Raw genomic sequence first — 57,671 nt, forward strand, 5'->3', positions numbered from 1 at the left:
GAGTTTCACCGTCGAGGTGTCGATGGTGTCCGCCACGTCGGTAACAGCTGCGGTGTTATCCACAGCCAGCTTCTCGAAGTCACCACCGTCGGTGCCTTCGATGGTGACTTCCACCTTGCCGGCGTCGATGTAGACGTCATCGGTCGGGGCATCAACAGTGACGGTGCCGGTGGTGGCACCGGCGGCGATGTTGATCACGGCGCCGTTGCTCAGGGTCACGGTCATCGCGGTACCGGCTGGATTGGTCAGCGTCGCGGTGTAGGTGATCTGGCCGCCTTCGTCGACACTACCAGTCGCGGTCAGGGACAGGCCGGTAGACGCGTCGGTACCTGGACCATCGGTCACGGTGGTTACCGGGTTGCCGGTGGTCTCCAGTTTCTCGAAGTTGCCGCCGGTAGTGCCAGTGATGCTGTTGGTCAGGTCCGGGTTGGTGGCGTGGACGTTGTCAGGGGCAACGAAGTCGACCGAGCCGGTGCTTTGACCAACGGGAATGGTGATCTGCTGACCATTGGCCAGGGTGATGACCAGGGCCGAACCGGTCACAGGTGCAGTGACCGACGCAGTGTAGGTCACTACACCGCCCTCAGTGACGCTTGGGGTTGCTGTCAGGGTGACGGTGGAGGTGTCGATGGTGTCGGTGACTTCGGTCACCGCGGGTTCTTTGCTCACCACCAGGTTTTCAAAATTGCCGCCATCGGCTTTGTCGATGGTCACGCCAACATTGCCGGCATCGATGTACACGTCATCGCCAGGCGCGGCGACGCTGACGCTGCCCTCGGTCTGGCCAGCGGCGATGGTGATCACCGCGCCGTTACTCAGGGTGATAGTCACCGGAGTACCGGCCGGGTTGGTCAGGGTAGCGGTGTAGATGATCTGGCCGCCTTCGGCGACGGTAGCGGTAGCGGTCAGACTCAGGCCGGTATTGTCGATCGAGTCGGTGATAGTGGTAACGGCCGGATTCGGGTTCGGCACCAGGTTTTCGAAGTTGCCGCCCGTGGCGCCGGTAATGGTGGTGCTGACGCTGCTGCCGTTGTTGTAGACATCGTTCGGCGGTGTCTGTACATCGACGGTGCCGGTGGTCTGGCCCGCGCCAATGGTGATGGTGGTGCCGTTGGACAGGGTGACGGTCACCGGCGTCTGTGCCGGGTTGGTCAGGGTGGCGGTGTAGGTGATCACGCCACCTTCGGTGACACTCGGGTTCGCGGTCAGAGTGACCGTGGTGGTGTCGATGGTGTCGGTGATCTGGGTGACCGCCGGGGTCGTGTCCGGGGTGACGACCAGGCCGCCGCCACCGGTGGTGCCGGTGATGGTCGCGGAAATCTCGGTGCCATCCAGGTACACGGTATCGTTCGGCGGGATGGTCACGCTGACGCTGCCGGTTGTCTGGCCGGCACTGATGATGATGATCTGGCCGTTGGACAGGGTTACGGTCAGGTCGGTCAGCGGCGGTTGGCCCAGGGTGGCGCTGTAGATGATCACGCCACCGGCTTCGGTGATCGACGGGGTGGCGGTCAGGGTCAGGCCGGATTCACGCGTAGGCGTGAGGGTGTTCGGATTGTTGTCGGCATCCAGGCCGCCCAGCTCCAGGCGGTTGTCGTCAAAGGCAACGCCGATCGGGCCGGTAGGGAAGCCAATGGTCGGGTCAACCGAGCCTGCGGTGGCATCGAGCATGACGAAGCTGTGGCCGCCGCCAGCGGCACCGGAGCCAGCAGCGGACGGGCCTGCAGCAGTGGCTTCGAGTTCGGTGGTCGGGTCAAGACCCGCGGCGATGGCCTGTTGCAGCTCTTCAACCGACGGTGCGGTTTGCGCGGTGGCAGCGGCGAGGTCGGTGCTGCTGTCAGGCGCGTCAGCACTCCATTGGGTATCGCGACCCAGGTCCAGGGTGCGGCCGTCGGCCAGCTCCAGGGTGACGGCACCGGCAAGACCGGTCATTACCTGCTCGCCAACGAACAGGCGATCACCTTCAATGAGAACGCGCCGGACCCCTTCCGGGGATACAGCGATTACTTGGCCAACAATGCTTTTGACGATTGCGACAACATTGCTCATTGGATTCTCCGAACTACCCGTTCAATTGGCTTCCATGCCCAGCTGCGCTGATTGCCGCTACCGATGGAATGTTGCAAATAGATGTTTTGACGCGAAAAAGCGTCAATTTAACGTCAATAACTATTGGCTATTAAGTTTATGCCAAAGTATTGACCTTCCTCTCGCCATCCTAAACAATCGGCCCCGTAATGTCACATTGATATTTGAGCGGCTGCCACTCTTCCTACGTACGTTCGAGTACCTCTCCGGAAGTTTCCGACATAAGGTCAAATCGGTTGCCATTTTCGAATGCAGCAACGTTATTTGCTGTGATTTGGGACAAGATGTCCCTGGGAAAAAAGTTAAATGCGCGCGTCACTGTTCACTGCTCTTCCCTTCGCCCTCGCCGCCAGTTTTGTTCAAGCACAATCCCTGCCAGAGGCCATGCAGAAAGCCCTTGAGGTGCATCCCGAAATTCAGGCCGGGGTCAACAGCCGTATTGCTGCCGACTACCAGCTGCGGGCTGCCAAGGGCGGCTACCTGCCGAAGGTCGATGTGCTGGCTGGCTACGGTCGTGAAGGCACTGATAGCCCAAGTACCGGCAACCGCTGGGAGACGTTGAACCGCGGCGAGTCCAGCGTCCGTCTGCGGCAAATGGTTTTTGACGGTTTTGCCACCTCCAGTGAAGTAGGGCGTCAACAAGCCACCGTTAACTCTCGCGCCTATTCCTTGCTGGGCTCCTCGGAGCGCACCGCATTGACCGTAGCCCAGGTGTACCTGGATGTTCTGACCCGTCGCGAGATGGTGCGTCTGGCCGAAGACAACCTGCGCAGCCACGAACGTATTTTCGACCAGATCAAACTGCGTACCGCCCGCGGTGTAGGCCGGCTGGCCGACCTTGACCAGGCCGAAGCGCGTCTGGCCCAGGCCCAGAACAACCTGATCACCGAGCAGACCAACCTGGCAGACGCCAAGACTAACTACCTCAGTGTTGTTGGACAATTGCCTGAAGAGTTGAGTGCCCCGGCGCCGTTTATCGATTTGCTGCCGGCCAATCTTGATGAAGCCCGTCAGCAAATGATCGAGAGCAGCCCGATCCTGCGCTCGGCTGAATCCGATATTGCGGCGGCAGAGCAGCAGTACCAGGCAGCGAAGTCTTCGTTCTATCCACGTTTCGATGCAGAACTGGGCCGCACTGCCGATAACGATCTTGATGGAATGAACGGCCACAACAACGAATGGCAAGCTATGCTTCGCATGAGCTTCAATTTGTACGCGGGTGGTAGTAACAAGGCCGACCTGGAATCCAAGTCGTACTTGACCAACCAGGCGCTGGACATTCGAAACAATGCCTTGCGCCAGCTCAATGAGGAATTAGGCTTGGCATGGAATGCTCTGGATAACGCCAACGCGCAATTGCCTATTGCCCAGCAATACGTCGATCGCAGCAGCAGTGTGCGCTCTGCCTACCAGAAGCAATTCAGCCTGGGCGAGCGTACTTTGCTCGACTTGCTCGATAGCGAGAACGAACTCTTCACTGCCCAGCGCCGCCTGACGGAAGTGAAGTTCATTCAAGTGTTTACTCAATATCGAATCAAGGCGACCATTGGTCAGCTGCTCAAGAGCCAGGGTGTAGTCGCGCCGATGGCCACTGTTGTGCAGAACGATATGAAACCTAAAGTGAGCCTGCCAGGGATGAACTGAGGCTCGCATTAATCTCCAACCGCAACTATCAAGAGAAGCCGCGTGGAATCAGAAGTCAGTCGAGTCCAACTCACCCTTGATCCACGCAGCCAGCACGACGATCCGTTGCTGGACAGCCTGCTGTCGCTCTGTGTGCTGCACCAGAAACCTGCCAGCAGGGCGATGCTGACCACCGGCCTGCCGTTGCCGGCCCAGCGCCTGAGCCCGGAGCTGCTGCCTCGTGCAGCGGCCCGTGCCGGTCTGCAGGGGCGTTTGCTGCAGCGCAAGCTTGAGCAGATCCCGAGCATCGCCATGCCGGCCATGCTGCTGCTCAAGGATGGTCGCAGCACAATTTTGCTGGGTTGGGAGAATGAAGACACCGCACGGCTGTTGCTCAGCGAGAGCGACGGCGGCGAGGTGCATGTCAGTCGTGAAGCCCTGCAGAGCGACTACAGCGGGCGAGTATTCTTCGCCCAGCCGCAGCACAAGTTCGACGTCAATCACGGCACCTTGATCCCGCGCGCGCGCTCCTGGTTCCGTGACACCCTCAAGCGCAGCCGTTGGTTGTACATCGACGCCATCGCCGCCAGCCTGGTGATCAACTTGATCGCCCTGGCCGCGCCGCTGTTCGTGATGAACGTCTATGACCGCGTGGTACCCAACCAGGCCACTTCGACCCTCTGGGTGCTGGCCATCGGTATCAGTGGTGCCTACCTTTTCGATCTTGTCCTCAAGGGTTTGCGCAGCCTGTGCCTGGACCTTGCCGGTAAAAAGACCGACCTGATCATTTCCGCCACGCTGTTCGAGCGCATCGTGGGCATGGCGATGAAGTACCGCCCGGCAAGGGTCGGCAGCTTTGCCCAGAACATCCACGAGTTCCAGGGGCTGCGTGATTTCCTCGCTTCGCTGACCCTGACCAGCCTGATCGACCTGCCTTTCACCCTGCTGATCCTGCTGGTGATCGCCATCATCGGCGGGCACCTGGTATGGATCCCGATCATTGCCTTCCCCCTGGCGCTGGGTATCGGCTATGCCCTGCAGAAACCCCTGGTCGCAACGCTTGAGCGGACCATGGCCTTGGCCTCCGAGCGCCAGTCGAGCCTGATCGAGACCCTGGCTGGCCTCGATGCGGTCAAGGTCAACAACGCCGAGAGCGAACGCCAGTACATGTGGGAGCAGACCATCGGTACCCTCAGCCGCCTGGAGCTGCGGGTCAAGGTGTTGTCGGGCCTGGCGATGAATATCACCTTGCTGATCCAGCAACTGGCGGGTGTGGCGCTGATCTGTGCCGGTGTCTACCAGATCATGGCCGGCAACCTCAGTATGGGTGGCCTGATCGCCTGCTACATGCTCAGTGGTCGTGCTCTGGGTCCATTGGGCCAGCTCTCCGGACTGCTGACCCGTTACCAGCAGGCCAAGGTCACCATGGTCTCTACCGACCAGATGATGGAGCTGCCGCAAGAGCGCAACTTCGAAGAGCGTCCGTTGAGCCGTCGGGTGCTGCAAGGCGCCATCGAGTTCCGGGGTGTCGACTTCACCTACCCGAACCAGCAGAACCTGGCCCTCAAGGGCATCAACCTGACCGTTCGCCCGGGCGAGAAGATCGGCATCATCGGTCGCAGCGGCTCGGGCAAGAGCTCGCTGGCCAAGCTGGTGGTCGGCCTGTATGAAGCCGACCGGGGCTCGTTGCTGGTGGATGGCGTGGACATTCGCCAGATCGACGTCAGTGAACTGCGCCACAACATCGGCTACGTCCCACAAGACATCCAACTGCTGGCAGGTACACTGCGCGACAACCTGGTCAGCGGTGCCCGCTACGTCGAAGACGAAATGGTGCTGCAAGCCGCCGAGCTGTCGGGTGTCCACGAATTCGCCCGCTTGCACCCACAAGGCTATGAGCTGCAGGTCGGTGAACGTGGCCAGAACCTTTCCGGTGGTCAGCGCCAGAACGTCGCCCTGGGCCGGGCACTGTTGCTCAACCCGCAAATCCTGCTGCTCGACGAACCGACCAGCGCCATGGACAACACCGGCGAAGAACGTCTCAAGCAACGCCTGCAAGCCGTCATCGAGAACAAGACCGTGGTCCTGGTTACCCACCGGGCATCGTTGTTGTCACTGGTTGATCGCCTGATCGTCGTGGACCGTGGACAGATTGTTGCGGATGGCCCGAAAGCCGCCGTCATGGATGCGCTGAAGAAGGGGCAGATCAGTGTTGCTTAAGATGGATATGGGACAGTTCAAGGACAGCCTGCGTAAATACTTCAAAGGCTCCGAGTCACTCAGCGGCCAGCCACTTCCCGAGGTCAACAAGGCGCTGATCGAAGATGCGCCGCGCATCGTGCGGTTGACGATTTGGGGCGTTATCGCTTTCTTCCTGTTCCTGGGGCTCTGGGCCAACTTCGCCATAATCGACGAAGTCACCCGCGGTGAAGGCAAGGCGATCCCGTCGTCCAAGCTGCAGAAAATCCAGAACCTGGAAGGCGGCATCGTGGCGCAGATCTACGCCAAAGAGGGTGAGATCGTCGAAATTGGCGACCCACTGTTACGCCTGGATGACACCCGCTTCGTTTCCAACGTCGGTGAGACCGAAGCTGACCGCCTGGCCATGGCCCTGCGGGTCGAGCGCCTGAGTGCAGAGGTCGAGGATCGCCCACTGAAGATCGACGAAGAAATCCGCAAGGCTGCGCCCAGCCAGGCGGCCAACGAAGAGTCCCTGTACCAGAGCCGTCGCCAGCAACTGCAAGACGAGATCGGTGGCCTGCAGGAACAGCTGGTGCAACGTCAACAGGAACTGCGTGAGTTCAGCTCCAAGCAGAGCCAGTACCGCAACAGCCTGCAGTTGCTGCGTCAGGAAATCGGCATGTCCGAGCCGTTGGTGGCCCAGGGTGCTATCTCCCAGGTTGAAGTGCTGCGGCTCAAGCGTGCCGAAGTGGAGAACCGTGGCCAGCTGGACGCCACCTCGCTGGCCATTCCGCGTGCCGAGTCGGCGATCAAGGAGGTCGAGCGCAAGATCGATGAAACGCGCGGCAAATTCCGCAGCGAAGCGCTCACCCAGCTCAATGAAGCACGTACCGACCTGAGCAAGGCCCAGGCCACCGGCAAGGCTCTGGATGATCGTGTCAGCCGGACCCTGGTGACCTCACCGGTGCGCGGCATCGTCAAGCAACTGCTGGTGAATACCATCGGTGGCGTGATCCAGCCGGGCAGCGACCTGGTCGAGATCGTACCGCTGGATGACACGTTGTTGGTGGAAGCGCGCATTCGTCCGCAAGACATTGCCTTTCTGCACCCGGGCCAGGAAGCCATGGTCAAGTTCACCGCGTATGACTTCACCATCTACGGTGGCCTCAAGGCCAAGCTGGAACAGATCGGTGCCGACACCATCACCGATGAAGACAACAACACTTTCTACGTGATCAAGCTGCGCACCGAGCGCAGCCACCTGGGCACGGACGAGAACCCGCTGCTGATCATCCCTGGCATGGTGGCGTCGGTGGATATCATCACCGGCAAGAAGAGTGTGCTGAGCTACCTGCTCAAGCCGATCATCCGCGCACGGGCTGAAGCACTGCGCGAACGTTAAAAGCATCGCAGGGCCAGCCCGCTCCTACGGTAGGAGCGGGCTGGCCCCGCGATTCGCTATCAAGTGTACTGGGCCGCTGCGTTACTCAAGGTCTGAGCAATCTGCTCGCGCAGCGCCAAGGGCTGCTCAACGATCAGCCCATCCCCCTGGCTCAACAGCCACCAGCGTAACTGCCAGCTATTGCTCACCGTCGCCTGCAAGCGGTGGCCCCGCTCCAATGGGGTGAGTCGCATGTCTACCGACAACGGCGTCTCGCGCACCAGGCGCGCCAGGTTATCGCTGATCCAGGCCTGCAGTTCGATCTTGTCGGTATCGCCAAACTGCAAGGCGTCGCTGCGCAGGTAAGCCTGCAGGTCAAAATCACGCAAGCCCTGGGTGGCTTGATCGAGGATGCGCAACTTGCGAAAGCGATGCACGGCGAACTGGCGAATATCGCCGTAGGGCACAGCGGTAGCGATCAGGTAGCTGATCTGGCCGCGCTGGATCAAGGCCAGCGGATTGAGGGTCAGTTCGCTCAGCTTGTCGTTGTGTGCGGAGTAGTACTGGCAGTGCAGCTGGTACTCCTCAAGCAAGGCCTGCTGCACCGTTTCCAGGATGCTGTCGGGCACTTCCGGGGCCTGCATGTTCATGTCGGCGCGCACGCTGGCGACCTTGTCCAGCCAGCGCGCAACCTTGTTCGCCCCGGACAGGTGCTCAAGCTTTTGCCGGGCATGGCTGAAGCGCGCATCCAGCACCTTGAGCATGCTACCGGGCAGCAACGGTCGAACCGCTTCTTCGACCAGGGCAAGGCTCAGGGCTTCGTTGACGCTGATTCCGCGCAGTTCGACGCAGGCATTGGCTGCCCAGTGCCAACCATACGGGATGCTCTTGTCATTACGCTCGAGCGGGAAGATCAACGACAACTCGTTCAGGTCCCGTTCGATGCTGCGCTTGCTGATGGAAAAGCCTGCGTCCTGCAGGCGGGCAACCAACTCGGCACTGGTCAATCCCGGTGAGCGGCTGGGCAACTGGCGCAGCAACTCCCATTGACGGCTGAGGGTGGCACGGGTGGTGGCAGAGGGCAAAAGATGGCGTCCTTGTCTAATCTTGCGGTTGTAGCATGGCCTCAACGCAATGATATGGCAATTGGCCATTTATGTATCCAGATCAAGGACGAGCAGTTGATTTGCCCCGACCGAATCGTTCGCGACAGGTTTTGTCGTGATCCTGCGCAGAATCACGCCTCATTACACCCGCTGTCGGATCCGTGGGTTGTTCAATGAGGATGAACATGTCAGCTGCCAGCAACATTTACCCACTGCTCGAGCGCTTACTGCCCGAGCGTGTCATCCCTGCGCCCGGGCGTCCCGGCCATTTGCAGCGGCTGTATGCCGGGGTGGGCATGCCCAGCCAGCGCGCGGTGCTGGGCGAGAGCTACAGCCTGATCAACCGACTGGAAGAGGCCAGCGACCTGCAGGCGCTGTACGCCGACCTGCGCCGCCAGGCGCTCGAGGGTAATGTGGCGGCGCTCAACGACTTGGGCTGGATCTGGCTCAACGGCAAGTACTGGCGAGCCGATCCCACCCTTGCCGGGCACTTGCTGCGCATGGCGGCGTTGCAGGGCAGTGCGCCGGCCTGGTTCAACCTGGGCCAGCAGTATTACTTCGGCAAGGGTGTGCAAGTGGCCTATGCCACTGCAGCGGAGTATTACCAGCAAGCCTTCGAGCGTGGCCTTGAGGAGGCCGCTGCGGCGCTGGGCGACCTCTTCGAGGAAGAAGTCTGTGACAGCGACGAGCAGCTCTGGATTGTCGACTTGCACCAGGCCTACCGCTGGTTCCTGCGTGGGGCGCAGCGGGGCGATGCACGTTGCCGCTTTGAAGTCGGCTACCGGCTGCTACATGGTCAAACAGTAGGGGTCGACCATAAGGCCGGCATCTATTGGCTGGAGTTGGCGGCCGTGGCTGGAGTGATGCAGGCGGCCGAAGAGCTGGCCGTGCATTTCAGCATCTCCAGCAATGCCTTGCGCTACCTGTTCTGGCGCGATCAGGCCATCAACCTTGGCAGCCCACTGGCCTTGAACATGAAGCTCGACGATCAATTGCAGCCATGAGCATCACGCCTGTCTGCCAGGCTTGACGCCGGGGGTGGGGGAAGAAGTATATTGATAGTTAGCAAACTATGAATATAGCGACGACCTTCCTTCCATGACTTTAGATGCACTGCAGCAGAACATCAGCAGCGGTATGGTGGTGGCCGGTCGGCACTGGCGGCGGATCTGCCAGACGACCCTGGCCGGCTACGGTATTTCCGAAGCCTGTGCCATGCCGTTGCTGATGATCGTGCGCCTGGGCGATGGCGTGCATCAGGTGGCGGTGGCCCAGGCCGCAGGGCTGGAAAGCCCGTCATTGGTACGTCTGCTCGATCAGCTGTGCAATGCCGGATTCGTCTGCCGCAGTGGTGATCCGGTGGACCGCCGCGCCAAGGCCTTGAGCCTGACCCCAAGCGGCCGGGTACTGGCCGAGGCCATCGAAGGCGAACTGGTACGCCTGCGCCGCGAGGTGCTGCAAGGCATCGACGAAGCGGACCTACTGGCCACCTTGCGCGTACTGCGCGCCTTTGAAGCCGCTGCCCAACGTACCCCGGGCGTACCGTCATGAAGGGCTTCTTCAGCACCCTGCCGCCGGCCCGCGACTGGTTCTATGGCGTACGCACCTTCGCCGCCTCGATGATCGCCCTGTACATCGCCTTGCTCATGCAGCTGCCTCGTCCTTATTGGGCCATGGCCACGGTGTACATCGTCTCCAGCCCCTTTGTCGGTCCCACCAGTTCCAAGGCGCTGTACCGTGCCATGGGCACCTTGCTGGGAGCAGCGGGGGCGGTTTTCCTGGTGCCGTTGCTGGTGCAGACGCCAGTTCTGCTGACCATTGCGATCGCCCTGTGGACCGGCACTTTGTTGTTCCTTTCGCTGCATTTGCGTACGGCCAACAGCTATGCCCTGATGCTGGCTGGCTACACCTTGCCGATGATCGCCCTGCCAGTAGTCGATGACCCGCTCAGGGTGTTCGACATCGCTTCGTCTCGTGCCCAGGAAATCTGCCTGGGCATTGTTGTTGCGGCCGTGGTGGGCGCCATTTTCTGGCCGCGTAGGCTGACCCCGGTAGTCGTGGGAGCCACGGGCAACTGGTTCAACGAAGCGATCCGTTACAGCGATACCTTTCTTGCTCGCACGGCCTCGCCCGAAACCGTCGGCAGCCTGCGTGCCTCGATGGTCACCACCTTCAACTCGCTGGAGCTGATGATTGGCCAGTTGTCCCACGAAGGTGCCCGCCCGCAGACGGTGAAAAACGCTCGCGAGCTGCGTGGCCGGATGATCCACCTGTTGCCGGTGGTCGACGCCCTGGACGATGCCTTGCTGGCCCTGGAAGCCCGCGCGCCGGTGCAGGCCGAACAGCTCAAACCCGTGCTGGAGCAGGCTCGAGAGTGGCTCCAAAGCACTGCCAGTGATGCCGCACCGAGTCGCTGGTCGACCTTGCGCGCACAGCTTGAACACCTGCAGCCCAGCGCCATGGACCTCGACGAACGTACCTCGCTGTTGTTGTCCAACGCGCTGTACCGCCTGGCCGAGTGGGTCGACCTCTGGCAGGACTGCTGTAGCCTGCAGCATGCCATCCGCAATGAAGACCTCTCGCCCTGGCGTGCGGTGTACCGGCACTGGCGCCTGGGTCGGTTGACGCCGTTCTTCGACCGTGGGCTGATGCTCTACTCGGTGTTCTCCACCGTCACCGCGATCATAGCCGCCACCACCTTGTGGATCTTATCGGGCTGGAACGATGGCGGCAGTGCGGTGATTCTCGCCGCCGTGGCCTGCAGCTTCTTCGCTGCCATGGACGACCCGGCGCCGCAGATCTACCGATTCTTCTTCTGGACGGCGGCGTCGGTGGTATTTGCCAGCTTCTATCTGTTCCTGGTGCTGCCCAATCTGCATGACTTCCCGATGCTGGTACTGGCTTTCGCCGTGCCGTTCATCTGTGTGGGAACCCTGACCGTACAGCCGCAGTTCTACCTCGGCACCTTGCTGACCATCGTCAACACCGCCTCGTTCATCAGCATTCAGGGGGCCTACGACGCCAACTTCCTGACCTTCGTCAACTCCAACCTGGCGGGGCCGGTAGGATTGCTGTTCGCCTTTATCTGGACCCTGGTCATGCGCCCGTTCGGTGTGGAGCTGGCAGCCAAGCGCATGACTCGCTTCAGTTGGCGCGACATCGTTGGCATGACCCAGCCGGCCACCTTGGCCGAGCATCGGCGGTTGGGTGTGCAGATGCTCGACCGTCTGATGCAGCACCTGCCGCGTCTGATCCAGACCGGCCAGGACACGGGTACCGCCCTGCGCGACCTGCGCGCCGGCCTGAACCTGCTCGACCTGCTCGCGTACATGCCGCGGGTAGGCGTGCAGCCACGGCAGTTGCTGCAACAGGTGGTGGAGGAGGTGGGGGAACACTTCCAGGCCTGCCTGGACGCCCGTCGCCGCCTGCATGTGCCGCCTGCGTTGCTGCAGAGCATGGAACGCGCCCGCCGCGCCCTTAACCTCAACGACCTGGCCGACAGCGCCGAAGCCCGTGTTCACCTGCTACACGCCTTGAGCGGCCTGCGCCTGGCGCTGCTGCCGGGCGTCGAAGTGGTGCTGGAGCCCTCCGACGATCAGCCGCAACTCCCCTATGGCATCGATGGAGCGCCCCTGTGATCGGTGAACTGGATATCAGCGGGGTCTTCCTGCCTACGCTGCTGGTGATGATGGTCCTGACCTACCTGTTGTTTCTCGGGGTACACGCCGTACTCACCCGTGTGCATTTCTACCGCCTGGTCTGGCACCGGGCGTTGTTCAACGTTGCGCTCTACGCCGTGCTGCTCGGCACGGTCGACCACTTTTGCCGAAACCTGATGCTGCCATGAAAAAACCCTTGTTGACCCTGGGCCGCGTGGTCCTGACCCTGCTGGTAGTGACCCTGGCGACCGTACTGGTCTGGCAGATGGTCATGTACTACATGTTTGCCCCCTGGACCCGCGACGGGCATATTCGCGCCGACGTGATCCAGATCGCCCCCGACGTGTCCGGACTGATCCAGCAGGTCGAGGTGCGCGACAACCAGGTGGTCAAGCGCGGCGACGTGCTGTTCACCATCGACCAGGACCGCTTCAAGCTGGCCCTGCGGCATGCCCAGGCCACCCTGGCCGAGCGCAAGGAAACCCTGGCCCAGGCCAGTCGTGAAGCCCGCCGAAACCGTGGCCTGGGTAACCTGGTGGCGCAGGAGCAGTTGGAAGAGAGTCAGTCCCGCGAGGCGCGGGCGCAGTCGGCGCTGGCCGAGGCGCAGGTGGCGGTGGATGCGGCGCAGTTGAACCTGGACCGATCGGTGGTGCGCAGCCCGGTAGAGGGTTACCTGAACGACCGTGCGCCACGCCCTCATGAGTTCGTCAGCGTGGGCAAGCCGGTGCTCTCGGTGGTCGACAGCAACTCCTACCATGTGGATGGCTACTTTGAGGAAACCAAGCTGTCGGGCATCCACATCGGCCAGGCGGTGGATATCCGCGTGATGGGCGACAGCACTCGCTTGCGCGGTCATGTGCAGAGCTTTGCCGCCGGCATTGAAGACCGCGACCGCAGCAGCGGCGCCAACCTGCTGCCCAACGTCAATCCAGCCTTCAGCTGGGTGCGCCTGGCCCAGCGGATTCCGGTACGGATCGCCTTCGACGAAGTGCCGGCCGACTTTCGCATGATCGCCGGGCGTACTGCGACGGTGTCGATCATCGATGGTAAAGACCAATGAAACGCCTGTCGCTACTGGGCCTGAGCCTGATGCTGTCGGCCTGCCAGATGGTCGGGCCGGACTACAAGGTGCCTGAGCAGGCGGCGGTCCAGCGCCCCGACCTGCAAGGCGAGCTGCGCCAGGATGCCGATAGCGTGGTGTCGGCGCCGGTGCCCAGGGACTGGTGGCGTTTGTACAAGGATCCGCGTCTCGACACCCTGGTCAGCCAGGCCCTGGCCGCCAACACCGAATTGCGTGTGGCGGCCGCCAACATTGCCCGTGCCCGCGCACAGGTTGAAGTGGCCGAATCCCAGGGCGGGTTCAATGGGGGTGTGAAGCTCGGTGCCCAGCGATTGCAGGAGTCCGGCGAAGCTTTCCTGCAGCCTGAGAAAGTGCCGGTGGCCAACATCGGCGAGGCGATTATCAGCGCCTCTTACCAGTTCGATCTGTGGGGCACCCTCAAGCGCGGCGTCGAAGCCGCCCAGGCCAATGCCGATGCCACCCAGGCCGCGGCCGATACCGCACGCATCACCGTGGTGGCCGATGTGGTCCGCGCCTACACCCAGGTGTGTGCGGCCAACGAGGAGTACCACATCGCCCGCGAGTCCCTGGACCTGCAGGAGCAAAGCGTGAACCTGACCCAGCGCCTGCGCGACGCCGGGCGCGGCGACGAAACCCAGGTGACCCGTTCGCAGACCCAGTTCAAGTCGTTGCGTGCCGAGCTGCCTCGTTACCAGGCAGCGCGCGAAGCCGGCCTGTATACGCTGTCGATGCTGCTGGCCCAGCCGGTTGACCAACTACCAGCGGGTACCGCCGACTGCGCGGAACTGCCGCATATTGCGCAGGTACTGCCGGTGGGTGATGGTGCCGCGTTGCTCAAGCGCCGCCCGGATATCCGTCAGGCCGAACGCGGCCTCGCCGCTGCCACGGCGACCATTGGCGTAGCCACGGGTCAGCTGTACCCGGATATCAGCATCGGCGCCCAGGTGGGCACCATCGGTATTCTGGAGAACCTAGGCGAACCGGCGACCAACCGCTGGGGCTTTGGCCCGCTGCTGACCTGGACCGTGCCGACCAACGGTTCGCGAGCACGTATCCGCCAGGCCGAAGCCTCGACCCAGGCGGCGCTGGCGCATTTTGACGGGGTGGTACTCAACGCCATCCGTGAAACCCAGACCAGCCTGGCCAAGTACAGCGCCTTGCTGGAGCGCCGTGACGCCCTGGCCGACGCCGAACGATCGGCGCAACTGGCGGCAGACCAGACCCACCGCTTCTACAAGGCCGGGCGTGAGTCGTTCCTGGCGGATCTGCAGGCTACGCGTACCTACACCGACATGCGCGCGCAACTGGCCATGGCCAATACCCAGGTGGCAATGGGGCAGATCGGGTTGTTCCTGGCCCTGGGTGGTGGTTGGTAATTGTCTGTGCAAGACAGCTACTCGCCTTTGGCGACTGCTGCGCAGTCGATCACAGCCTCGTTCGTCGCCAGCGGCTAAAGGTTGCCCGTGTAGCCGCTGGCGACGGCCTGTGAGCGACCGCGTAGCGGTCGTGGTTCAAGACAGTTGCTCCCACAGGTCACTTGTCCACAAAGCCCTTGAGCATCTCGATCGGCAACGGAAACACGATGGTCGACGACTTGTCCCCGGCGATGCTGCCCAGGGTCTGCATGTAGCGCAGCTGCATGGCCCCCGGCTGGCGCCCAAGCATCTCGGCCGCTTGCATCAGCTTCTCCGACGCTTGCAGTTCACCTTCGGCATGGATCACCTTGGCCCGTCGTTCACGTTCGGCCTCGGCCTGGCGGGCTATGGCGCGAATCATCGATTCGTTGAGGTCCACATGCTTGATCTCGACGTTGGCCACCTTGATGCCCCAGGCATCGGTCTGTGCATCGAGCACCTGGCGGATATCGAGGTTCAGGCGTTCGCGCTCGGCCAGCAATTCATCCAGCTCATGTTTGCCCAGCACCGCGCGCAAGGTGGTCTGGGCCAGTTGGCTGGTGGCCATGAGAAAGTCCTCGACCTGAATGATCGCCTTCTGCGGGTCCAGCACGCGAAAGTACAGCACGGCATTGACCTTCACCGAGACGTTGTCGCGGGTAATCACGTCCTGCGGCGGCACGTCGAGCACCACGGTGCGCAAGTCCACCCGGACCATCTGCTGGATGCCCGGAATCAGCAGCACCAGCCCCGGCCCCTTGACCCGCCAGAAGCGCCCGAGCTGGAACACCACGCCACGCTCGTACTCGCGCAGGATGCGAAACGCCGACAGCAACAGCACTGCGATCAATGCCAGCAATGCCCCGAAGCCCAGTTCGAAAAACATGCTCAATCTCCTTGCACCACAGCATCTGCCGCAGCGCTGACGTCCAGAAGTACGCCCTTGCGTGAGATCACCCGGACGCGTTGTCCCACTTGCAGTGGTGTCTGGCACTGGGCCTGCCACTGCTCACCCTGCGCCTGAACAGACCCGATGAACGGGTCGCTGTCGTTCACGGCCATTACCGTAGCCAGGCTGCCGACCAGCCCGGCATCACCGCTGACCAGCGCACGCTTGCGCGCTCGCATGGCCATGCCCAGCACGCCGCCGAGCAGCAGCGCCGAGAACAGGGCCAGGAACAGGATCAACGGCAAGGGGATGCCGAAACCGGGAACGTCGGTGTCCATCAGGATCACTGCACCCACCACGAAGGCGACGATGCCACCAAAGCCGACCACGCCAAAGCTGGGCATGAACGCCTCGGCAACCATGAAGGCCACGCCAAGCAGTATCAGCCCGGCCCCGGCATAGCTCACCGGCAACAGTTGCAAGGCATACAAGGCCAGTAACAGGCAGATGCCGCCGATCACCCCGCCAACGCCGGAGCCTGGGCTCATGAACTCGAACATCAGGCCGTACACACCAATCATGATCAGAATCAGCGCCACGCTTGGGTTGGTGATAACTGCCAGCAGGCGTGTACGCCAGTCGGGTTGACGTTCGATCACCGGCGCGGTGGCGGTATCGAGTTGCACCGTTTGTCCGGCCGCCTCCAGCGTCTTGCCGTCGAGCTGACGCAGCAGGTCGGGCAGGTCGTTGGCGACTCGGTCGATCACTTTCAGGCGCAGGGCTTCGCTGGCGGGCAAGCTCACGGCTTCACGCACCGCCTGCTCGGCCCAGTCGGCGTTGCGCCCGCGCAGTTGGGCCAATCCACGGATGTAGGCCGCCGCGTCGTTGACTTGTTTACGGGTCAGGGTGTCTTGATCGCTCTGCGGGGCCTGCTTGTCCCCGGTTGGTGCCGCTGGTGGGGCAGCCGGGCCGGGCAGGCCGCCGATCTGCACGGGCGTGGCGGCGCCCAGGTTGGTGCCCGGGGCCATGGCCGCCACATGGCTGGCATAGAGGATGTAAGTACCGGCGCTGGCGGCCCGGGCACCACCGGGGGCGACAAAGCTTGCCACCGGGACTGGGCTGGCGAGGATCGCCTTGATGATCTCGCGCATCGAGCTGTCGAGCCCGCCTGGGGTGTCGAGACGGATCACCACCAGCTGCGCCTGCGCGCCAGTGGCATGGTCCAGACCACGGATCAGGTAGTCGGCACTGGCCGGACCAATGGCACCGTTGATACTCAATACCAGCACCGGCTGGCCGGGCGCAGCCTGGCTGCCCGTGAGCCCGCCGAGCCACAGCAGCAGTAGCAGGTACCGACACCAACGCGCGATCACCTGAATTCACCCGGTTTGTGCGTGTCTACTAAGTTTAGTCCGCAGCCCTGGGCAGCACGGCCTAAACTTCAGAAGTGGGGGGCTAAACCGGAGGTGCATCATGCGTATGGCAAAAACGCTGCAGCAATGCCTGGACAAGGCCGGCTGCGACTACGACATCGTTCCTCACGCGCACTCATCCACCAGCCTTGAGTCGGCACGCATGGCAGGAGTGCCCGCCGAGCGGGTAGCCAAGTCGGTCATGCTCGACGACCGCCACGGCAACTACCTGATGGCCGTGCTACCGGCCAACCGTCACCTGGACATGAGCAAGGTACAGGCCACCGGCCAGTGGCACATGACCTCGGAAAGCAACCTGCCTCACCTGTTTGGCGATTGCGAGCGCGGTGCCATTCCGGCGATGGGCGATGCCTACTCGATCAAGATGCTGGTCGACCCGACCCTTACCCGCCAGGGCGACATTTACGTCGAGGCCGGCGATCACGACCACCTGATCCACATGAATATGGCGCAGTACTTGAAACTGGTGCCGAGCGCCGAAGTGCGCGAGGTTTGCTGATGATCAACCCACTGCCAGGCTGGCGTCGTGGATGCCCGGCCTGGCTCGAAGGAGTGTCCCATGGAAGCACCCAACCACAAGTTCTCTGAATTGTTCAAACAGCTGGGCCTGCCCGACGATCCGATCGGTATCGACCAGTTCATTACCAGCCATTCGCCGCTCAAGGGCGACATAAAACTGGTGGATGCGCCGTTCTGGACACCGGCCCAGAAGGCCTTTCTGCAGGAGAGCGTGAACGAGGATGCCGACTGGGCGGTGATGTTCGACCAGCTCAACGAGGCCCTGCGAAATAAACGCTGAGCGGCACCTGATACCGGCGTTCGGCGTTGCTATGCTCAAAAAAAAACAACAGGGGGATAGCGCCAATGAAAGATCCCTATGCCGTCGGTTTCTGGTGTGCCGTGACAGCCTTGGGGCTGCTGACTGTCGGTTATTTCTATGGTGTCAAACAGACCTACCAACTGCATCAGGCGATGGTGTTTCTCTATGCCGCCGGGGGCGTGATCGGGGCGCTTGCCTTGACTGCGCTGGCCTGGATTGCCTGGCAGCAGTTGCGGGTCAGCAAACGCCAACTGGCCCAGGGGCGTACGCTGGTCGCCATCTGGAACACCAAGGTGGCCCTGCGCCGGGTCGAGACCGTATTCGACCGTTACTTCTGGGGCAGCTACTGGCAACCGGGGCGGACTTTCCAGGAAGTCATGGGCGAGCTAGAAGGGACGCCACTGGAGCAAAGCCTCGAAGCCCTAAAACGCCAGTGCCGCGAGCTGGACAAGGAAACCCACGACCTGCGCCGCCACTGGCTGGACAATGCCCGAGAGCTGTCCACCGTTGCCACGGCGATGGCCCGCGAGCGGTACCAACTGGACTTGTGCGATTCACAGCAAAGCAGCGGCCGCGGGGGGGCGGTACTCAACCGCGATCTGGAAGTGCTGGTGTATACCTGGTCGGCACGTTTGCGCAGCTTCGACCACCAGCTCGACGAGCTGGAGGGCGAATACCGCTGAAGGAAGGCGCGGCCAGTCAATCGCCGCGAATGTACTGTTCCAGCTGCAGGATCATGTTGGCCTGCTCGGCGATGGCCTCTTTTACAAGGTCACCGATCGACAGCAGGCCCAGCAGCTCGCCGTTCTCCACCACCGGAAGGTGACGCAGGTGGCTGTTGGTCATCATGTTCATGCAGTACTCGATGTTCTGGTGCGGGTCCACCGTGATCACTGGCGCACTCATGATCGCGCTCACCGGCGTACCGACCGATGAGCGACCCTTGAGCACCATCTTGCGCGCATAGTCGCGCTCACTGACGATCCCCACCACATGCCCGCCCTCGACCACCGGCAGGGCGCCGACGTTCTTCTCGGCCATCAACTTGAGCGCATCGAGCACCATATGGTCGGGGCCAATGGTATGCACCTGATGGTGCTGCTGGGCTTTGGTTTTTAGAAGCTGTGCCACGGTTTTCATAGAGGCCTCTGCAATGCTGGACGTTGATGACGGCAGATACCTACAGAATCGTGTACAGATGGCTACAGGGCAAGGGAGAAAGCGTCATCGATGCGATTGAAAAACGTCATGCCCGGTAAACCGGCTGCCCTGCCGGGTTACTCAACCCGGCAGGGCTAGCGGTTCAGCTCTTGTGCACGATCACCTGGCTGTTCAGGTCATTGAGCATGGCGTCTACCACAGGCTTCATCTTCTCGTAGTCGGTAACGCTGCAGACCGCCTTGGGGTAGTGGAAGTCCATGCGGCGTTTGACCACCACACTGTTGCCTTGCTGGGTGTACTCGGCGGTGTAGTCAATGAACGCGTCTTTGAGTGTCACCGACTTTGGCGCGGCCAGAATCTTCACATCCGCCGGGAATTCGTAGCGTGCCTGCTCCTCGTTCACCCCCGAAATACAGGTAAAGGGCTGGGTGCGCTGCTTCTCGGCAACAAAGCCGAACACGTTCTGGGCGATGCCGCCAGCCAGGCTGGTGAGGGTGGGCACACCGATCGGACCGGGCAGGTTGGCCAGGTTTTCACTGCGGCCGGTGATCTGCACTTCAAACGCGCCGCTGCCTTCCAGGTCGCCGCTGTTGGTCTTGCCGCTACCGGTCTGGCCGTAAGCCGCGAGGATCTGCTGGACCATCAGGTCGCGCTGGGCCGGGGTCATGTTGCGAACGCCCCAGCGGTTGAGCTCTGCCGCCCAGCCGTCGATCTTCGAAACATGCTGGAAGTCAGCGGCGCCGCTGTTGGCCACGGTGAAGGTGGTGCTGTTCTCGACCTTGCTCTGTTGGGTGGCCGGGGTGTGACCCAAGGTGCCTGTGCGAGTGAGCAGGGTGGGTTTGTCCAGTACCGGAACCGGCAGGTAACCGCTGGCGATGGACTCGACGGTGGAGTCCAGGTACAGGTTCTGGCTCGGGAGGTAGGTGATTACATGGTTGATCACCCCCAGGGTCGGTACCTTGGGCAGGGCAAAGGCATTGCCCAGGTTGATCAGTGCCGGGGTGCTGTCGATGTCCACCGCCGCCAGCAGGGCTTCGAGCAGGGCGACATGGTCCTTGCAGTCGCCGTAGCGGTTGCTCAGTACAGTATCGGCCGCATGGGGCACAACACTGCCGGCGCCGATGTACACCGCCACATAGCGAATGTTGCGACGCACCCAGTCGCCCAGGGCCAGGGCCTTGTCCCGAGGGTTGTCGAGCTTGGCGGTCAGCGACTGGGCCAGTTCACGGATGGCCGGGGTGACTTCGGGCTTGGCCCGCTCGGCATAGGCCTTGGCGAACGCGCTGTAGTCATCGAAGGTCGAGACGGCCAGGTACTTGCCGTAGTCCGAGTACGCCACGGCGCCCATTTCGATACGGGCATTGTCGCCCTGCACATAGTCCCACTGGTACACGGTACGTCCACCAGCGGTCTTGGGCGGCTTGGCCTTGAAGCCCCTGGCGTCGGCGTGCAGCTTGAGGTTCGCCGGCAGGTCGTAGATCTGGGTGAACTGCTGGGTGGGATGGAACTGCGGCATCGCCAGGTCTTCGAACTGGCCGGGGAACAGCGGTGTCTTGCGCTGCTTCTTGACGTTCAGCACCAGCCGGTCGCCCACCGCCACTTCCGGGAAGATCACCACCTTGACCAGGCTGTCATGGAACATCGGCGCCTGTGCCGATTGTTGTTCCTGCTGTTCCTTGATCTGCTCGGCGCTGACCACCACCTTGCGGCCGTCGGGCTTCTGGGTATAGGCCTGGACCACCTCGAGGGTTTCCAGGGTGCGGTTGTAGTACAGCGAATGCTGGGCGCGGTACTGGATGGCGCGCTCTTCGTTGATGAGCGTGACCAGCTCCTGCGTGGTCTCGAAGCTGCCGTCTTCGGCAACGACGGTGCGTTGAATATCCTTTTCAATGGTGACGGAGGGGTCGGTGCCATCATCCTTGGCCTGGGCCAGGGTGAACATGAACAGACAGCAAAACATCCCGACCACACGGGCCGGGATCCAAGCGAGGTGTTTCATAAAGATCCTTCTCTTGCTGAGGAATTCCAGCGGACCGATAAGCTTAATGCGAATCAGTCCGCTGTATTTTGCCTCAATTGCACCCGGATGCGCTGGAAACCTCCTGGCTCGCCTGCTGCAACGCGGCTGCCACCGCGGCGGCATCGTTGGCGGTGTATACCCGGCCACCGGTGTTTTCGGCCGCGCAGTTGGAGCCGGAGCTGGCGCTGATGTTGACGATATTGATGCGCAGCCGAGGTTGTAGCGCGGCAATCTGGCGTGACACGGCACATACGCTTTGCCCACAGCTGTCGCTGCCGTCGACGAACATGATGATCATCCCGTCGCGGTCACGGCCGTTCATTTTTGCGGCGGCCGCTTCCAGGCTGATGCCCAGCGCGGTCCCGCCCTGGGGTTGCAACTGATCGATGCGCTGGGTCAGGTCGCTACGCTGCGTGGGTTCGAACACCCCATGGTCCACGGGCGTGCGGCAGCCGTCGAAGGTCACCAGGCGCATGTCGATGCCCTGGTCCAGGTTCTGGATCACGGTCGTGAGCGAGCTTTTGGCGACATCCATGCGCGAGACGCGCTGGTTGGTGTCGTAGGGCAGGAACTCCTCCACCAGCGGTACCTGGCGCAGCAAGGTGATGTACCACGCTTCGTTTTCACGCTTGATGCGAATTCGCTCATCCATCGACCCCGAGGTGTCGAGCACCACGGCAAACTCCGAGGCCTGGAAATTGCCGCCCGGTGTGCAGACCTGGGCTTGTGGGGTGAGGCTTGTCCACAGTTGGCGCAACGACGGCCACCACAGGTACAAGCCGTAGAGCAGGGCGAGCAGCAACAGGCCCAGCAGCCAAGGCCACAGTACCAGCGGGCGACGCGCACGCACCGGGCGGGGCGGCGGTGGTGCTGGGGCGGGCCTGGGCGCGGCAACAGGCGGCGCGGGTGGCCTGGATGCAAGCGGTACTGGCGCGGGTTGTGGCTGGCCCCAGCGCACCACCAGCGGCTCGCCATTGATGCTGTACAGGTTGTTCAGGTCCGGGGCGCCGATCAGTTTGTTCAGCGCCTGGGCCGCCGCGCCCTGACCGCGTCGGTCGAGCTCCTGGGCCAGTTGCTGGACTGCCGCCTGGCGTTCTTCATAGCGCTGCAGCAGCGCTGCTTGCTGTTGGCGTTCGAGGCTGGCGTAGAGGTGCGGCTGGCCTTCCAGCGCTGTCCACCACTCCAGCACCCCGTCACGGCCCTGGCGCGGTATGGCATAGAGGTGGGCGATGCTCGGCGGAAAGTGCTGGCGAATGTGTCCCACCGTCTGCTCAAGCGCTGCTGCGGCGTCCTGGTTGGCCTGGGTGTCGCGGAGTACGCGTTGCATGGCTTCGATTCCCTAGTCGCACGTGGCCGTGCTGGACACATCCTGGCTGGCCCCTTCCAGGGCTACCGCCAATTGCGAAGCATTGTTTGCCGAGTAGACGCGACCACCGGTGCTGTCGGCGATGCAGTCGGCCAGGCTGTTGTTGCTGATGTTGATCAGGTTGACCTTCAGCCGCGGTTGTTCGCGGGCAATGCGTTGCGCCACCTCGCAGACGTTCTGGCCGCAGCCGTCTGCGCCGTCGACGAACATCACGATCACGCCATCGCGCTCGCGACCATCCATGCTGTGTGCGGCCGCCTCAAGGCTGGCACTCAGTGCCGTGCCATCGTTGGCCACCAGCCCCTGGATGCCCTGGATCAGCGCCGGGCGTTGGGCAAGGTTGAACACACCATGGTCAACCGGAGTGCGGCAGCCGTCGAAGGTCACGATGCGCATGTCGATGGCCGGGTGCAGGTCATTGACCATTTGCGTCAGCGACTGCTTGGCCACCTCCATGCGCAGCGGCGCGCGAGTGATGCGGGCCAGGTGCTCAAGGTCCCGTGCCGGGTTGTCCTGGTTCTCGAAGAACCACTTTTCATCTTCCAGCGTGGCATCGACGCTCAGTTGCATGGAGCCCGAGGTATCCAGCACCACCGACAACTGCGGTGGTTGCACCTGGGGATCCTTGACGCAGGCAAAGGGCTTTGCCGGTTCGCTGTGGAGCCAGCGTTGCAGGTACGGCCAGCCAAACCACAACGCCGCCAGCAGTGCCAGTAACGCCAGCAGCGGCAGCAGGAACCACGGCAGCCAGATCCACCTGCGGCGCGTCCTGGCCACGGGAGGAGCCGCTGGCGGCACCACCGCCGCAGGTTCGCCCCAGCGCACCAGCAGCGGGTAGCCATTGACGCTGTAGAGGTTGTTCAGGTCGGCCGGGCCTATCAGGCGGCGCAACGCCGAGGCGTCGCTGGCCTGGCCGCGGTTTTCCAATTCGCTGGCCAGTTGGCGCAGGGCATCCTGGCGTTGCTCGTAAAGGCTCAACAATGTCGCTTGCTGCTCGGCGCCAAGCTCGCCAAACAGGCGCGGCTGCCCCTCAAGCTCCGTCCACCATTCCCGGGCGCCGTCCTTGCCCGTGCGCGGCAAGGCATATAACTGGGCAACGCTGGGGGGAAAGTGCTTGGTGATGATCGCGACTGTCTGTACGAGCGCGGCCAGGCCGTCGTGGTCCGGCCCGGCATCACGGGTAACCCGTTGCATGGTGGTGTCCTGAAAAAAGATCGGCAGCCGAAGCTGCCGAGGGAGGCTTACTCGTAACCCAGGCTCAACTGCAGGCGACTGACCTGCTGCTGCAGCGTCTTGAGCTGCTGCTTGCGAGCTTCGATCTGTGCGTTGCTGGCATTGCTCGCCGGTGCGCGCTGGGCAGCCTTGAGCTGTTGCTCCAGCCCGGCGATCTGCTGCTGCACATCACCCTTGTTGGCGTGTTGGGCCTTGAGCGTGCTCAGCAAACCGTTCAGCGACTTCTCCAGGCTGGCCTGCTGGCGTTGCTGGGTGGCCAGGTCCTGGCGCGTGGATGCCTGCAGGGCGCTGAGCTCGTCAAACACCTGGTTGAACTGGCGGTTCTGCTCGCGGGCGGCGACCAGGTCCTGTTCGCTGTTGTGAACCTGCTCGGCATAGCCGCCGCCATAGTCGCAGTTGAGCTTGCTGACCAGGCTGGCGCTGCTGTCGGCGGCGTTGCACTGCGAGGCGGTGGTGGTGCAGCCGGCCAGGACCGTCAGCACCAGGGCGCAAAGGCCAATTCGTACGAACATGGAGTGTCCTCAGCCCAGGGTGATTGCCGAGCGCTGGCTGTAGAGGCCGTCGACCTCCTGCTGCAGCGACGCGACCTTGTTGTTCATCTTGGCAATCTCGGCCTCGACCTTCTGCACCTCAGCCTGGCTGGTACCGCTGCTACGCTCGGCCTGGGCGACCTTCTCGAACTCCGTGACGCGAGACTGCATATTGCCCAGGTCCCTGCGCATCAGGACGATGTTCTTGTCGATATTGGCGATGTCCTGCTGGGCCTTGGCCTTGTCCACCGACTTGGCCTTGATGGCGCGCTGGATGTCGGCGATCTGCTGTTTGTCGTCGTTGATCACCCGCTGCAGGGTGTTGGTGCGCTCGGCGACCTTGGCGGTCTCTTTCTGTACGTCGGCGGTCATTACATTGAGGCGCTGGGTGGTATCGGCGTACTTGGCGCGGCGGTCATCCAGGTAATAGTTGGCGCCCATGGCCACGCCACAGGCGGCAAGGCCGGCTGCAGCAGCACAGGCCACCTTGTTGCCCGAGTTGGACAGGGTGCAAATGAGGATGCCACCGGCGGCGGCAACGGCGCAGGCCTGGTAGCCCGAGGCACTGAAGAACTTGGCGTCGGTACTTTCGGTCAGGCGCGGGTCAGCGGTGCCTGGCGAGCTGTCTTTGGTAAACGGGCTGCCAGTGCTGGCGCAACCGCTCAGCACCAGGCTCACCGCCATCATCAGACCGATCCATACCCGGGTAATACCTGGCTTGTTCATGTTCACGTTCGCTTTCCTTGTTCGCGGTTGGTTCAGTGGCTCACGGCCTTGCAGCTGTTGAGCCAGGCGTTGATGTCGATTTTCTGGGACTTGAGGAACGCCGCCTGGTTGGCCCAGTGGGTCTTCAGGTAGGGTGTCAGTTCGCTGAGGTTCTTGTTGGCGGTCAGCACGCCTTCGAGTACCGGAACCTGAGCCTCCAGCAGGGACTGGCCATAGAGCGAACCCGAGTCCACCAGGGAGCTTGCGTAGTAGCGACTGAGCTTGTGCAGGCGATCGCCTTGCTCGTCCAGCTTGGTCTTGCGCATGCCGCAGGTCGGGTCTTCTTCACCGGCCTTGCAGTTGGCGGCGTAGTTCTTCTGCAAGAAGTCCAGGTACTGGCCGTCATCGAGCATCTTGGTGCAGAGGAAGGCGCCCAGATTGAGGCTGGCACGGATCGCCTGGTCACGGGCTTCCTGCTGCTGCTGGTTGCTGGCGCGAAGCTGGTTTTCCACGGTCTTGAGCTGATCCTTCAGGCCCTGGTCCTCGACGCTGGAGGCCAAGTCTTCCAGGGCTTTGACGGTGCCCTTGTCTTTCGGGTCGGTGGACGGCTGATCGTTACCCAGCGTGCTCCAGCTCTTCTCGATGCTGTTGACCCGCTCGCGGGAAGTCAGGGTCGGCGACACCAGCGCCAGGCGCACGCCATTGGTTTTCTTGGTCACTGGGCCCTGGTCGTTGTAGTAGGGCTCTTCCTGGCGCAGGGCGGTACGCAACTGGCCTTCGGCGGTCAGGTAGTTGCCGCCGCGCACTACATAGCCGCCGGCCTGGCCGTGCTGGCGGTCAAGTTTGTTCAGGCGGAAGGGTTCGAACATCATCTCGCTGGCGTTGCCGAGCATGTCGTGCAGGCCCAGCGGGTTAGGCTTGAGCAGGCCGCTGAGCTGCAACTTGCCGTTGGCCGATTGCGCACCGGCGAACCATTCGTAGGCGTTCAAGCCCTCGGGCATCGGGTAGCGACCGTCACGGAATTCGGCAGTGCTGACTTGCAGGCCGCCACGGGCGGCGAACTCCCACTCGGTTTCGGTGGGCAGGCGCAAAAAGCCCTGGGCGCCGTCTTCGCTCGGCAGCTTGGCGGCGGCATTGGCACGCAGCCAGCGGTTGTATTTGTCGGCGGCCTGCAGGGCATCCAGCCAACTGATCGACACCACCGGCAGGCGCAGCTTGTTGGACGGGGCAGGGCAGCTTTCGTCCATCAGGGCCTTGTATTGCAACTGGGTCATCTCGTACTTGGCCATCAGGTAGTAGCGAGACTTGTCACCCTTGGCGCTGGTGAAGCTGCCGGAGATAAAAGCCGGGCGCGTCTGTTCCACGTAGCCGAATTCGGCGCTGTCCTGGCCGATGTTGATCGGGTAGTCATCCAGGGGGCCGGCCAGCGGGATCAGCACCTTGCGAAACACCATCGCGCCTTCACAGGGCATTGGCAGCACCACATCATCGGCTTCGGGCATCGGGTTGAAGTGCTTGTCTTCCCAGGCCGCGGCCGAAGCGTTGAGCAGGTAGCCAAAACCAAGGGGTACAAACAGAAGACGGCAGCAGGCTTTAAAGCTCACGCAAACTCTCCGCAGGTTGAATGCTGATGGCCCGAAGGGCACCGATCAAGGCGACCAGGGCTGCGACCAGAAAGGCCAGGAGCAAGGCCACGAGGCCATGCCAGACAGTGATATGACAAACGAACGTGCCGGTGGCCTGGCTGCTGCCCAACAACTGGTCGAACAGCAGGCTGCCGACGAAGTAGCTGCCCAGCCCGCCCAGGTAGCCAACGGCACTGAGCAACAGCGCCTGCAGCACGACATAACCGGCTACCGCTGCGCTGCCAAACCCGAGCAGTCGCAGCACCGCCAGGTTGCGTCGCTTGCGGTCGATATTGGCCAGAAAGGCGCCCACCAGCGAGGCGATGCAACCGATCAGGGCCGCGCCGGCAATGACCCCGAAGATCAGCCCCAGTACATGGTTGATCGCCTTGACGCTGTCGATCTCGGCCAAGCGGCTACTGGTTTCGATGCGTTGCTCATTGAGCCAGCGCTCCAGCGGTTCGACGCTGTCGATATCGCGTGCATACAGGCGGGCGCGGGCATAGCCCAGCTTCACGCCGTCCATGGGTTTGCCGGTGAGGCTGCCTAGGCCGGCGACTTGATAGCCATCGCGATAATACTCAAGGTCCAGCAGCAGCTCGGGGCTGACGAATGCCGCAGGGCGTGCAAAGCGCGCCGGTTCCAGCACCGCCAGCACCTGCAGGGTGCGTTCACCGCGCTCGTTGGCGCCGTCCATGCGTCGCGCAACGCGCAGGCGCACGCTGTCGCCGGCCTTGGCCGAGAGACGCTCGGCAGCGCGGGCACTGAGAATCACCTGGCCGCCCACCAGCGCACTCAAGGACGACTTGAGCAATGGGTCGTTTGCCTGGGTGGGGATGACCTCGACGTTTTCGGCAAAGCGGCCGCGCTCACCGAGCAGGTCGGCCTGGGTATTGAGCGAGCGGGTCTGGCCAATGGCGAATGCGACTTCAGGTCGCTGGCGCAGTTGTTCAAGCCAGTCGCGGTCGTAGTGGCCGCTGCTGAGCATCTTGATTTCCAGGTTGCGCGGGTCGCTCAGCAGCTCCTCCTGCAGTTGGCTGACCACCCCGTGCTTGAGTCCGAACAGCAGCAGCAATGGGGCGATCACCGCCACCAACGAAGCGGCCATGCACAAGGTGACCTTGCGGTCGTGCCAGAGGTCGGCCAGCGACAGCTGGACCAGCAGGCCGAGGCGCCTATGCCAGGGGTTCAAAGCGTGTCTCTCCTTCGCCGTTGACCGCGCCCAGGCGCGGCAGGCCGAACTGCTCGATCAAGGGCCAGTCGTGCGATACCACCAGGGCGCTGAGGCCCAGCTCGCCGACCAGGTTGAGCAACAGCTCGAACAGGCGCCGGGCGTTGTTCGGGTCCAGGGCTGCGGTGGGCTCGTCGGCCAGTAGCACGCGTGGTTCATGGGCAATTGCCCTTACGCACGCCACCCGCTGGCGTTCACCGATGGACAGGGCCTGCGGCAGCTTGTCGAGCAACGGCCCCAGGCGCAGCGCCTCGACGGCCTTGTCGACCGCCTGGCTGTGGCGGGTGAGCCCGAGCATGCGCCGCGGCAGCTGGATGTTGTCGCGTACAGTCAGGAACGGCAGCAGGCCGCCGTTCTGCAGCACGAAGCCCAATTGCTGCGAGCGCACGGCGGCGAGCTCCGGTTGCCGGTCTTCGGCCAGCAATTGGCCGACGTCCAGTGCCTGCGGGCCCAGGTGGTAGTGGTCCAGTGACTGCGGTGCCAGCAACAGGCCGATGGCTTCGAGCAGGGTGCTCTTGCCGCAGCCGCTTTCGCCGGTGATCGCGCAGATCTCGCCCTGGCGCAGCGTGAGCGCGTCGAGCCTCACCCGGTGGGCGTGCGGGCCTTGCCCGCGCACCACCAGCAGTCCTTTGATATCGAGCATGGGGCTCAGGGCATCATTTCAAGCGGAACGGGGTAGACGTTGTCGCGGCTGTCGCTACCGGGTGCCAGCGCGACCCAGCGGTCCACATCGGCGTTATAGCGCTGGTAGTGGCGCAGCTTGGTGCTCAGGTTGCGGATGAATTTTTCCTGGGCCAGGCCGTCCAGGCCTTTCCAGGTCTCTTCATCCAGGTTGAGCACTTCGCTCTGGTACGGCAGGTCTTCCAGGTACTCGCCCAGCACGCCCAGGTCGGCCACGCGGGTGGTCGAGCCTTGCTTGAGCTGGTTGGGATCGGCGCCCATGGTCGCGGCCACCGAGCGCAGGCGGGTGAACATTTCGCTCGGCGAGATCATGCCTTCGTTGGCGGCATCGACGATTTGCTTGAGCACATCGCTCAAATCGCTGAGCTGGGCCTTGGTCAGCAGCACCCGCACATCGGTAGTCGGCAGGTTCTGCTTGATCAGGTCACGGTCGCTGATCCAGGCCTGGAACACCGGGGGGGCCTGGGTGCCGGTGGTCTTGCCCAGGTAGGCCAGTTGCATGGCGTGGCCGATCAGGGCGGCATCTTCGAGCATCTTCTGCTCGGCTGGGTCAGCCTTGGCGTTGGTGGCACTGCCGATGGCATCTTCCCCCAGGTAGGCCGACTTCACCTGCTGGGTGATGGCGGCCGCCAGGCCATCGACCTTGCGGCCGAAGGCTTCGACATCGCCGGCATTGACCGGGTAGTAGAGCGACGTGTTGGTGCCCGGGTAGTTCGACAGGGTCCGGTACTGGGCTTCGGCACTGCTATGGTTTTTCATGCCGCTCGGGGTTTTCAGGTGCAGGGTGTAGAGGGCGACGCCAGGGTTGCTGGCTTCGATCTTCACCTGTTCTGCGCCAAGGCCCGTACCCGACAGTTTGTCGGTGCCGTCGATAGCACCGGCGTCGGTGATCAGCACCACATAGCGGGCGCCGAACTGGCTCCAGTCGACCTTGTCCACCGCGTGCATGACGCCGGCATAGGCGTCTTCATCGAAGGTCTTGCTCGACACCTTGGCCTGCTTGAGGTCAGCGACCTTGGCCATGAAGTCGGCGCCGTCCTTCACCGTGTTGGGGTCGGCGTACATCTTGCTCACGTACTCAAGCCCCGGCACGGCGGTGGTGCTGGAGCGGTAGGCGACCAGGCCGAACTTGACCTGCTTGCCCAGGTTTTCCTTCTCGATCTGTGTGTACACGCGCTTGATCGCTTCGCGGGTGCGATCAATGTACGGGTCCATGGAAATGGTCGAGTCGATGACGAACACCACCGCCGCGCTGAAGGCCTTCATCTGCGTCTTGGCGGCAACGGCGGTGTTGGTGGCTGGCGCGCTGCTGGCCGCATCGGCCTTGCTCACCGAGGCGACATTGAGAATGCGGGTACGGAAGCCTTCCTCGGTCATCACCTCTTCGCCACTGAGCACGGGCAGCAGGTAGAAGTTCTTTTGCAGGTCGACGAAGTACTCCGGCTCCTGGGCCAGTACGCCGGGTGCATCGGAGCCCTGCTTGAGTTTTGCCCGCAGTGGGGCGACCTGGCTGACCGGGTCCGGGGCATCGAGAATCCCTTCCAGCTGGCTACGCTCCTTGAAGAACATCAGACGGTCGCGGTTGGCCGGGTTGGTGAAGGCCAGGGTCAGCTGCATCTTCCATTCGACAGTGCAGTCGCCCGGCAACCAGCCGATGCTCTTGCCCTGGGTGTCCGGCCCGACGCGCAGCCACTCTTGGGTGCCGACGGTGCTGCGCTCGTAGACGTAGAAGCGGCTGAACGCCGGCTGGGCCGTGCCGGCAGCATCGCCTGCGGCGCTACCGAGCTTGCAGCTAGGGGTGGTCAGCACACGCTGGAACAGGGTTTTCTTGCCCGCTTGCAGTAACGGCTGGTCGGCCGCCTGCACGATGGGGCTCAGGCTCATGGCCAACAGGGCAGCGGCCAGGCCGCGCAGTGGCAGGCTCATGGCTTGAGCGCCTCGAAACGCTGCTTGGCCTCGGCATTGTTCGGGTCGAAGCCCAGGATGGTTTCATACCAGTATGCGGCGGTGGCGTTGTCGGGTGCCTTGAAGCACTCGCTTGGCTGGAAGTACTTGGGGTCGTACTCGCGGGCATAGGCACTGGCGATCTCGATATCGCCGCCTTGCGCACGGTTGGCGTACAAGCGCTGGGCTACCGCACAGTGGTTGTTGGCCTTGGCCAGGTTGATCACTTCCAGCAGGGCAGCGCTGCCTGGGGCCTTCTGGATACACGCCTGGACGAAGGCCAGCTCCGGTTGGTTCTGCATGCTGTCCAGCGTGCAGGGCTGCGCCTCGGGCGTCGGCGTCGGGGAAGGTGTCGGTACCGGAGGCTCATCGACCAGGGCGGGCTTTTTGAGGAACCACCAGAGGGCGGCCATAACGATCAGGGCCAGCAGGGGCAGCAGCCACACCAGGCGATTGATCTTTTTCGTCGCGACCGGGGCGGGCGCCTGCGGCGGTTCGGGCGCGGGCTCCGGCGTGGCGGGGGGTTCGACGATCGGCACAAGCGGCTCGGCCTTGACGACAGGTTCGGGTGCGCGCGTCGGCGCGGGAGCCGGCACAGGCTCGGGCGTTTTCACGCCGGTCCAGGCAATCGATGAAACCAGGGTTTTGTCCAGGCGCAGCATGGTTGCTTCACGCTGGTCCAGCGCCTGACTGTTCAGCTCGAAGCGGAAGTTGGCGCTGCCGCTGGCAGCCAGCAACGGGTCGATCAACTCGGGGCCCACCTGAACCTGAAGGGCACCGTCTACCTCGACCAGGCCCGACAGCGGGAAACCGTGGGCAATATTGCTCCACTGTTTTCCTGGTTGCAGGAAGTCGCGGGTCTGGCTGCTTTGCACCGAATACGCCAGACCTTCGCTGGCGTCTTCCCAGCCACTGATCCGTAACCACCCCTGCCCAGGGGTGTTTTCGTTCAACGGCAGCACATCAACTCTGATACCCATGCAATCAACTCGCTTCGAATGTGTTCAGCAAGACCGCCAGCTGGCGGCGTTGCTCGGTGGTAATTTCGGGGTCGGCGCCACTCTTGGCGTTTTCCTGGGTAAGCCAGGCCAGGCCCGATAACCAATCCACCTGGTAACGCTGTTCTTGATGGGAAGGCTGCTCGGACAGCATCGGCAACTCACCGGCTGGCACCGAGCGATAGAAGCTGAACACCGGCGCGGGCGTGCCCAACAGGCAATTGGGACGCTCGCTCTCGGGCTTGCCCAGCAGGCCGAACCAGGACAGGAAGTCGCGCATCGCCAACTGCACTGCCAGTACCTGGCGCTGCACCAGCTGCTCGCGGCGCACGCCGCCCTGGGCACGATGGGTCACGGCCTGGTCCAGTTCCGCCATGAAGGCCTTGCTGCGCACTGCGCTGATCAGTTCTTCGGTGAGGGCTTCGACCACTTCCTTTTTCTGGCGCAGGCGCTGCAACAGCAGCGGGCGCGTACCCAGGTCGCGCATGTGCTTGATCCAGGCCTTGAGCGCGGCGCGGGCAAAGCGCTGCTCGGCGGTCAGGCGCTGGGTCAGGGATTGTTTGGGCGCGGCCACAGGTTCGGCCTGGGGCGTGGCGAACAGGTTGCCGAAGTTGAGTGCCGGCGCCAGGTTGGCGGGCGCATTGAAGGCCGGCTCGGGTTCTGCCTCAGCTTCGGCGTCCAGACCTTCGATGTTGTAGATGCCACCCAGGTACAGGTCGCGCAGCTCTTCCACCGGCACTTGCAACGCGTGGATCAGCTCACCGATGGCATCGGGGTCGGCACCCAGGTTATTGAGCAGGAACTGGGTCTTCTGGCGTTTCTTGTCCAGCAGCTGTTCGAAGTCTTCTTCGCGCCACACATGCAGGCCGTGCTCCAGCAGGTCGGTACGGCACTGCTGCAGTTGCTCTTCGATGCGGGTCAGTTTGAAATCAATGTTGGCCACGCCCTTGAAGCTGTTGCTGAAGCGGGTGATGCCACCATCATTGAGACCGAGCATGGCCTGGAAAGCATCATGTGGCTCTTTCACATGGCGCAGCACCGACGGGTTGGTGGCAAAACACTGCTTCAGTTCGTCCAGGCGTGCGACATGCCGGGGAGTGAATTGGCCTTCGTCACCGCTGGTGACATCCAGGTCGACGAAGGCGGTGTCCTCGCGGCGTGGCTTGCGCACCAGGTAGGTGTTGTTGAACGGCGCGCCCGACCAGTCTTTCATCCATTCGAGGTTGCCGAAGCGCTCGACCATGGTCAGCTTGATCATGTTCTCGCAGCCTTCAGGCAGCGATGTTTTCTCGAGGCCCAGAGTGCTGCCGACGAAGGTATCGAGCATGGTCAGGGCCCAGATCAGGCCGGGTTCGCGCGTGCTCCGCTCTTTGGGGGTCGCGCCTTGAGTGTTGTGAATCCAGCGGGTCAGCACCGGGCCGACGGTGACCACTTCGCTCTGCTTGTTGGTCGAGGTACACAGCACCAGGGCGTTCATCTGCTGCGAGTCGGTGTAGCGCTCGAACAGGTAGGCTACCTTGCCGCGCAGCAGCAGAGTCGCAATCGGGTTGATCTCTTCCACCGCGCTGGCGCTTGCGGCGTCTTCGATGCGCAGCAGCTTCTGGCGCGTGCGATAACCGGGGAAGTCGAGCAGGTCGACCTCCTTGACCACCGGGTCCTTGGGCTGGTTGCTCAGGCGGAAGGTCATCTCGACCGTCAACGCCGCCAACTGGGCGACGGTCAGGCCGGTACTGGCCTGCGGTTTGCCGTCGCGTACCGGCACTACGTTGACCGACACATCGCGGCCGGTACCCAGGCGTCCGAGGATGTCCACGTTCATGATGTTGTGGACCTGGACGTATTCGCCGTTGACGTCGTGGACCAACACACTCAATGGGGCGTACACGGTTTGCGGGAAGCCCATTTTCTGCAGGGCGCCCACCAGTTGTTCGTAGGTTTCGGTCAGCAGGTCCTGTTCGCCCCAAAGGATCGAGAACAGCTTGGCCCGTTGGCGATAGTTCAGGCGCGGGGCCAGTTTCATCACCCGCGGCCAGTAGGTGTCGGCAAGCTTGCGCACCGATTTTTCGTAGTTGCCCTTGAGGTAGTCCCACAAGGCGACCACGTCATCGGCGGTGACGCCGGGCTGCAGGTTTTCTGCCTCGCGGCCTTCGAACGCCTTGAGCGCCGACTGGATACGTTCTTCGGTGAACTCGTAGTCGAGCCGTTCCTGGTCGAAGTCTTCGAACCAGGTATTGGCGAGGACCTTCGCCACTTCGATTTCGCTGAACAGCTTCAGCTCCACCGGGTTGTTGGCGTCGGGGCTCGGTTGTGCCCAGCGGGTGAAGCGGGTCACCACGCCGGTGGCTTCTTTGCCCAGGCCCGTCGGGTTGACGTGCTTGAGGAAGTCGAAGGGCTTGCCACCGAAATCGGTTTCCAGGCTGCCGCTGCTATCGGCGGCCAGCGAAGAAATCAGGTACGACTTGCCCGCCTGCGACAGGCCGAAAAAGCCGATCACCATCGGCGTTGCCGCGGCCTGCTGCAGATCCCGGGCACGGTTGCGGGCCCGGTGCAGGCGCAGGTTAAGGCCATCGGCCTCGGCCTCGACACTGGCGGCGTTGCCACGTACCTGGTCAATCCACGCCAGCGCCTCTTCCGCGCCTTTGTGAACGGCGCCCCAAGCGCCCATCAGTTGTTGCTGCTTCGGCGTTAGATTGCTCATTTTCCTTTGACGTTCCCGCTGTCGAGCCAATAGTCACTGCCACTCAGGTTGCTGTTAGGCATGGTGTTGAGTGAGAGCTCAAGATCCCGTTCGAAGTCGAAATCGGCATCCTGGATGTTCGATTTCAGGTCAGAAATCACCAGCTTGTCGCTGATCAGTCCTTGCTCAAGCAGCAGGTCCGACGGCTCCTCGACGGCCAGGCGAATGCGCAGCACCGGTACTTCGCCACCCTTGCCGAGCGCCTGGGAGAAGTTGCGACTGCCGCGAGGCGTGAAACGCAAGGTGTAGAGGGGCGATGCCGACCAGCGTTCGGCGGCCAGTTGCCGGTAACCCAGGTGCATGTCGCCACGCATTTCCAGCCACGGCGTACCGCGTTCATCGCCTTCACCGACGATAGGCAGCGTGATGCGGCCCTTGTCGGACGTCAGGTTGTGATAGAGCACGTCGGCATGTTTGATGGTGCCGGCGTTGTCGATCTGGCCGAAGTGGCGGATGGTCGAGTACGGCTTGAGGGCGGCAGTGCGGAAGTAGAAATTCGGCACGCTGTGCTTGGCGCACAACAGGCAGATCATCGCCCCGACCGATGCCGTGCTTTTCGGATCGTCGATCAGGCCATTCTTGTGGAACGGGTACCAGCCACCGGTGCGGTAGTTCTGCAACGGCAGAATTCGCCCTGGCGGCAAGGGCAGACGCTGGCGAATGAACGCCTGGATGCCCGGCAAGCGTGATGGCCGCCCGGTCAGCAGCAACACGTCACAGCTGTAGTGGGAGATGACTTCGCACAGCTCGCTGAGCACTTTGGTGATATTGATCTGCCCGCCGATAAAGGCGTCGTGGACCTTTTCGAGGTCCAGGGCCAGCGGCGTGTTCAGCAGGTCGAGGGTGCCGTCGCGACCGACTTCACGGCGCACGGCAGCATTGACGAACTCCAGCACGCTGTCGCTGACGACGGCATCGCCCAGCAGCTGTTGCCAGCTCTGCTCGACCACCGGCAGCGGGGTTTCAGGGTCGTAGTGCTCGTAGGCCTTGAGCAGGGCCAGGCCCAGCGGCACGAACACCTGCAGGTTGAGCTGCTGGCGCAGCACGCGCTCCTGGGCGCTGGCCTCGCCGTTGCCGCACAAGCGCGACATCAGGGCATCCGGGGCATACACACCGGCTTGCTGCAGGGCGCGACTGAACGACGGCAGGATGAATGCCTGGATCACATCCAGGAGGATGTCGTCGCCGGCAATCTTGAAGCCATCGCGAAAGCGTTGCTCCGGGACGATATGCACGTTGGCGCCATTGCCGCCGTTGTTGCCACGGTCCAGGCGGTAATCGGTAATCACCAGGTCCGTGGTGCCGCCACCGATGTCGATGGTCGCCAGGGTGGCCTGTTCGGCCTCGGTCTTGTCCGGGCGTGCGAGGGTTTCAAAGAACTCTTCCGGGTGGCCGGCGAAGTTCTCGATCACTTCGTTGTACAGGTACACCAACTGGCCGCAGCTGGCCTCATCCCATTCCACGCGGATGCTCGGCAGCGGTGTGCGCGGGGTAACGGTTCTGTCTTTGAACGGGTTGCTTTCACCTTCGTGCCAACCGAGGCTTTTCCACACCAGGCCCACCGCTTCGAACATGCGGTTGCTGAGGATGCTGCGCTCGGCCTGAGGCATGCCTGGCGGCACGGTCAGGGTGATGCTGTTGAGCAACCGCGGCACCCGGGCGTGGCCCTGGCGCGAACGCTGTGCCGGGCTGTTGATCTGCGACAGTGCCTGGGTCACCACTTCAGCGAGCATGAAGGTCATCAGGTTGCTGCGCGAGTAGTGCGGGGTAAACACCGGCATGTCGTTCTTCGGCGGCAGGTACAAGGCCTGGCCGAGGTCGTTGATCAGGTGCGAGAACGGCGCGGCAGTCGCCAACGGTTCCTTGTCGGTCTTCACGTAGGAGGCGTTGAAGCGCCAGCCGTGGCCGTAGGCTTTCTCGTCCCACAGGTAGCGTTTCGGGCTGGACAGGCCGGTGGAACCCTCGGTGCCGCGGCGACGACTGGCCAGGCGCCCGGCTTCACCGCCGACGCGGGCGATGGTCGGCCACTGGAAGGCGTTGTGACGGCCGCTCTTGATCGAGCAATGGTCTTTGCCGAAGTAGGCCTGGGCGAACTCGACACGGCTTTCAAAGGCCGTGTTGTAGATGTGTTGCGGCTCGCACAGGTCGCGCAGCTCCAACACATAGTTGTTCTGCATGCCGGAGCCGGCCTGGCCATGATCTTCGATCAGGATGCCGCAGGTGCGCGAGTTGCCGACGTCCAGCACCAGGTCGACAGGGATCGGGCGGACAACGCCCTGGGCGTCGTTGGCCACGACCTTGATTTCCGGAATCTCGACCTTTGGCTTCTCGCTGCTTTGCTCGGCGGGCACAGGACGGCGCAACAGGCTCAACAGGTTGAGGTAATGGCCCAGGTGGCGATTACCTTGCAGGTCTCGGTCCAGACGTTCGCGGGTCCAGTCGGCACGGGCTTCGGTGTAGAGCTCGGTCAACCATTCGCGAATCCAGCTCTGGGTCAGGAACCAGCCGTATTCACGGGCGCTGCAGGCAATCTTGAAAGCCACGCCGGAGCGCACGTCTTCCTCGTTAGGGGCGAGGTACGCGGCGCCGTTGAGCGTCGGCAGGATGCGACTGTCGAAGGCCAGGGTCAGGCGATGCGTGTTGCCGTCGATATCTGGCTCGGGCAACTTCACCAGGCGCATCCGCGCCCAGTTGTTCGGGCCCTCGTCGAAGCGATAGGGCGGCATGAAACGCAGGAAGGGAATCGGCAGCCAGACACCGTCGAACAGCTTCAGGCTTTCTTCCATGCTCAGGCGGAAATGGGTGTCTTCGCTGGAGTCGAACTCCACCTGAACCACCTTTTCCGGCTCCGGTTCGTAGAAGTCCTTGTACTCCTTGGACCACAGCAGACGGGTCGGGACCATGCCGTTGTTGAGCTGCACGAACTTGCCGGCCTGCTCGCCATCGGGGCCCAGGTGCAGGGCGAAATCCATGAACTGGATGCCGGTGTCACTGACCAGCGTGACCGTTTCTTCGAACTGGGTGATTTCAGGCAACATCGTCTGCGTTTCTCGTGTTATTGGCCGGCTGGTTTCATCAGCATGTCGAAGTCTTTGGCACCGTAGTTGCCGGTACAGTCGGCGACACTTTGAGCGCCTGGTTTGCAATTCACTTGGGGAAGTTCATAGCTGCTGCCATCGGCGCACGCCGCCTGGCCAGCGCTATTGATCGACAGCGTGCCAGCGCTCATTGAGGCGGCCACCGGGGCATTGCAGCGCACGCCATCGGAGCGGCTGACGGTGGCCTGGCCCTTGCCATTCTGGAAGTCGTACTTCAGGCGCAGGGGCTTGCCGGTGCCGACCTCCTGGATGCCGGCACCGTTGTAGTTGCCGTTGAGAAAGTCCGCCGCGCCGTCGCCTGCCTCGGGCGGAATGGTCAACTGGGGCGCCTGCGCTTGCGCTTCTGGTGGCAGCTCGGGCGGTGCCGGAGGCTGTTTTGCCTGCCCCTCTGCAGGAGGTGCTTCGACCGCTGGTTGCGGCGTGCCGGCTTCTGGGGCATTGGCCTCGGGTACGCCGGGCGGATTGTTTGCGGCAGGTTCCTGCGATGGCGGCATACCGGCTTCGGGGGCGCCAGCGGAGGGGGGCTGCGTGCCGGATGCTGTGGACCCCGCAGGCAACACCGCAGCAGTCCCTGTGCCCGTGCCTGGCGCTTGGCCGGTCAATGACAAACCATTGCCGGGCTGGACACCTGGCACGGTGACGCTGTTGCCGGTGTGCCCGTTCTGCCCGGGGATGTCGATATTTGCCGGGGCGTTCAGGCCGCCCAGGCCAAGGCCTGGCCAGCAGCCGCGCAGACCGAACAGCAGCAGGGCCAGCAATGGCAACAGCAGCAACCACCACATCCAGCGGCGCCACCAGGGGCGCCTGGCAACGTCGGCGATCACCGGTGCTGCTGCAGGCGGTGGCGGCGCGATGGGGGTTACCGGCGCCGGGGCGACAGGCTCGGCCACTTTCGCGGTGCTGGGGTAGAGGCAGTGCAGGGGCTGGCGGCTGCGTTCGGCGCCGGCGTGGATAAAGCCCCAGAAGGTCAGTACCGGCTTGCCATCGACCAGGTAGACAAAGTTTTCGTCAGGGAAGGGCACCACGCAGGTCAGCAACTTGCCGAACACCGTGCGGTCGCCCTGGGCGCCGGGCTTGGTGCCTGGCAGGGGCTGGCCATTGGCATCGAGGCCGAGCAGTTCGTTGCTCAGCTCGTTGATCTTGTGTTGCAGCACCTCCAGTTGCGCGCGTGCAGGGGCGCGTTCCTCTTCGGTGGCACTGCTCCAGGGAATCACGTCGCCGGGGCGGTCGCTGTACCAGTCGATGGTACTGCCGCGTTCGTCCGACTGCGGAATGGCAAGGTGTTCCACCAGTTCGGGGTGGTCGGGATTTTTGCGCCGAATGGCTTCGCGCAGCTGCAAGGCGGCCCGGTAGACCGGCTGGCCGGTTTCGCCCAGCGCAGTAAACGACTCACTTTTACCGCTGCGTAGCAGTACTCCGCGCATCCTTGCTCTACCTTCTAGCTCTTCCAATAAGCTCGGACGCGTCATAAAGGAGGCGCCAGAAATGTTGAGCAACACTAACGGCATGCGCAGAGGGCGTCAATTCAAATGGATGGCAATTTGCTATTGGATGGCAGGGTAGCCCTCGAATGCGCTGAAACCGGTGTTTTCGAGGGGCCATTCTGCGCACATTACGACCGCTACGCGGCCGATCGCAAGCTGCCGCCAGCGGCTACACCGTTTGTAGCCGCTGCCGAGGAACGAGGCGGCGATCGACTGCGCAGCAGTCGCCAAAAGGCAGGAGTCAGTCAGCGGTCTTCTATGCCATCGAGCAATGCGTCCACCAGCCCCTTGGTCATTTCCACCGAATGCAGGGTGGACCAGAGGAAGCCTTTGTGGGCCGGGTCGATGTTGTCGAAGGCTTTGTCGCCGGTGTCGTAGGCGCAGCGCAGATATAAAGAAGCATGCACCAGGGCGTCGTGGGCAGCGATGCCGGAGCAGACCGCGAACAGGGGAGAGTGACCGGCCTGGCAGTTGCCGAAGACGGTGTGGGCGGTGGTGGAGGATTGGTCTAGCGGTGCGGAACCCCAAAACCCGGCAGGCTCGAAAGCCTCCCGCCCACAGCCGCCATTGACTGTGTTGGGAATTCCACTGCGGGTTATCACACCCGATCACCGAGTTTTCGGTGACGGAGCGGAGCCTAGAGGCACTAATTCCCGGGGACAATCAGACGGCATTCGACAAGCGAGGCAGGTTATTTCCTAGGACGTATGAACAGTCAGTCCATTCGGGTGTTCGAAATAAAATCTGACATTCATGCTTCAGTCAGCAGGTAGACTGATGGCGCACTGCCATGCGCGGCGTGTTCATAGAAGAAGCGTTGAGAGGATAGAGAATGAGTCTCTGGGATGACCTGAAAAAGAAAGCCGTCGACGCCAACCCCGAACTGGCTGCCAAGGCGGCCCAGGCACTGACCAAGGCCAAGGAGCTGGCAGTCGAGGCTGGCCAGAAGGCGGCGCCGGTGCTCAAGGAAGCGACCGAGAAGGCCGCCGCCTATGCCAATGAAAAGACCCCGATCCTCAAGGCCCAGGCGCTCAAGGCCATCGATGACGCCAAGGTGCGACGCGCCGAGCTCAAGGAGCGCGCCAAGCACGACAAGGCCGCCCGCGACGAAATGATCCGTACCATGTACGACATCAGCCTGTCAGCCGAAGACCCCAACTTCATCGACGAGCCGTTCAACCACTACGACCGCCAGCTGTGTTTCTTCGTCGTCAGCGGCCAGGTGCTCGACACCCAGAAGCGCAACCAGACGCACATGAGTGCCAGCCACTCGCACCATTCCGGTGGCGGCTACATGGTCAACGGCTATGGCTCGGTTGGCGGCAGCTCGTCGTCGATGCATGTCAGCACCCACCACGTGCAGGAGCACGAGTTCTGGGTTCGCCTGGACGACGGCAAGGAGGCTTGCTTCCAGTTCAACAACAGCAACGTGCGCATCCGTGAAGGGCAGTACGTCAGCATGCTGTTTGCACGCCCCTCCGACAGCAACAACGGCAGGATGGTAGCGCTCTACAACCACAACGCCGAAGCCAATTACAACGTGGCCTCGGCGGCCGAGATCAACCAGATGTTCAACCTGTATACGGTGGAGCCTGGGTTGTTCAACAAGACCGAGGTGACCACCACCCGCAAGCGGCTGCTGACGGAGCTGGAGCGTCGCCTGGGTCAGTTGGCGAAGTACTCGGCGCTGCATGGCAAGCCGCCGGTGCAAGGACAGTTGGTCGAGGGCGAGCCCCAGGCCTGACGGGGCGGTGCGCGTCAGGCACAAAAAAGGGCCCAGGTTTTCACCTGGGCCCTTTTTCATCTATATATGGCGCACTCGGCGGGATTCGAACCCACGACCCCTGCCTTCGGAGGGCAGTACTCTATCCAGCTGAGCTACGAGTGCAACGCGGGCGCCATGATACCCATCTAGACTAGCGGCGTCCATCTTCAGAAGCCGTGTAGTCGATTTCGCACACACAGCGGTCTATAGATGTCGTTGATCCGAAAAAAGTCGCCGAACAGCGCTTTTTGTTCTTTTTTTCGAACACCCTATTGTCCTTTCTGTTCGTTGATCCTAGGATTCGTTTGAGATTTCAAACGCTCTCCTTTTTCTACAATCAATAATTCGCCCGTGCCAGCACGGTGCCGTTAAGGAAGCCGACATGCAGCTTAAAGACGCTCAGTTGTTCCGCCAGCAAGCCTTCATCGATGGCGTGTGGTTGGACGCGGACAACGGTCAGACCATCAAGGTCAACAACCCGGCCACCGGCGAGATCATCGGCACTGTGCCGAAGATGGGCGCGGCCGAAACCCGCCGTGCCATCGAGGCCGCCGACAAGGCGCTGCCGGCCTGGCGCGCACTGACCGCCAAAGAGCGTGCTGGCAAGCTGCGTCGTTGGTTCGAATTGATGATCGAGCACCAGGACGACCTGGCCCGCCTGATGACCACCGAGCAAGGCAAGCCACTGGCCGAAGCCAAGGGCGAGATCGCCTATGCCGCCTCGTTCATCGAGTGGTTCGCTGAAGAAGCCAAGCGCGTCTATGGCGACACCATTCCTGGTCACCAGCCCGACAAGCGCCTGATCGTTATCAAGCAGCCAATCGGTGTGACCGCCGCGATCACTCCGTGGAACTTCCCGGCTGCGATGATCACCCGTAAAGCCGGCCCAGCCCTGGCCGCTGGCTGCACCATGGTGCTCAAGCCTGCTTCGCAAACCCCGTATTCCGCCCTGGCCCTGGTCGAGCTGGCACACCGCGCCGGCATCCCGGCTGGCGTGCTGAGCGTGGTGACCGGCAGCGCCGGCGACATCGGCAGCGAGCTGACCGGCAACCCGATCGTGCGCAAGCTGTCGTTCACCGGTTCGACCGAGATCGGTCGCCAGCTGATGGCCGAATGCGCCAAGGACATCAAGAAGGTTTCCCTGGAGCTGGGTGGCAACGCCCCCTTCATCGTGTTCGACGACGCTGACCTGGACAAGGCCGTCGAAGGCGCGATCATTTCCAAGTACCGCAACAACGGCCAGACCTGCGTCTGCGCCAACCGCATCTACGTGCAGGACGCCGTTTACGACGCCTTCGCCGAGAAGCTCAAGGCCGCTGTGGCCAAGCTGAAGATCGGTAACGGTCTGGAAGATGGCACCACCACCGGCCCGCTGATCGACGAGAAAGCGGTTGCCAAGGTTCAGGAGCACATTGCTGACGCCGTCGGCAAAGGCGCTCAGGTACTGACCGGTGGCAAGCTCATCGAAGGCAACTTCTTCGAGCCGACCGTACTGGTCAACGTGCCGAAGAACGCTGCCGTGGCCAAGGAAGAAACCTTCGGCCCGCTGGCTCCACTGTTCCGTTTCAAGGACGAGGCAGAAGTCATTGCCATGTCCAACGATACCGAGTTTGGTCTGGCCTCGTACTTCTATGCCCGCGACATGAGCCGTGTGTTCCGTGTTGCCGAAGCGCTGGAGTACGGCATGGTCGGTATCAACACCGGTCTGATCTCCAACGAAGTCGCGCCGTTCGGCGGTATCAAGGCCTCGGGCCTGGGCCGCGAAGGTTCCAAGTACGGTATCGAAGACTACCTGGAAATCAAATACCTGTGCATCAGCGTCTGATCGCAGCGTAAGGCTTTACCTCTGCCAGCGGGGCGCGAGAGCGACGTCTCGCTGGCCTTTTTACACCGTACATCCAGTGGCCTGGGCCCCTGCAGCAGTCGATCAACGCATGCTGCCCGCAGTTGAATACCGGCCACTTAGACTTGAATCGCGCCACCCTGTGCGTGGCGAATTGAGGACACTATGAGCAAGACCAACGAATCTTTGATGCAACGTCGTGTCGCCGCTGTTCCACGCGGTGTTGGCCAGATCCACCCGATCTTCGCCGAGTCGGCAAAAAACGCCACCGTCACTGACGTCGAAGGCCGTGAGTTCATCGACTTCGCCGGCGGTATCGCGGTACTGAACACCGGTCACGTGCACCCGAAGATCATCGCTGCCGTTGAAGCCCAACTGCACAAGCTGACCCACACCTGCTTCCAGGTACTGGCCTACGAGCCTTACGTCGAGCTGTGCGAAAAGATCAACGCCAAGGTTCCAGGCGACTTCGCCAAGAAAACCCTGCTGGTCACCACCGGTTCCGAAGCCGTTGAGAACGCCATCAAGATCGCCCGCGCCGCCACTGGCCGTGCCGGTGTGATCGCCTTCACCGGTGCCTACCACGGTCGTACCATGATGACCCTGGGCCTGACCGGTAAAGTCGTGCCTTACTCGGCCGGCATGGGCCTGATGCCAGGCGGCATCTTCCGCGCCATCTACCCGAACGAGCTGCACGGTGTGAGCGTCGACGATTCGATCGCCTCCATCGAGCGCATCTTCAAGAACGACGCCGAAGCCCGTGACATCGCGGCAATCATCCTCGAGCCAGTTCAGGGCGAAGGTGGTTTCTACGTTGCACCTAAAGAGTTCATGAAGCGTCTGCGTGCCCTGTGCGACCAGCACGGCATCCTGCTGATCGCCGACGAAGTACAGACTGGTGCAGGCCGTACCGGCACCTTCTTCGCCATGGAACAAATGGGTGTTGCTCCAGACCTGACCACCTTCGCCAAGTCCATCGCTGGCGGCTTCCCGCTGGCCGGTGTGTGCGGCAAGGCCGAGTACATGGACGCCATCGCTCCAGGTGGCCTGGGCGGCACCTACGCCGGTAGCCCGATCGCTTGCGCCGCGGCCCTGGCCGTGATGGAAGTGTTCGAAGAAGAAAAACTGCTGGACCGCAGCAAGGCTGTTGGCGAGCGCCTGGTCGCTGGCCTGCGCAAGATCCAGGACAAGCACCCGATCATCGGTGACGTGCGTGCCCTGGGCTCGATGATCGCTGTTGAAGTCTTCGACAAAGCCGGTTCCCACACCCCGAACGCTGCTGCAGTCGCCTCGGTTGTGGCCAAGGCGCGTGACAAGGGCCTGATCCTGCTGTCGTGCGGCACCTACGGCAACGTCCTGCGGATCCTGGTTCCGCTGACCTCGCCTGATGAGCAACTGGACCAAGGTCTGGCAATCATCGAAGAGTGCTTCGCAGAACTCGCGTAAACTGTGACGTACTAGAAGAAAACCCGCTTCGGCGGGTTTTTTTTCGCCCAAAGGAATGCCAGGGGGCTAAGGTTCCCAGTAAGGAGACACCCAGGAAGGTGCACTGGATTGCGTGTAGAGAATTATCGGAGAGTCGAGTATGAGCATTGCCAACCCACCCAAGGCGCCCTGTGTGCTGATTGCCGAAGGCGACCCCTGGGTGCGTGACATGCTGAGCCAGATGCTCTTGAGTGTGCGTTGCGATGCGCGCTTGCAGGTATGCGCCGATGGCTCGCAGGCACTGGCGGCGTTGTCGTGCCAGCCGGATCTGATCATTGCTGCCCGCGAGCTGCCCGGTGGCGACGGCCTGGACCTGCTGCGCAATGTGCGGGCCAAGGGACGCCAGCCGGCGTTGCCATTCATTCTGATGAGCAACCGCAGCGACAGTGCCAGCGTTCGCGAGGCCTTGCCGTTCGCGCCTACGGCGTACCTGAGCAAGCCCTTGAACATGGACTCTTTGCGTCATCGCCTGGAAGACCTGCTGGTCAAGGTGGGTGAAGAGATCGCCTGTCCGGTGGTGCCGCTGCAACCGGGCATGACCTTGCCGCGCTTTCTTGAGGGACGCCGCGCCACCGCCGATGGCGGCCCGCTGTTGGCGGATGTGCAACAGGCGATCAAGCGCAGCCTCAACCCCCAGGGGCTCAACCTCAAGACGCTGGAAGAAGAGATCCGCAACGATCCACAGATCACCGCGGTGCTGATCGCCGCGGCCAACAGCGCTGCGCTGCACCGTGACGGCGCCGTGCAGACCCTACTGCAGGCGCTGAACAAGCTGGGGACCACCCAGAGCATGAACCTGATCCTTGGCCTTGCCTTGAAACGCAGCGCCAGGCTCAGCGACCCGTTGCTGTCGCGTCATGCCGAGCACTTCTGGGCGTTGTCGCTGCATGCTGCCGAATTCGCCCGGACGCTGGCGCGGATGCTCGAACTGGATCAGGAGCGCTGTTATTGCGCCGGCTTGCTGCATTGCCTGGGGGACCTGGCGCTGCTGCGCTGCCTGCAGGAGTGGCGCCTGGCCGGTGGTGAGCTGGACGAGGATGCCATCGAGTTGTCGCTGAACGAGTTCGCTGCTGCCTTTGGTTCGGCCTTGCGTACCCGCTGGCGCTTGCCGCTGGAGCTGCGTGAACTGATTGCGGCGATCTACCAGCTGGGTGGCGGGGTGTATTCGCGGGAGGCGCTGGTGATGAACCTGGCCGGGCAGCTGGCGCGGTTGCCAGCGGACCACGGGCTGGAGGCGTTGGCCGAGAGCAAGACGGCTCGCTTGCTCAAAGTGGGCATGGCCGAGTTGGGCCGCCTGCGCAAAGTCTGACGATTGTGCAGCAACTGTCGTGGGAGCGGGCATGCCCCACGATGGGTATTCCAGGCTGTGCATATTGGGTGGCTGGACGGGCCTCTCGCCGGGCAGGTCGAGACGTTGCACCGCCGCTCCCACAGGTTTTTCAGCCGCTTACGATCTGGTTCTTGCCCTGGCGCTTGGCCTGGTACATCGCCGCATCTGCGCGGGCGAACAGGCTGTCGAGGCTTTCGTCTGCGTCGGTGATGCCGGTCAGTCCCTGGCTCACGGTCACGCCGAACGTCTGGTGTTCATGGCTGAAGCTGAGCCGCTGTATCTCCCGCTGCAAGCGCTCGGCAATCTGCTGGGCAATCTGCGGGGTACAGCCTGGGAACACCGCCGCAAACTCCTCGCCACCGATACGCCCGAACAGGTCGCCGCGGCGTAGTACCGCCTTGCCGGTGTCGGCGATGCGCTGCAGCACGTAGTCGCCTTCCTGGTGGCCGTAGGTGTCGTTGATCTGCTTGAAGTCATCGATATCCAGCAGCAGGAAGGTCAGGGGCGCCTGGTCCAGGCGGGCTGTTGCAAAGGCGTGGTGGGCGCAGTCGAAGAAGTGCCGGCGGTTGCTGCTCTGGGTCAGCGCATCGGTGGTGGCCAGGCGCTGCAGCTCTCCTTCGAGCTGCTTTTTTTCGGTGATGTCTTCGGCCATGCCGACAATGATCACCCGCTGGTTGTTGTCGGTCTGCTGGTTGATAAAGCATTTGTCGCTGAGCCAGCGGATTTTCCCGTCGGCAGCGATGATGCGGTATTCGCGGTCTTCCACGGCGCCCTTCACCAGGACCTCGGCCAGGCTGCGCTCGGCGTAGTCGAGGTCGTCGGGGTAGATGCTGTCACGCCATTCGTTGAAGTCGGCCAGCAACAGGCCAGCGGGGCGACCGAAAATGCGTTCATAGGCCGGGCTCACATAGAGCACCTGGCGCGATTCCCAGTCAAAGGCCCAGAGCACGGCATTGACGCTGTCGAGCAGCGAGCTGAACAGTTGCTCTCGTTCACTCAGGCGTGCGACTTCGCCTTGGGCATGCATCAGTGCCAGCAGGGTCTGGGCGGCTTCGGGGAGCAGATTGTAGGGTTGGGACGACGGTTTTTTGTTGACCATGAGCGCGCAACTTTTCTCACACTGAGGTGGGCGGCCACGACCTGGCCCGCCACGCGGGCGATATGCCAGTCAGAGTGAGAATAGGCGGTGAAGTTCCAGGCGGTGTGCTCCGGGCCGGAGCACACCGATCAACGGCATCAGCCCAGGGCAGGGCGCAGGGAATAGGTTTTCAGCTGGGCGGCAAAGTCGCGCAGCGACTGGATACCACTGGCCTCGGCCTCGTGTACCCATTCCTTGATGGCGGCCAGCATGTCGTGGCCGTTGGCACTGGTACGGCCCCAGATCTGCTGCAGGGCCAGGCGTTTTTCGTAGATGGTCTTCAGTGCCTGGCTATGTTCGAGCATGGTCTGGATGCGCAGGTGATGACGGTCTTCCAGCAGGCTGGTTTCCCGCGACAGCAGGCGCTTGGCACGGCGGAACTGATGGCGGACCGAATCGTCGACCCGCGCCAGCTCCTGCTTGACCAGCGGTGCGATCACCAGCTTGCGGTACTGGGCCATGATCTGGAAGCGGTTGTTGAGGATCGCCATGGCGGTGTCCATGTCCAGCTGGCCCTTGCCTTCGACCCGGTGGGCGATGGGAGCGACCCGCTGTACCTTGGCCAGGCGCAGCCAGCAGAACAGCTTGATCCAGGCCCAGCCCATGTCGAATTCCCAGCGCTTGACCGACAACTTGGCCGAGTTGGGGTAGGTGTGGTGGTTGTTGTGCAGCTCTTCGCCGCCAACGATGATGCCCCATGGCACCAGGTTGGTAGCCGCGTCGCGGCATTCGAAGTTGCGGTAGCCCACGGCGTGGCCCAGGCCGTTGATCACGCCGGCGGCCCAGAACGGAATCCACATCATCTGGATGGCCCAGATGGTGATGCCGATGGTGCCGAACAGCAGCAGGTCGATCACCGCCATCAGGGCAATGCCGCCGAGCTTGTACCGCGAGTAGAGATTGCGCTCGATCCAGTCTTCCGGGCAGTTCTTGCCGTAGATACGCAGGGTTTCCGGGTTGCGCGCTTCTTCGCGATACAGCTCGGCGCCCTTGCGCAGGACGGTGGACAGGCCCTTGATCACGGGACTGTGCGGGTCGTCGACGGTTTCGCATTTGGCGTGGTGCTTGCGGTGGATGGCCGTCCACTCGCGGGTGTTCTGCGCGGTGGTCAACCACAGCCAGAAACGGAAAAAGTGCTTGAGCCCGGCGTTGAGTTCCAGCGAGCGGTGAGCGGAATAACGGTGCAGGTAGACGGTGACACTGACGATGGTCACGTGGGTCATGACCAGGGTGACTGCCAGCAGTTGCCAAGCCGACAAGTTGAGCAAACCTTGGTACCACATAGGCGAAGGGGCCCTCTAGAACATAAGGAACAGCACGGAAGCATTATCCCTGCACGGGCAAATAAAACCAGTCGGCCTTTTAGATAGGAGGTCACGGGATGTTTCTACCTTATAATCCCCCAACTTTTTCAGTGGGCTTGTTCAGGACCTTATGTCTGCTTCCATTCGAGACGCCTTGCGCATGGCGGCGCTTTACCTGGTGCTGTCCGTGCTCTGGCTGGCGCTGTCTGATCAAATATTGAGCAGTCTTTTCGATAATCCGCAGCAGTTGGCCCGCTGGCAACTGCTCAGCGCTCACCTTTGGGTACTGTGCAGCGCGTTGTTGATCTTTACCTCTCGGGCCCGGCTGTTGAACTTCATCGGCGTGGGCGCCCGCCTGCGTCGCGAAGACCGCGAGCGCCTGCGCATGGCGGCGGCGGTGTTCGACAGCACCCTGGAAGGCGTGCTGGTCACCGACCGCGACGGGGTGATCGTGCATGTGAACCGCGCCTTCATGCAGATCACCGGCTACGAGAAAGAAGAGGTGCTCGGACAGCGCCCGAACAAGTTCAAGTCCGGTCGTCATGGCCCGGCGTTCTACCAGCAGATCTTCGCCACCCTGGCGGAAAAGGGCGAATGGAGCGGCGAGATCTGGAACCGACGCAAAAGCGGCGAGGTGTACCCGCAGTGGCAAACCATCTGCTCGATCCGCGACGACAGCGGCGAGTTGAGCCATTACGTGGCGGTGTTCAGCGATATCAGCGCGATCAAGCACACCGAACGTGAACTGGCCTACCTGGCCCATCATGACCCGCTCACCGATCTGCCCAACCGGCTGCTGTTCAACGACCGCGCCGAGCAGGCGCTGGCGTCGGCCCAGGCCAACAAGCGCGGTTGCGCCTTGCTGTTGCTGGACCTGGACCATTTCCAGAGCATCAACGATGGCCTGGGCCACAATGTCGGCGACCAGTTGCTCAAGGTGGTGGGCGAGCGGCTCAGGCACTTGCTGGGAAGCGGTGTGACCCTGGCACGCCTGGGCGGCGACGAATTCGCCGTGCTGGCTGAAAACTGCCCGCAGGTTGGGCAGGCGGCAGCCTTGGCGCAAAGCATTATCGACGGCATGAAAGAGCCGTTCGAGCTGGATGCCCAGCGGTTGTTCATCAGCGTCAGTATCGGCATCAGCCTGTTCCCCGGCGACGCCCTGAGTGCCGAGCAACTGTTGCGCAACGCCGACTCGGCCTTGTTCAAGGCCAAGTCGTGCGGTCGTGCCGGTTATGCGCTGTACACCGAAGAACTGACCGCCCACGCCCAGCAGCGGGTGGAGACGGCCGGCGAGCTGCGCCGGGCGCTGGAACAGGAAGAACTGCGGGTCTACTACCAGCCGGTGCATGACCTGCTCAGCCGCAAGATGATCGGCGTCGAGGCGCTGGTGCGCTGGCAGCACCCGGAGCGTGGCCTGGTGCCGCCGGGCGAGTTCATCCCGATTGCCGAGCGCACCGGTCTGATTGCCGATATCGACACCTGGGTACTGAACCAGGCCTGCACGCAGATGGTCGAGTGGCAGGCCGCCGGCCGGCAGCTGGAGTTTGTGGCGGTGAACCTCTCCAGTCGTCTGTTTGGCCAGCGCGACTTGTTCCAGCAGGTGGCCAAGGTACTGCATGACACTCAACTTGCGCCGGGCCTGCTGGAGCTCGAGGTGACGGAAAGCGCGGTGATGGAAGACCCCGAGGTTGCACTGGAGCAACTGCACCGACTGCGCGAGTTGGGCTTGCGCCTGGCCATCGATGATTTCGGTACGGGCTACTCCTCGTTGTTGCGCCTCAAGCGCTTGCCGGTGCAGAAGCTCAAGATCGACCAGGGCTTTGTCGCAGGCCTGCCCGGTGATGAAGACGATGCGGCGATTGTGCGGGTGATTATCGCCCTGGGCCGCAGCATGGGCATGGAGGTGCAGGCCGAGGGTATCGAGCAGGCCGAGCAGGCGCGGTTCCTGCTGGACCAGCAGTGCCAGATGGGGCAGGGGTACTGGTTCGGGCGGCCGGTGCCGGCGCAGCAATTGCGTTGGGACTGAAGGCCCTTTCGCGGAGCAGGCCCGCGCCTGCAGTCCGGGCAGGAACAAGCGTGCTCCGATCTTGTTTTTGGTTATATAAAAATTCTTAAATAGTATTTTTAAGAATAATCATGCCCCCCTAAGATTGCCCTCAAGCCAGGCGCAGTCGCTTCTCCCTCACGCTACTGCACGGCACCTCTTAGTTCACAGGAGCACGAGCATGAGCGCATCTCTGCGTAGCGTTGACGGTCAGGACGAAGCCACCATTCTGCGCGAAATCCAGAGCGCCCTGCGCGACCTGCGGTTCGGTGCGGTGGAGATCACCGTGCACAACGCCCAGGTCGTCCAGATCGAACGCAAGGAAAAGTTCCGCCTGCAAAATCCCGGCAACAAGCCCGGCTGATATCGGGCCGAGCCCTGTGGGAGCGGGCTTGCCCCGCGATAAACGCGCCACCTAATTAAAAAAATACGCCAATCGGGAGCTTCACCATGTCCATTCGCCGTTATGCCCTGGCCGCCCTCGCCAGCGCCGTGTTTGCCGGTTCCGCCATCGCCAAGGACTACGAGCTGTTGAACGTGTCCTATGACCCGACCCGCGAGTTGTATCAGCAGTACAACGCCGAGTTCATCAAGCACTGGCAGCAGACGCACCCGGACGACAAGGTGAAGATCCAGCAGTCCCATGGTGGTTCGGGCAAGCAGGCCCGGGCCGTGATCGACGGCCTGCGCGCCGACGTGGTGACCCTGGCCCTGGCCGGCGACATCGACGAGGTGGCCAAGTTGGGCAAGACCCTGCCGGACAACTGGCAGAACCGCCTGCCCGAGGCCAGCACGCCCTACACCTCGACCATCGTGTTCCTGGTACGCAAGGGCAATCCCAAAGGCATCAAGGACTGGGGCGACCTGATCAAGAAAGACGTCTCGGTCATTACTCCGAACCCGAAAACCTCCGGCGGGGCACGCTGGAACTTCCTTGCCGCGTGGGCCTATGGCCTGAAGGCCGGCGGCAGCGAAGCCAAGGCACAGGAATACGTGCAGCAACTGTTCAAGCACGTCCCGGTACTGGACACCGGTGCCCGTGGCTCGACCATCACCTTCGTCAACAATGGTCAGGGTGACGTGTTGCTGGCCTGGGAAAACGAAGCCTTCCTGGCGCTCAAGGAGGACGGTGGCAACGACAAGTTCGAGATCGTCGTGCCGTCGCTGTCGATCCTCGCCGAGCCACCGGTGACCGTGGTCGACAAGAACGCCGAGAAAAAAGGCAATGCCGACATTGCCAAGGCCTACCTCGAATACCTGTACAGCCCGGCAGGCCAGAAAATTGCCGCCGACAACTTCTACCGCCCACGTGATGCCAGCGTTGCTGCCGAATACGCCAAACAGTTCCCGAAACTGGACCTGGTGACTATCGACAAAGACTTCGGTGGCTGGAAAACTGCCCAGCCCAAGTTCTTCAACGATGGTGGTGTGTTCGACCAGATCTACACGGCGCAGTGATCAGATGGCCGTCAGGATAATCGCCGTTCAGTAGCCAGCATGGGCCCGGGATGATTTCCGGGCTTCGTGCGTTCAACCAGGGACCTTTATGTCACGTCGCATCTCCCCCGTCATACCCGGCTTCGGGCTGACGCTGGGCTACACCTTGGTGTACCTCAGTCTGATTGTGCTCATACCGCTGGCGGCCATGTTCGTGCATGCCAGTCAACTCACCTGGGAGCAGTTCTGGGCCATCGTCAGCGCACCGCGGGTTCTGGCCGCGCTCAAGCTGAGCTTTGGCACTGCACTGTTCGCCGCCATCATCAACGGCATCATCGGCACCCTGCTGGCCTGGGTGCTGGTGCGCTATACCTTCCCGGGGCGCAAGATCATCGAGGCGATGATCGACCTGCCGTTCGCCTTGCCCACCGCCGTTGCCGGTATCGCCCTGACCGCGCTGTATGCGCCAGCAGGCCTGGTTGGCCAGTTCGCCACCGACCTGGGCTTCAAGATTGCCTACACGCCGTTGGGCATCACCCTGGCCCTGACCTTCGTGACCTTGCCATTCGTGGTGCGCACGGTGCAGCCGGTACTGGCCGACATCCCGCGCGAAGTCGAGGAAGCCGCCGCCTGTCTGGGTGCCAAGCCGCTGCAGGTGTTCCGCTATGTGTTGCTGCCAGCGCTGTTGCCTGCCTGGCTGACCGGCTTTGCCCTGGCCTTCGCCCGCGGTGTCGGTGAATACGGCTCGGTGATTTTCATCGCCGGCAACATGCCGATGAAAACCGAAATTCTGCCGCTGCTGATCATGGTCAAGCTCGACCAATACGACTACACCGGCGCCACTGCCATCGGCGTGTTGATGCTGGTGGTTTCCTTCATCCTGTTGCTGCTGATCAACCTGCTGCAGCGGCGCATCGAAACCCCTTGAAGGAGGCCACGCATATGTCTGCATCTTCAATTGGCGCGGCCGCTTCGGCCAACGCCGCCCGCCGTGGCAGCGCTACATCGCGACGCGTCCTGATCGGCCTTGCCTGGCTGATCTTCGGGCTGTTCCTGCTGCTGCCGCTGGTGATCGTGGTGTCCCAGGGCCTGAAAATGGGCCTGGGCACGTTCTTCGAGGCGATCTTCGAGCCCGACGCGCTGTCGGCCCTGAAGCTGACCCTGATCGCGGTAGCCATCTCGGTGCCGCTGAACCTGGTGTTCGGGGTCAGCGCGGCCTGGTGTGTGAGCAAGTACACCTTCCGTGGCAAGAGCATCCTGGTCACCCTGATCGACCTGCCATTCTCGGTGTCGCCGGTGATCGCCGGTCTGGTCTATGTGCTGATGTTCGGCGCCCAGGGCCTGTTCGGGCCGTGGCTGCAGGACCACGACATCCAGATCGTCTTCGCCTTGCCGGGTATCGTGCTGGCGACCATCTTCGTCACCGTGCCTTTTGTCGCCCGTGAACTGATCCCGCTGATGCAGGAGCAGGGCACCCAGGAAGAGGAGGCCGCGCGCCTGCTCGGGGCCAACGGCTGGCAGATGTTCTGGCACGTGACCCTGCCCAACATCAAATGGGGCCTGATCTACGGCGTGGTGCTGTGTACCGCGCGGGCGATGGGTGAGTTCGGTGCGGTGTCGGTGGTTTCCGGGCATATTCGCGGGGTGACCAACACCTTGCCGCTGCACGTCGAGATCCTCTACAACGAATACAACCATGTTGCGGCTTTCAGCGTGGCCAGCCTGTTGCTGATCCTGGCGCTCTTCATCCTGCTGCTCAAGCAGTGGAGCGAGTCCCGCATTAACCGTCTGCGCCACAGCGCAGCGGAGGAATAATTCATGTCGATCGAAGTTCGTAACGTCAGCAAGCGCTTCAACGCTTTCCAGGCCCTGGACAGCATCAACCTGGATATCCACAGCGGCGAGCTGGTGGCATTGCTCGGCCCGTCCGGCTGCGGCAAAACCACGTTGCTGCGGATCATCGCCGGGTTGGAAACCCCCGACCAGGGCAACATCGTGTTCCACGGCGAAGATGTCTCTGGTCACGACGTGCGGGACCGCAACGTCGGTTTCGTATTCCAGCACTACGCCCTGTTCCGCCACATGAGTGTGTTCGACAACGTCGCCTTCGGCCTGCGCATGAAGCCCAAGGGCGAGCGACCCACCGAAAGCAGGATTGCCGAGAAGGTCCATGAGCTGCTGAACATGGTTCAGCTCGACTGGCTCAGCGACCGCTATCCCGAGCAGCTCTCCGGCGGCCAGCGCCAGCGTATCGCTCTGGCCCGAGCCCTGGCGGTGGAGCCCAAGGTACTGCTGCTCGACGAGCCTTTCGGTGCCCTGGATGCCAAGGTGCGTAAAGAGCTGCGCCGCTGGCTGGCGCGCCTGCACGAAGACATCAACCTGACTTCGGTGTTCGTCACCCACGACCAGGAAGAGGCCATGGAAGTCGCCGACCGCATCGTGGTGATGAACAAGGGCGTGATCGAACAGATCGGCTCGCCGGGCGAGGTATACGAGAACCCGGCCAGTGATTTCGTTTATCACTTCCTGGGCGATTCCAACCGCCTGCACCTGAGCGAAGGCCATCACGTACTGTTCCGCCCGCATGAAGTGTCATTGTCGCGGCATGAAATCGAAGGACACCATGCGGCTGAAGTGCGTGATATCCGTCCGCTGGGCGCGACCACCCGGGTGACCTTGAAGGTTGAAGGGCAGAGTGACCTGATCGAAGCCGAAGTGGTCAAGGACCACGACAGCCTGACGGGCCTGGCCCGTGGCGAGACGTTGTTCTTCAAGCCCAAGGTCTGGCAAAAAGTCGCCAACATCTGACCTGTCGCGGGGCTAGCCTGCTCCTACCTGTAGGAGCAGGCTAGCCCCGCGATCATTCCCCCGCCCCCGCTGAACACCTCGCCTTCCGGCAGGCCCAACCGTGCCCGCCGGCAAACTTTCTCATGCATTTTCCTCATAAAAAGTATCGGCCAAAGGCATTTGCCCTGCCGTGGGTGGACTCCTTATAAAGGCAATCTCTTATTCAGTTTAAATATTTCAATTAATAAATAAATAACCAACAGGAATATGCCTTCCTGATCAGGAGCCGCCCATGAGCCCGTCCTTTCGCGCCGCACCCCTTTCTTCAAGGCGACTCCAACGCCTGCCCCTGGCCTTGCTGCTGGCCGGCAGCGCGCACTGGCTACCGGCTCAGGCGGCAACGCCGGAAAAGGCCGAGGTCAAGGCCAGCGACAGCCAGCTCAAGACGGTCACGGTGACCGCCCGGCGCCGCGAAGAGAGCGCCCAGAGCGTACCGACCCCCATCAGCGTACTCGACGGCCAGGCCCTGGAAAGCCAGCGGGTGTACCGCATCCAGGACCTGCAGCAGCTGGTGCCCAGCGTCAACGTGGCCTACATGCATGCGCGCCAGTCCAGCGTGTCGATCCGTGGCCTGGGCAACAACCCGGCCAGCGATGGCCTGGAGGGCAGCGTCGGCCTGTACCTGGACAACGTCTACCTGGGGCGGCCGGGGATGGCGGTGTTCGACCTGATGGACATCGAGCAGTTGGAAGTGCTGCGCGGTCCGCAGGGCACCCTCTTCGGCAAGAACACCACGGCGGGCGTCATCAACATCAGCACCCGGGCGCCGAGCTTCACGCCGGAGCGCAGCATCGAGACTTCAGTGGGCGAGGATGGCTACTTCCAGACCAAGGGCACGTTGTCCGGTCCCTTGAGCGAAACCCTGGCCGGACGTATTTCGGCCTACCGCACCCGCAACGACGGCGACATCAAGAACGAATACGACGGCCACACCCTCAATGGCGGTGCCCGCCAGGGCTTTCGTGGGCAGTTGCTGTACAAGCCCAGCGAGCAGTTCAACCTGCGCTGGATCGGCGACTACAACGAAGAGGACTCCAGCGCCGGCACCCGCCTGCTGTACAGCACCGGCCCGACCATCAACGGTGTCAATCGCTACGAGGCCCGTGCCCAGGCGGCGGGGGCCACGCTGATTGATGGCAGCAAACGCAAGGTGAATCTCGATACCGATCAACAGGTCACCGTGTTCCAGGGCGGCACTTCGCTGGAGGCCAACTGGACCCTGGACAACGACTTCACCCTGACCTCGGTCAGCGCCTACCGCTGGTGGGACTTCACCCCCCGCAACGACGATGGCCTGAACGTACCAGCCGCTTACAACTCCGGTGTTTCGGTGCGCGACAAGCAGTACTCCCAGGAGTTTCGCCTGGCCTCGCCGACCGGCGGGTTCTTCGACTATGTGCTGGGCGCCTACTACTTCGGCTCCGACCTGGATAACAAATCCTTCGTCTACTACGGACCCCAGGCGGATATCTGGAACGGCACCCCGGCGGGCGCCTTGGCCAATGTCACCACTCTGGGCAAAGGGCATATCGACACCGACAGTTTCGCGCTGTTTGCCCAGGGCACCTGGCACCTCACCGAGCGCCTGGACTTCACGGCGGGCATCCGTGGCACCTATGAAGAAAAAAGCGCCTGGGTCGACCGTGCGGCACCGGTGGGTGGTGCTGCCGTCAGCGGTGCCGCCGCGGCTGCTCGCCAGGGGCGTGTGGGTGCTTATGACTCGGGCGACCTGAACCAGTACAGCTTCAGCCCTTCGGGCCTACTGAACCTGAGCTATCGCTTTACCGACGACCTGCTCGGCTACGCCACCCTGTCCCATGGCGAGAAGTCGGGTGGGGTGAACCTGGCGGTGGCCACCGCGCCAGTCGCCGGGGCCGACTCGCTGCTGGTAGGCACCGAACGCGCCAACAACGCTGAACTGGGTTTCAAGAGCACGCTCTGGGACCGTCGCCTGCAACTCAACGCCAACCTGTTCTGGACCGAAGTCCACGGCTACCAGACTAACGCCTACGACGAAGCCAACCGCGTGCAATACCTGACCAACGCCGGTTCCGTGCGCTCTCGAGGGGTGGAGGTGGAAAGCACCCTGGTGCCGTTGCGTGGCCTGACCTTGAACCTCAACGGCTCTTACAACGACGTTCGCTACCTCTCTTACAAGGATGCCCCGTGCGCGCCGGAAGTCGCCTTGCAGCCGGGTGCCCCGGCGGCCTGCGACCTCACCGGGCATCAGGTGGTCGGCGCCTCGAAGTGGATCGGCAACGCCAACGGCCAGTACCAGTGGGACCTGGACAATGGCCTGCAGCCCTACGTCACCGCCAGCTATGCGTTCCGCTCCAAGGCGGTAGGCACGGTGGAGGACTCCGACTATGCGCAGATCCCCAGCTATGCGGTGGTCAATCTCTCGACCGGCCTGCGCGGCGACTTGGGGCAGGACCAGTGGGACGTCTCGCTGTGGCTGAAGAACGCCTTCGACAAGACCTACTACACCACCCTCTGGAGCGCCGCCAACGGTGGCTATGAAGGGCTGCCGGGCACGCCAAGAACCCTGGGCTTGACCGGTCGCTACGACTTTTGAAGACGGTTTTCCATGCCTGCACCGAATACTTTTCATGCGCTGCAGGCATGGCAGATCTGGTGCTTGACGCCAGGCCTTGAACGGCGTGGCGTTGAGCGGCAAGGTCGATTTTTATATTCCTTAAACTTCTATTGATAACTTCAAAGATTACTTTAAGAAATAAGCAGTGCGCAGCGATGATTCTGTCCAGCGAAGGCAAATGAGCTGCCTTCGATGAAACGAACGAGATCCCGGGAGTTGATCAATGGGTAATGTCCAGACCGCTGCCACCGCGCTCGATGTGCTCTGGCGCCAGACGCCGAGCGGTGAGCTGGTCGACCTCGGCCGACCACACCGCCTGCCGCTGGCGTACCAGCGCCTGCAGCGCACCCCGAAAAGCACCCTGGGGCGCCGGGAAAAAGTCCTCTTGGGGATTTTCGCCCTGGCCTTGCATGGCGCGGTGGCTTACTGGGTGAGCCAGGCGCCGACGCCGGTGTTGCCGGTGGTGCCGCCGGAAATTCCACCGATGACTATTGAGTTCTCGCAGCCGGCACCGCCGGTGGTGCAACCCCCTCCACCCGCGCCACCGCCAGCAGTGGTGGAGCCGCCACCACCGGTGATCGATGAGTTGGCCGCCAAGCCTGCACCCAAACCTGTGTCCAAACCTAAACCCAAGCCCGTGCCCAAGCCGGCTCCAAAACCTGCACCAAAGGCCGTCGAGCAACCCCCGGCGCCAGCGCAACCGGCCGCCCCACCGGCGCCGCCTGCACCGGCACCAGTGACGCCGGCCTCGGCCGACGCCGGGTACCTGAAGAACCCGGCACCGGAATACCCGGCCCTGGCTCACCGCCGCGGCTGGGAAGGCACGGTGCTGCTGCGGGTGCAGGTGCTGGCCAGTGGCAAGCCGGGTGAGATCCAGTTGCAGAAAAGCAGCGGTCGCCAGGCGCTCGACGATGCCGCACTGGCGGCGGTCAAGCGCTGGAGCTTTGTTCCGGCCAAGCAGGGCGAGGTGGCCCAGGACGGCTGGGTCAGCGTCCCGATCGAATTCAAGATTCACTAATTCGCGCTAACAGAGAGAGTACTGACATGACGTTATTGGCATCCCCCCTCGAATCCATCGAAAGCGCGGTGATCTGGCTGCTGGTGGGCTTCTCTGTCATCACCTGGGGCCTGGCCCTGGTCAAGGGTGTGCAGTTCGTACGCCTGAAGAATCAGGACAAGCGTTTTCACAAGCAATTCTGGGCGGCGTCCAGCCTGGATGCCGCCGCAGAACTGAGTGACAGCCAACCCGGGGCGGCTGCCCGCGTGGCCCAGGCCGGCTACGCCGCCATTGCTGTGGGCGAGCCTGGCCAGGCCAGCGACCTGAGCCAGGCCATCAATCATCAGGACCGCCTGGAACGCGCCCTGCGTCAGCAGATCGTGCGTGAACGACGCTCGCTGGAAACGGGCCTTGCGG

The 57,671-nt window shown here is 62.6% G+C and carries 46 protein-coding genes and 1 tRNA gene (1 of these 47 running past the window's edge); 25 read left to right on the plus strand and 22 right to left on the minus strand.

Going from position 1 to position 57,671, the window contains the following annotated elements:
* Positions 1–2,049 (minus strand): retention module-containing protein (locus H621_RS27085; RefSeq protein ID WP_036989797.1); only part of this gene is annotated, 2,049 nt, incomplete at its 3' end.
* A 345-nt stretch (positions 2,050–2,394) separates the two neighbouring features.
* On the opposite strand from H621_RS27085, the gene H621_RS0112900 reads away from it, so the two are divergent.
* The 3 genes from H621_RS0112900 to H621_RS0112910 are packed head-to-tail and all read left to right on the plus strand — an operon-like array spanning position 2,395 to position 7,294.
* Entirely contained in the window at positions 2,395–3,732 is a 1,338-nt protein-coding gene (locus H621_RS0112900; RefSeq protein WP_028943797.1) for a TolC family outer membrane protein, read from the plus strand.
* A gap of 42 nt (positions 3,733–3,774) precedes the next feature.
* Positions 3,775–5,931 carry a type I secretion system permease/ATPase gene (locus tag H621_RS0112905; RefSeq protein WP_028943798.1) on the plus strand — a complete coding sequence of 719 codons (2,157 nt, stop codon included), beginning with the start codon at positions 3,775–3,777 and terminating at the stop codon, positions 5,929–5,931.
* Between the two features lies 1 nt (position 5,932).
* A complete protein-coding gene (locus H621_RS0112910; RefSeq protein ID WP_371919725.1) occupies positions 5,933–7,294 on the plus strand; it encodes an HlyD family type I secretion periplasmic adaptor subunit in 1,362 nt (453 codons plus the stop codon).
* 59 nt (positions 7,295–7,353) lie between these two features.
* Here H621_RS0112910 and H621_RS0112915 read toward each other — a convergent pair whose 3' ends face one another.
* On the minus strand, positions 7,354–8,358 hold the full coding sequence (locus tag H621_RS0112915) for a helix-turn-helix transcriptional regulator (protein ID WP_028943800.1): 1,005 nt from the start codon (positions 8,356–8,358) through the stop codon (positions 7,354–7,356).
* 206 nt (positions 8,359–8,564) lie between these two features.
* Here H621_RS0112915 and H621_RS0112920 point away from each other — a divergent pair, with 206 nt between their 5' ends.
* From H621_RS0112920 to H621_RS0112945, 6 genes are all read left to right on the plus strand, one after another.
* Complete coding sequence (locus tag H621_RS0112920) at positions 8,565–9,383, plus strand: tetratricopeptide repeat protein (protein ID WP_028943801.1); 819 nt, start codon at positions 8,565–8,567, stop codon at positions 9,381–9,383.
* Between the two features lie 94 nt (positions 9,384–9,477).
* Positions 9,478–9,930, plus strand: coding sequence for a MarR family winged helix-turn-helix transcriptional regulator (locus tag H621_RS0112925; RefSeq protein ID WP_028943802.1), 453 nt, complete (start codon positions 9,478–9,480; stop codon positions 9,928–9,930).
* On the plus strand, positions 9,927–12,017 hold the full coding sequence (locus H621_RS0112930) for an FUSC family protein (RefSeq protein ID WP_028943803.1): 2,091 nt from the start codon (positions 9,927–9,929) through the stop codon (positions 12,015–12,017). The genes H621_RS0112925 and H621_RS0112930 overlap by 4 nt, the downstream gene beginning before the upstream one ends.
* The gene (locus H621_RS0112935; RefSeq protein WP_028943804.1) at positions 12,014–12,226 is read left to right on the plus strand and encodes a DUF1656 domain-containing protein; all 213 of its coding nucleotides are present in this window, start codon (positions 12,014–12,016) and stop codon (positions 12,224–12,226) included. The genes H621_RS0112930 and H621_RS0112935 overlap by 4 nt, the downstream gene beginning before the upstream one ends.
* Positions 12,223–13,098: an efflux RND transporter periplasmic adaptor subunit gene (locus tag H621_RS0112940; protein ID WP_028943805.1), complete on the plus strand. Its 876-nt coding sequence runs from the start codon at positions 12,223–12,225 to the stop codon at positions 13,096–13,098. The genes H621_RS0112935 and H621_RS0112940 overlap by 4 nt, the downstream gene beginning before the upstream one ends.
* A complete protein-coding gene (locus H621_RS0112945) occupies positions 13,095–14,495 on the plus strand; it encodes an efflux transporter outer membrane subunit (RefSeq protein WP_028943806.1) in 1,401 nt (466 codons plus the stop codon). Before H621_RS0112940 ends, H621_RS0112945 begins: the two co-directional genes overlap by 4 nt.
* A 157-nt stretch (positions 14,496–14,652) precedes the next feature.
* Here the strand turns inward: H621_RS0112945 and H621_RS0112950 are convergent, their stop codons facing one another.
* Both H621_RS0112950 and H621_RS0112955 read right to left on the minus strand, forming a co-directional pair.
* Positions 14,653–15,399 carry a slipin family protein gene (locus tag H621_RS0112950; protein WP_028943807.1) on the minus strand — a complete coding sequence of 249 codons (747 nt, stop codon included), beginning with the start codon at positions 15,397–15,399 and terminating at the stop codon, positions 14,653–14,655.
* Positions 15,400–15,401: 2 nt separating this feature from the next.
* Entirely contained in the window at positions 15,402–16,775 is a 1,374-nt protein-coding gene (locus H621_RS0112955) for an NfeD family protein (protein WP_028943808.1), read from the minus strand.
* Between the two features lie 100 nt (positions 16,776–16,875).
* On the opposite strand from H621_RS0112955, the gene H621_RS0112960 reads away from it, so the two are divergent.
* From H621_RS0112960 to H621_RS0112970, 3 genes are all read left to right on the plus strand, one after another.
* Positions 16,876–17,334, plus strand: coding sequence for an aminoacyl-tRNA deacylase (locus tag H621_RS0112960; RefSeq protein WP_028943809.1), 459 nt, complete (start codon positions 16,876–16,878; stop codon positions 17,332–17,334).
* A gap of 60 nt (positions 17,335–17,394) precedes the next feature.
* On the plus strand, positions 17,395–17,634 hold the full coding sequence (locus H621_RS0112965) for a DUF2789 domain-containing protein (RefSeq protein ID WP_028943810.1): 240 nt from the start codon (positions 17,395–17,397) through the stop codon (positions 17,632–17,634).
* Between the two features lie 65 nt (positions 17,635–17,699).
* A complete protein-coding gene (locus H621_RS0112970) occupies positions 17,700–18,338 on the plus strand; it encodes a hypothetical protein (RefSeq protein ID WP_028943811.1) in 639 nt (212 codons plus the stop codon).
* A 16-nt stretch (positions 18,339–18,354) separates the two neighbouring features.
* Here the strand turns inward: H621_RS0112970 and H621_RS0112975 are convergent, their stop codons facing one another.
* From H621_RS0112975 to H621_RS27090, 15 genes are all read right to left on the minus strand, one after another.
* Complete coding sequence (locus H621_RS0112975; protein WP_028943812.1) at positions 18,355–18,795, minus strand: CBS domain-containing protein; 441 nt, start codon at positions 18,793–18,795, stop codon at positions 18,355–18,357.
* A 163-nt stretch (positions 18,796–18,958) separates the two neighbouring features.
* On the minus strand, positions 18,959–20,815 hold the full coding sequence (locus H621_RS0112980) for a DUF3857 domain-containing transglutaminase family protein (protein WP_028943813.1): 1,857 nt from the start codon (positions 20,813–20,815) through the stop codon (positions 18,959–18,961).
* Positions 20,816–20,888: 73 nt separating this feature from the next.
* A complete protein-coding gene (locus tag H621_RS0112985) occupies positions 20,889–22,163 on the minus strand; it encodes a VWA domain-containing protein (protein ID WP_028943814.1) in 1,275 nt (424 codons plus the stop codon).
* A 12-nt stretch (positions 22,164–22,175) separates the two neighbouring features.
* Complete coding sequence (locus tag H621_RS0112990; RefSeq protein WP_028943815.1) at positions 22,176–23,396, minus strand: vWA domain-containing protein; 1,221 nt, start codon at positions 23,394–23,396, stop codon at positions 22,176–22,178.
* Between the two features lie 47 nt (positions 23,397–23,443).
* Positions 23,444–23,947 carry a hypothetical protein gene (locus H621_RS0112995; RefSeq protein ID WP_028943816.1) on the minus strand — a complete coding sequence of 168 codons (504 nt, stop codon included), beginning with the start codon at positions 23,945–23,947 and terminating at the stop codon, positions 23,444–23,446.
* 9 nt (positions 23,948–23,956) lie between these two features.
* On the minus strand, positions 23,957–24,691 hold the full coding sequence (locus H621_RS0113000) for a hypothetical protein (protein WP_028943817.1): 735 nt from the start codon (positions 24,689–24,691) through the stop codon (positions 23,957–23,959).
* Positions 24,692–24,723: 32 nt separating this feature from the next.
* Positions 24,724–26,172 carry a formylglycine-generating enzyme family protein gene (locus H621_RS0113005; RefSeq protein WP_177431052.1) on the minus strand — a complete coding sequence of 483 codons (1,449 nt, stop codon included), beginning with the start codon at positions 26,170–26,172 and terminating at the stop codon, positions 24,724–24,726.
* A gap of 91 nt (positions 26,173–26,263) precedes the next feature.
* The gene (locus H621_RS0113010; RefSeq protein ID WP_028943819.1) at positions 26,264–27,487 is read right to left on the minus strand and encodes an ABC transporter permease; all 1,224 of its coding nucleotides are present in this window, start codon (positions 27,485–27,487) and stop codon (positions 26,264–26,266) included.
* Complete coding sequence (locus tag H621_RS0113015) at positions 27,471–28,169, minus strand: ABC transporter ATP-binding protein (RefSeq protein ID WP_028943820.1); 699 nt, start codon at positions 28,167–28,169, stop codon at positions 27,471–27,473. Before H621_RS0113015 ends, H621_RS0113010 begins: the two co-directional genes overlap by 17 nt.
* A 5-nt stretch (positions 28,170–28,174) precedes the next feature.
* Entirely contained in the window at positions 28,175–30,091 is a 1,917-nt protein-coding gene (locus tag H621_RS0113020; RefSeq protein ID WP_245219067.1) for a vWA domain-containing protein, read from the minus strand.
* Positions 30,092–30,129: 38 nt separating this feature from the next.
* A complete protein-coding gene (locus H621_RS0113025) occupies positions 30,130–31,131 on the minus strand; it encodes a hypothetical protein (protein WP_028943822.1) in 1,002 nt (333 codons plus the stop codon).
* 4 nt (positions 31,132–31,135) lie between these two features.
* Positions 31,136–33,847, minus strand: a complete 2,712-nt coding sequence (locus H621_RS0113030; RefSeq protein ID WP_028943823.1) for a virulence factor SrfC family protein — start codon at positions 33,845–33,847, stop codon at positions 31,136–31,138.
* The gene (locus H621_RS0113035) at positions 33,844–36,924 is read right to left on the minus strand and encodes a virulence factor SrfB (RefSeq protein WP_028943824.1); all 3,081 of its coding nucleotides are present in this window, start codon (positions 36,922–36,924) and stop codon (positions 33,844–33,846) included. The genes H621_RS0113030 and H621_RS0113035 overlap by 4 nt, the downstream gene beginning before the upstream one ends.
* A gap of 17 nt (positions 36,925–36,941) precedes the next feature.
* Complete coding sequence (locus H621_RS0113040; protein WP_028943825.1) at positions 36,942–38,408, minus strand: SrfA family protein; 1,467 nt, start codon at positions 38,406–38,408, stop codon at positions 36,942–36,944.
* 305 nt (positions 38,409–38,713) lie between these two features.
* Positions 38,714–39,070 (minus strand): DUF3077 domain-containing protein, encoded by a 357-nt coding sequence (locus H621_RS27090; protein WP_245219064.1) that lies wholly within the window; start codon positions 39,068–39,070, stop codon positions 38,714–38,716.
* 230 nt (positions 39,071–39,300) lie between these two features.
* Between H621_RS27090 and H621_RS0113050 the strand changes: the two genes are divergently transcribed.
* Entirely contained in the window at positions 39,301–40,212 is a 912-nt protein-coding gene (locus H621_RS0113050; RefSeq protein ID WP_028943826.1) for a hypothetical protein, read from the plus strand.
* Between the two features lie 67 nt (positions 40,213–40,279).
* Here the strand turns inward: H621_RS0113050 and H621_RS0113055 are convergent.
* A tRNA-Arg gene (locus H621_RS0113055) sits at positions 40,280–40,356 on the minus strand.
* A gap of 259 nt (positions 40,357–40,615) precedes the next feature.
* On the opposite strand from H621_RS0113055, the gene gabD reads away from it, so the two are divergent.
* The 3 genes from gabD to H621_RS0113070 all read left to right on the plus strand — a co-directional run bounded on the left by gabD (position 40,616) and on the right by H621_RS0113070 (position 44,870).
* A complete protein-coding gene (gabD, locus tag H621_RS0113060) occupies positions 40,616–42,058 on the plus strand; it encodes an NADP-dependent succinate-semialdehyde dehydrogenase (RefSeq protein ID WP_028943827.1) in 1,443 nt (480 codons plus the stop codon).
* Between the two features lie 183 nt (positions 42,059–42,241).
* A complete protein-coding gene (gabT, locus tag H621_RS0113065; protein ID WP_028943828.1) occupies positions 42,242–43,522 on the plus strand; it encodes a 4-aminobutyrate--2-oxoglutarate transaminase in 1,281 nt (426 codons plus the stop codon).
* 139 nt (positions 43,523–43,661) lie between these two features.
* A complete protein-coding gene (locus H621_RS0113070) occupies positions 43,662–44,870 on the plus strand; it encodes a response regulator (RefSeq protein ID WP_028943829.1) in 1,209 nt (402 codons plus the stop codon).
* 130 nt (positions 44,871–45,000) lie between these two features.
* On the opposite strand, the gene H621_RS0113075 is transcribed toward H621_RS0113070, so the two are convergent.
* Both H621_RS0113075 and desA read right to left on the minus strand, forming a co-directional pair.
* Positions 45,001–45,990, minus strand: coding sequence for a GGDEF domain-containing protein (locus H621_RS0113075; RefSeq protein WP_028943830.1), 990 nt, complete (start codon positions 45,988–45,990; stop codon positions 45,001–45,003).
* 137 nt (positions 45,991–46,127) lie between these two features.
* Positions 46,128–47,312 (minus strand): delta-9 fatty acid desaturase DesA, encoded by a 1,185-nt coding sequence (gene desA, locus H621_RS0113080; RefSeq protein WP_028943831.1) that lies wholly within the window; start codon positions 47,310–47,312, stop codon positions 46,128–46,130.
* A gap of 151 nt (positions 47,313–47,463) precedes the next feature.
* Between desA and dibA the strand changes: the two genes are divergently transcribed.
* From dibA to H621_RS0113125, 9 genes are all read left to right on the plus strand, one after another.
* Positions 47,464–49,359 carry a phosphodiesterase DibA gene (gene dibA / locus H621_RS0113085; RefSeq protein WP_028943832.1) on the plus strand — a complete coding sequence of 632 codons (1,896 nt, stop codon included), beginning with the start codon at positions 47,464–47,466 and terminating at the stop codon, positions 49,357–49,359.
* 199 nt (positions 49,360–49,558) lie between these two features.
* A complete protein-coding gene (oscA, locus tag H621_RS0113090) occupies positions 49,559–49,741 on the plus strand; it encodes a sulfur starvation response protein OscA (protein WP_028943833.1) in 183 nt (60 codons plus the stop codon).
* Between the two features lie 86 nt (positions 49,742–49,827).
* Positions 49,828–50,835, plus strand: coding sequence for a sulfate ABC transporter substrate-binding protein (locus H621_RS0113095; protein WP_028943834.1), 1,008 nt, complete (start codon positions 49,828–49,830; stop codon positions 50,833–50,835).
* Between the two features lie 88 nt (positions 50,836–50,923).
* Positions 50,924–51,742, plus strand: coding sequence for a sulfate ABC transporter permease subunit CysT (gene cysT, locus H621_RS0113100; RefSeq protein WP_028943835.1), 819 nt, complete (start codon positions 50,924–50,926; stop codon positions 51,740–51,742).
* A gap of 14 nt (positions 51,743–51,756) precedes the next feature.
* A complete protein-coding gene (cysW, locus tag H621_RS0113105) occupies positions 51,757–52,629 on the plus strand; it encodes a sulfate ABC transporter permease subunit CysW (protein ID WP_028943836.1) in 873 nt (290 codons plus the stop codon).
* A 3-nt stretch (positions 52,630–52,632) separates the two neighbouring features.
* Positions 52,633–53,622, plus strand: coding sequence for a sulfate/molybdate ABC transporter ATP-binding protein (locus H621_RS0113110; protein ID WP_028943837.1), 990 nt, complete (start codon positions 52,633–52,635; stop codon positions 53,620–53,622).
* A 271-nt stretch (positions 53,623–53,893) separates the two neighbouring features.
* Positions 53,894–56,236, plus strand: coding sequence for a TonB-dependent receptor (locus tag H621_RS0113115; RefSeq protein ID WP_028943838.1), 2,343 nt, complete (start codon positions 53,894–53,896; stop codon positions 56,234–56,236).
* A 244-nt stretch (positions 56,237–56,480) separates the two neighbouring features.
* Positions 56,481–57,275 carry an energy transducer TonB gene (locus H621_RS0113120; protein ID WP_028943839.1) on the plus strand — a complete coding sequence of 265 codons (795 nt, stop codon included), beginning with the start codon at positions 56,481–56,483 and terminating at the stop codon, positions 57,273–57,275.
* 26 nt (positions 57,276–57,301) lie between these two features.
* On the plus strand, positions 57,302–57,671 hold the 5' portion of the coding sequence (locus H621_RS0113125) for a MotA/TolQ/ExbB proton channel family protein (RefSeq protein WP_028943840.1). The gene runs 353 nt beyond the window's last position; only the first 370 of its 723 coding nucleotides appear in the window; the start codon lies at positions 57,302–57,304; its stop codon lies beyond the right edge, outside the window.

The organism is Pseudomonas vranovensis DSM 16006 (assembly GCF_000425805.1).
Classification (GTDB): domain Bacteria; phylum Pseudomonadota; class Gammaproteobacteria; order Pseudomonadales; family Pseudomonadaceae; genus Aquipseudomonas; species Aquipseudomonas vranovensis.

Coding starts and splice junctions, on each gene's coding strand:
- H621_RS0113050 (WP_028943826.1), top strand. CDS start 39,301: ATGAGTCTCTGGGATGACCTGAAAAAGAAAGCCGTCGACGCCAACCCC.
- desA (WP_028943831.1), bottom strand. CDS start 47,312: ATGTGGTACCAAGGTTTGCTCAACTTGTCGGCTTGGCAACTGCTGGCA.
- H621_RS0112960 (WP_028943809.1), top strand. CDS start 16,876: ATGCGTATGGCAAAAACGCTGCAGCAATGCCTGGACAAGGCCGGCTGC.
- H621_RS0113120 (WP_028943839.1), top strand. CDS start 56,481: ATGGGTAATGTCCAGACCGCTGCCACCGCGCTCGATGTGCTCTGGCGC.
- H621_RS0112925 (WP_028943802.1), top strand. CDS start 9,478: ATGACTTTAGATGCACTGCAGCAGAACATCAGCAGCGGTATGGTGGTG.
- H621_RS0112900 (WP_028943797.1), top strand. CDS start 2,395: ATGCGCGCGTCACTGTTCACTGCTCTTCCCTTCGCCCTCGCCGCCAGT.
- H621_RS0113110 (WP_028943837.1), top strand. CDS start 52,633: ATGTCGATCGAAGTTCGTAACGTCAGCAAGCGCTTCAACGCTTTCCAG.
- H621_RS0112990 (WP_028943815.1), bottom strand. CDS start 23,396: ATGCAACGGGTTACCCGTGATGCCGGGCCGGACCACGACGGCCTGGCC.
- H621_RS0113020 (WP_245219067.1), bottom strand. CDS start 30,091: ATGAGCCTGAGCCCCATCGTGCAGGCGGCCGACCAGCCGTTACTGCAA.
- H621_RS0112930 (WP_028943803.1), top strand. CDS start 9,927: ATGAAGGGCTTCTTCAGCACCCTGCCGCCGGCCCGCGACTGGTTCTAT.
- H621_RS0113040 (WP_028943825.1), bottom strand. CDS start 38,408: ATGCGCGGAGTACTGCTACGCAGCGGTAAAAGTGAGTCGTTTACTGCG.
- H621_RS0113005 (WP_177431052.1), bottom strand. CDS start 26,172: ATGCCCGAAGCCGATGATGTGGTGCTGCCAATGCCCTGTGAAGGCGCG.
- H621_RS0112945 (WP_028943806.1), top strand. CDS start 13,095: ATGAAACGCCTGTCGCTACTGGGCCTGAGCCTGATGCTGTCGGCCTGC.
- H621_RS0112995 (WP_028943816.1), bottom strand. CDS start 23,947: ATGTTCGTACGAATTGGCCTTTGCGCCCTGGTGCTGACGGTCCTGGCC.
- H621_RS0113000 (WP_028943817.1), bottom strand. CDS start 24,691: ATGAACAAGCCAGGTATTACCCGGGTATGGATCGGTCTGATGATGGCG.
- H621_RS0113035 (WP_028943824.1), bottom strand. CDS start 36,924: ATGTTGCCTGAAATCACCCAGTTCGAAGAAACGGTCACGCTGGTCAGT.
- H621_RS0113095 (WP_028943834.1), top strand. CDS start 49,828: ATGTCCATTCGCCGTTATGCCCTGGCCGCCCTCGCCAGCGCCGTGTTT.
- H621_RS0113025 (WP_028943822.1), bottom strand. CDS start 31,131: ATGGGTATCAGAGTTGATGTGCTGCCGTTGAACGAAAACACCCCTGGG.
- H621_RS0112920 (WP_028943801.1), top strand. CDS start 8,565: ATGTCAGCTGCCAGCAACATTTACCCACTGCTCGAGCGCTTACTGCCC.
- H621_RS0112910 (WP_371919725.1), top strand. CDS start 5,933: ATGGATATGGGACAGTTCAAGGACAGCCTGCGTAAATACTTCAAAGGC.
- gabD (WP_028943827.1), top strand. CDS start 40,616: ATGCAGCTTAAAGACGCTCAGTTGTTCCGCCAGCAAGCCTTCATCGAT.
- dibA (WP_028943832.1), top strand. CDS start 47,464: ATGTCTGCTTCCATTCGAGACGCCTTGCGCATGGCGGCGCTTTACCTG.
- oscA (WP_028943833.1), top strand. CDS start 49,559: ATGAGCGCATCTCTGCGTAGCGTTGACGGTCAGGACGAAGCCACCATT.
- H621_RS0113075 (WP_028943830.1), bottom strand. CDS start 45,990: ATGGTCAACAAAAAACCGTCGTCCCAACCCTACAATCTGCTCCCCGAA.
- cysT (WP_028943835.1), top strand. CDS start 50,924: ATGTCACGTCGCATCTCCCCCGTCATACCCGGCTTCGGGCTGACGCTG.
- H621_RS0112940 (WP_028943805.1), top strand. CDS start 12,223: ATGAAAAAACCCTTGTTGACCCTGGGCCGCGTGGTCCTGACCCTGCTG.
- H621_RS0112985 (WP_028943814.1), bottom strand. CDS start 22,163: ATGCAACGCGTACTCCGCGACACCCAGGCCAACCAGGACGCCGCAGCA.
- H621_RS0113015 (WP_028943820.1), bottom strand. CDS start 28,169: ATGCTCGATATCAAAGGACTGCTGGTGGTGCGCGGGCAAGGCCCGCAC.
- H621_RS0112970 (WP_028943811.1), top strand. CDS start 17,700: ATGAAAGATCCCTATGCCGTCGGTTTCTGGTGTGCCGTGACAGCCTTG.
- H621_RS0112975 (WP_028943812.1), bottom strand. CDS start 18,795: ATGAAAACCGTGGCACAGCTTCTAAAAACCAAAGCCCAGCAGCACCAT.
- H621_RS0112950 (WP_028943807.1), bottom strand. CDS start 15,399: ATGTTTTTCGAACTGGGCTTCGGGGCATTGCTGGCATTGATCGCAGTG.
- H621_RS0113115 (WP_028943838.1), top strand. CDS start 53,894: ATGAGCCCGTCCTTTCGCGCCGCACCCCTTTCTTCAAGGCGACTCCAA.
- gabT (WP_028943828.1), top strand. CDS start 42,242: ATGAGCAAGACCAACGAATCTTTGATGCAACGTCGTGTCGCCGCTGTT.
- cysW (WP_028943836.1), top strand. CDS start 51,757: ATGTCTGCATCTTCAATTGGCGCGGCCGCTTCGGCCAACGCCGCCCGC.
- H621_RS0112965 (WP_028943810.1), top strand. CDS start 17,395: ATGGAAGCACCCAACCACAAGTTCTCTGAATTGTTCAAACAGCTGGGC.
- H621_RS0113070 (WP_028943829.1), top strand. CDS start 43,662: ATGAGCATTGCCAACCCACCCAAGGCGCCCTGTGTGCTGATTGCCGAA.
- H621_RS0112980 (WP_028943813.1), bottom strand. CDS start 20,815: ATGAAACACCTCGCTTGGATCCCGGCCCGTGTGGTCGGGATGTTTTGC.
- H621_RS0113030 (WP_028943823.1), bottom strand. CDS start 33,847: ATGAGCAATCTAACGCCGAAGCAGCAACAACTGATGGGCGCTTGGGGC.